We start from the raw sequence: 57,671 nt of genomic DNA on the forward strand, positions 1-57,671 counted from the left end.
CGTATCTCCTTCGCACCTTCATTGTCGGTGGCTCACCGGGCAGACTGGGCGGATGGCTGATCAGTACGTACAAAACCCGGCTGGTTCCGAGCCGCCGCCGCTTCCGGCGCTGCGGTGGGACGAGCCGCCGGAAGGGCCTGTACTGGTACTGCTCGACCAGACCCGGCTGCCCGCCGACGAGGTCGAGCTGGTGTGTACCGATGTGCCGGCCCTGGTGCGGGCGATTCAGACGCTGGTTGTGCGTGGGGCGCCGCTGCTGGGTATCGCCGGGGCCTATGGTGTGGCTCTCGCGGCCGTGCGGGGCTACGACGTGGAGGAGTCGGCCGAGCTGCTGGAACGGGCGCGGCCCACCGCGGTGAACCTGGCGTACGGCGTACGGCGTGCGGTGGCCGCGTACCGCATGGCAGTGGACAAGGGGGCGGATGCCGAGCAGGCCGCGCACGCGGCGCTCTCCACTGCCAAGGCGCTCCATCAGGAGGATGCCGAGGCCAGTGACCGGATGGCTGAGCACGGCCTGGTGCTGCTCGACGAGCTGCTGCCGGGCGGCGGTCACCGGATCCTGACCCACTGCAACACCGGGGCGCTGGTCTCCGGCGGGGAGGGCACCGCGTTCGCCGTGGCGCTCAGGGCGCACCGCGCGGGAAGGCTGCGGCGGCTGTGGGTCGACGAGACGCGACCGCTGCTGCAGGGGGCCCGGCTGACCGCCTATGAGGCGGCGCGGAGCGGAATGCCGTACACATTGCTCACGGACAGTGCCGCAGGATCGTTGTTCGCGGCGGGGGAGGTCGATGCGGTATTGATCGGGGCCGACAGGATCGCCGCCGACGGGTCGGTGGCGAACAAGGTAGGGAGCTATCCGCTGGCGGTGCTTGCGAAGTACCACCATGTTCCGTTCATCGTCGTCGCGCCGACCACGACGATCGATCGGAGCACGCCGGACGGGGCCTCGATAGAGGTGGAGCAACGATCTGGACAGGAGGTGACCGAGGTCACAGCGCCGCAGATCGCGGTGGCTGGGGGAGTCGGCGGCGGGCTGTCGGTCGCGCCGCTGGGAACCCAGGCGTACAACCCGGCGTTTGATGTCACAGCGCCGGATCTGGTGACGGCGATCGTCACCGAGCAGGGAACGTTGTCCCCGGTCACAGGGGGCGGAATTGCGGAGCTGTGGGCCAGGTCACGCCAGGTAACGATTAGCTAATGGGATGATGTCGATTATGAAGGGACGAGTCCTTGTCGTCGACGACGACACCGCACTGGCCGAGATGCTCGGGATTGTGCTGCGTGGTGAAGGTTTCGAGCCGTCGTTCGTAGCGGACGGTGACAAGGCACTTGCCGCTTTCCGTGAGGCCAAACCCGATCTTGTACTGCTGGATCTCATGCTGCCCGGACGGGACGGCATCGAGGTGTGCAGGCTGATCAGGGCAGAGTCCGGCGTGCCGATCGTGATGCTCACGGCCAAGAGCGACACCGTGGATGTGGTGGTGGGCCTGGAATCCGGGGCCGATGACTACATCGTCAAACCGTTCAAGCCGAAGGAGCTGGTCGCCCGGATCCGGGCGCGTCTGAGGAGGTCGGAGGAGCCTGCGCCCGAGCAGCTGACGATCGGGGATCTGGTCATCGATGTGGCCGGACACTCCGTGAAGCGGGAGGGGCAGTCGATCGCCCTGACTCCGCTCGAGTTCGATCTGCTGGTGGCACTCGCACGCAAGCCGTGGCAGGTGTTCACCCGCGAGGTGCTGCTGGAGCAGGTATGGGGCTATCGCCATGCCGCCGACACCAGGCTGGTCAATGTGCACGTACAGCGGTTGCGCTCAAAGGTCGAGAAGGACCCCGAGCGTCCGGAGATCGTGGTGACCGTCCGTGGTGTCGGTTACAAGGCCGGGCCGAGCTGACATGTCCCGAGGCAGCGTTGCTCCGAAGCCCGGTGAGCCGGGAGTCCGTACGGGGCGGGCTGCCGGACCGGGGAATGAGCCCTCGCGATTCGGCCGTCTGCTCCAGGGGGGACGACTGCCTTCGGGCAGTGCGCCGGGGAGCCCGGTTCTTCGGCTCCTGATGCGCTGGGTGCGCCGTCCGCTACTGCCCGCAGTGCGGCTGTGGCGGCGGAACATCCAGCTCAGGGTGGTGGCGAGCACGCTGCTGATGTCGCTCGGCGTGGTGGTGCTGCTGGGCTTCGTCGTCATCGGCCAGGTGCGCAACGGTCTGCTGGACGCCAAGGACAAGGCTGCCCAGAGCCAGGCGGCCGGCGGCTTCGCCGTGGCGCGCGAGAAGGCGAACCTCCTCAACGGTCCGGGAAGCGGGCACAACGGCGCCGCTGCGGACGGCAGGACCGCGGGAAGCTCCTGGCGGTCCGATCTGGTGCAACAGCTCTCCAGCGGCGGGCAGGGCGCGTTCCACGTGGTGGCGCTCAGCGCCGACTCCGAGGACGCGGGCCGCGGGCCGCGGACCTCGGGGAGCGTGGCCTTCGAAAGCATTCCCGAGGACCTGCGGAACGAGGTCGACCAGGGGACCGGTACGTACGAGACGTACATGCAGATCAAGTACAACAACGAGCACGAGCCCGAGCCGGGCCTGGTCGTCGGTACGCGACTGAACGACATCGAGGGCAATCCGTACGAGCTGTACTACCTCTTCCCGCTGGCGCAGGAGGAGCAGTCGCTCAACCTGGTCAGAGGAACCCTCGCCACGGCCGGGCTGTTCGTCGTGGTCCTGCTGGGAGCCATTGCCTGGCTGGTCGTGCGGCAGATCGTGACGCCTGTGCGGATGGCCGCGGGGATCGCCGAGCGGCTTTCCGCCGGCCGTCTCCAGGAGCGGATGAAGGTCACCGGCGAGGACGACATCGCCCGCCTGGGCGAGGCGTTCAACAAGATGGCGCAGAACCTCCAGCTCAAGATCCAGCAGCTGGAGGAGCTCTCCCGGATGCAGCGCCGCTTCGTGTCGGATGTGTCGCACGAGCTGCGGACGCCTCTGACGACCGTACGGATGGCAGCCGATGTCATTCATGAGGCGCGGGCCGACTTCGATCCGGTGACGGCGCGTTCGGCGGAGCTTCTGGGCGATCAGCTCGACCGTTTCGAGTCGCTGCTCTCCGATCTGCTGGAGATCAGCCGCTTCGACGCGGGTGCGGCGGCGCTGGAGGCGGAGCCGATAGATCTGCGCGAGGTGGTACGGCGGGTGATCGGCGGCGCCGAGCCGCTGGCCGAGCGCAAGGGCACCCGGATACGCGTGATCGGCGACGAGCAGCCGGTGGTCGCCGAGGCCGACGCCCGGCGCCTGGAGCGTGTGCTGCGGAACCTGGTCGTCAACGCCGTGGAGCACGGGGAGGGCCGGGACGTGGTGGTGCGGATGGCGGTCGCCGGCGGGGCCGTAGCGGTCGCGGTGCGCGACTACGGAGTGGGGTTGAAGCCGGGGGAGGCGACCCGGGTCTTCAACCGCTTCTGGCGGGCCGATCCGGCGCGGGCTCGTACGACGGGCGGTACAGGCCTTGGTCTGTCCATCGCCGTCGAGGATGCCCGGCTGCACGGCGGCTGGCTGCAGGCGTGGGGGGAGCCCGGTGGGGGCTCGCAGTTCCGGCTGACCCTGCCGCGTACGGCGGACGAGCCGCTGCGCGGTTCGCCGATACCCCTGGAGCCGGAGGACTCGCGGCAGAACCGCGAGCGCGCCGATTCCGCCGCCCCGCAGATGAACGGGCACCGGCTGGCGGCCGTGCCCACGCAGCCCACGACCGACCGCTCGGCCCTGCCCGTGCCGCCGCGTGCTCCGGTGCCGCCCCCTTCGGCCCCTGCCGGTGTGGACCCGGCGGCGCTCCCGGGCAACGGTGCGCGGGTGGTGGCACGACCGGCGGGCGAGCAGCGTGGCGACGCGGCAGCACAGGTTTCTTCGGACCGGGAGGACACGACTCGTGGGCGCTGACCCCCGACGCGACAGCCGCCGAGGCGCGCTCAAGGCTTCCGCCCTGCTCGGCTGCAGCGGTGTGCTGCTGGCGGGGTGCGCCTCGATGCCCGACAGCGGTGACATTCATGCGGTGAAGGCGTCCCAGCGTGCGGATTCGCAGGTGCGCGTGTACGCGGTGCCGCCGCGGAAGGGCGCCAGTCCGATCGAGGTCGTCACGGGTTTTCTGGAGGCGATGACCAGCGACGACACGGACTTCGCCATCGCCCGGACGTATCTGATGCCGGAAACCTCCAAGAAGTGGCGGCCGGACGCGGGCACCACGGTGCTGTCCGCCGCGCCCGGCTACGGGCAGGCCATCACCGGTGGCCGGGAGAACCCGGGCGTCGACTATCCGCTCCTGGGCACGCAGATCGCCACGGTGGACCCGCAGCATGCCTATCAGGCGGTTACTCCCACGCCGTACAGCCGGACGATTCATCTGTCCCTGCAGACCGGGCCGGAAGGCAAGGAGTGGCGGATCGACAGTCTGCCGCCGGGGCTGGTGCTCGGCGCGTCCGACTTCCGGCGCAACTACATCTCGGTGAACAAGTACTACTTTGCCTCCGGCCAGGCCTCCACGCCGGTGGCCGACCCGGTCTACATCCGCCAGCGGCTCGATCCGGTGACCCGGATGGACCCGGTCACACAGTCGGTCAAGGCGCTGCTCGACGGTCCGACGAACTGGCTGAAGCCTGTGGTCGAGTCGCCCTTCCCGACCGGTACGACGCTGAAGAAGGGCACCAAGTCGCTGGCGTTCGACGACCGGAACGCGCTGAAGGTGCCACTCAACGAGAAGGCGTCCAATGTGGGCCGCCTGCAGTGTTCGAGGATGGCGGCGCAGATTCTGTTCACCCTGAAGGACCTGACGTCCACCAGGGTCGAGCAGGTGGAGCTGCAGCGTGCGGACGGCTCGCAGCTGTGCGTGGTCAACAGCAGCCAGGCCGAGGGTTACGCACGGGACCATGTCTCGGGCCAGTCGACGTACCAGTACTTCGTCGACAGCAAGAACCAGCTGGCGCTGCTGTCGGGCGCCGCCAAGGACATAAGCGAGCCGGAGAATGTGCTCGGCCCGTTCGGCAACGGCCGATTGCAGATGAGCCTCGTCGGTGTGGCTCGCGACGAGCGCACCGCGGCGGCCGTCTCGAAGGACTACAGCAGCCTGTACGTGTCGTCCCTCATGGCGGACAGCGAGCTGGGCCAGCCGCTGGTCCGGAGCCACGGCGACAGCCCCGCGAACCGTCTTTCGGCACCCAGCTGGGACGGCCGGAACGATCTGTGGGTCGCCGACCGCGATCCTCGTCATCCGGCGCTGATGCGCCTGGCGCGCGGCGCGGGTACTCCCCAGAACGTCAAGATCATCCCGGGGCTGGACGGCGCACGGATCGAGGCGGTCAGGGTCTCGGCCGACGGTGTGCGCATCGCGCTGCTGCTGACCAAGGACGGCAGGACCACGCTGAAGATCGGGCGTGTGGAGCGCCACGGCCCCACGGCCAACCCGGTGGTCTCCGTCGCGGAACTGCGGCCCGCCGCACCACAGATGGAGACGGTCACGGCCGTTTCCTGGGCGGGGCCCAGCAGGCTCGTGGTGGTCGGCAAGGAGTCCGGCGGAGTCCAGCAGGTGCGGTACATGCAGACGGACGGTTCGAGTTCTGACACGAGCGTCCTGCCGGGTCTGAACCGCGTGAAGGCGGTCGCCGCGTCCGACGACGAGAGCCGCCCGCTCGTGGCGTACTCGGAGGACGACGGCATCGTGAAGCTGCCGCCGGGCGCGAACTGGCAGACGCTCGTCAAGAAGGGCTCGTCGCCGGTCTACCCGGGGTAGCCGGGGCGAAAGACGGCGTCCGGGACGGGCCGCAGCGGCCGGAAAGGGGCCTCTGAGAGCTCCGGCGGGCCTGCGGAGGGCCTGCCGGAGCTGTCCTGGAGGAGTTGTCCACAGGGGTGGCACGGCGCTCCAGCCGTCGGCAGAGTGGTTGCCATGCGGGGCTGGTGGCGGGAGATCTCCGGTCTGGTGCTGCCGGTCGCCTGCGGCGGCTGCGGCACTCCTCGTACGCCGCTGTGCGAGGACTGCGCGCGGGCGCTGTACGGCACCGCGGCGCGCAGAGCGAGGCCTGTGCCCGAGCCCGCGGGCCTGCCGGCGGTGCACGCCGCTGCTCCCTATGCCGATGCCGTGCGTGCGGTGCTGCTGGCGCACAAGGAGCGGGGCGCGCTGGGGCTGGCCCGGCCGCTGGGTGTCGCGCTTGCCGGGGCGGTGCGGGGCGCTGTGTCGTCGGCCGATCGGGGGACTGGTCCACTGCTGCTCGTACCGGTGCCGTCGGCGCGGCGTGCGGTCCGGGCGCGGGGGCACGACGCGGTGCGGCGGATGGCGCTGGCTGCGGCCGGCGAGCTGCGCCGGACGGGCACGGAGGCCAGGGTGCTCCCGGTGCTGCGGCAGCGGCGGGAAGTGGCCGACCAGTCGGGTCTCACGGCCCGTATGCGGGTGGAGAATCTAACGGGGGCCCTGGAGGTCGCAGCCGGAGGGGGACGGCTTCTGGAGGGCGGCAGGGCGGTTCTGGTGGACGACCTCATGACCACCGGGGCTTCGCTGACCGAGGCGGCCCGGGCGCTGCGGGCGGCCTCCGGGTTGCGATTTCCCGGACTTCTGCATCTGAGCGCGGCGGTGGTCGCCGTCCCACCGCTGTCTTTCGAAAAAAACCGGAACTGACCGAGAACTTGCATCGTTGCAGGTAGTGAGAGAAGAAAAGCCCCTGAATGGAGGTACGCGCTGGTAGCGGGTGCCGACACCGGTCCGAGCGAGCTATGTTCGGTTGTGAGGAATGGCGATTGCCGTACCGCACCGAATGATGGGCCGCGCTTCGGGCCAGGGATTCGAGGAAGCCAATACCTCGAAAGTGGGTGGGGTGGGGATCTTGTCGACTGGGGAGGAGGAGGTGAAAGTCGCCAAGTCCGAGACTCCGGTGATCACCGGAGTCTGGTGCAAGAGGGAGAGGCTCCGCAGCCAGCGAGCGGACGGAGCTATCCGGGAACGGAGTTCTGCGTGGACATCGTCGTCAAGGGCCGCAAGACCGAGGTGCCCGAGCGGTTCCGCAAGCACGTGGCCGAGAAGCTGAAGCTGGAGAAGATCCAGAAGCTCGACGGCAAGGTGATCAGCCTGGACGTCGAGGTGTCCAAGGAGCACAACCCGCGGCAGGCCGACCGTTCCGACCGTGTGGAGATCACTCTCCACTCCCGAGGCCCGGTGATCCGGGCGGAGGCCGCAGCCGGCGACCCGTACGCAGCGCTCGACCTCGCCACCGGCAAGTTGGAGGCCCGGCTGCGCAAGCAGCACGAGAAGCGCCACAACCGCCGTGGAAACGGCCGGATTTCGGCCTCCGAGGTGGCCGACGTCGTCCCCGGCGTCGCCGAGTTGAACGCCAACGGCCGGCCCGTCGGCGAAGAGACGCCCCAATCCATTCCCACCACCAGGATCGGCTCGCTCGAAATCCAGGGCGAGGGACCGCTGGTGGTCCGCGAGAAGGTCCACACCGCAGCACCGATGACACTCGACCAGGCTCTCTACGAGATGGAACTGGTCGGGCACGACTTCTACCTCTTCGTCGACTCCGAGACGAAGCAGCCCAGTGTCGTCTACCGACGGCACGCCTACGACTATGGCGTCATCCACCTGGAGACCGACCCGCTGGCCGGATCCGAGGCGGGCGGTGCCGGAGGTGCGCTCGGCGGCTGAGTGCCGCCAGGCAGGTCGGTGGTGCCCCTGGAGCGCAATGTGCGCCCCCAGGGGCACCACCGCGCGACCACAGGATCACCGCTCTGTCGTCCGGGCATGAAAGCATGGCGTCCCAGGCCAACCGATGCACTCCGTAATGACGTTGGCGGACCAGACATGATCTTCAGGCCGCGGCCTTCAGGGGGAGGAACGATGGCGGACAGCTTCGGGCCGGTTCATGACGACTCGGGCGACGCGGGTGACGCCGGCTCCACAGTCGCCGAAGGCGGCGCGGACCACGGTGATTCCCGCAAGGAGCCCATCCGGGTTCTTGTGGTGGACGATCACGCCCTGTTCCGGCGAGGGCTGGAGATCGTCCTCGCGCAGGAGGAGGACATCCAGGTCGTGGGCGAGGCGGGCGACGGCGCCGAGGCGGTTGACAAGGCCGCTGACCTCCTGCCCGACATCGTGCTGATGGACGTGCGCATGCCCAAGCGCGGCGGCATCGAAGCCTGTACGTCCATCAAGGAGGTGGCCCCCAGCGCGAAGATCATCATGCTGACGATCAGCGACGAGGAAGCCGACCTCTACGACGCGATCAAGGCGGGCGCCACCGGCTATCTCCTCAAGGAGATCTCCACCGACGAGGTGGCCACGGCGATCCGCGCGGTGGCCGACGGGCAGTCGCAGATCAGCCCGTCCATGGCGTCCAAGCTGCTGACCGAGTTCAAGTCGATGATCCAGCGCACGGACGAGCGCAGGCTCGTGCCCGCGCCCCGGCTGACCGAGCGGGAGCTGGAAGTGCTCAAGCTGGTTGCGACGGGGATGAACAACCGGGATATCGCCAAGGAGTTGTTCATCTCCGAGAACACGGTGAAGAACCACGTCCGCAACATCCTGGAGAAGCTGCAGCTGCACTCCAGGATGGAGGCCGTGGTCTACGCGATGCGGGAGAAGATCCTCGAGATTCGGTAGTGATCACCCGGTCACCCGGTACTGATCACCCGGTAGTGATCACCGGCACTGATGGCCGGCAGTGATCACGGGTGGCGCTCACGAAACAGCCTTGACCAGGTCCGCGGTCAGCTCGGCGCGGTCGACCCGCTCGATGCGTACCGAATCGCAGCCGACCCACTGAGCGGCCTCGCGCAGCGCCTGGGCCATGGGTGCCACCGCCTTCGCGCTGTCGAGCGACACCTGGCGCGCCACCAGCGTCGTGCCCTCGCGGGCCGGGTCGACGCGCCCCAGCAGCTTTCCGCCCGACAGCAACGGCATCGCGAAGTAGCCGTACACCCGCTTCGGCTTGGGGACATACGCCTCGAGGCGGTGGGCGAAGCCGAAGATCCGCTCGGTGCGTGCCCGTTCCCAGATGAGAGAGTCGAACGGTGAGAGCAGGGTCGTACGATGCCTGCCGCGCGGTTCGGAGGCGAGCGCCTGCGGGTCCGCCCAGGCGGGCTTGGACCAGCCCTCGACCGTGACCGGGACCAGCCCCGAGTCAGCCACCACGGCGTCGAACTGTTCGCCCTTGAGGCGGTGGTAGTCCGCGATGTCCGCGCGGGTGCCGACACCGAGCGACTCACCTGCGAGCCGGACGAGCCGGCGCAGGCACTCCGTGTCGTCCAGCTCGTCGTGGAGAAGATCATCGGGGATGGTCCGCTCGGCGAGGTCGTACACCCGCTTCCAGCTGCGCCGCTCGGTGCACACCACCTCGCCGTACATCAGCGCGCGCTCGACGGCGACCTTCGACGCCGACCAGTCCCACCACTCGCCGCCGTTCTTCGCCCCGCCCAACTCCGTCGCGGTGAGCGGGCCTTCGGCGCGCAGCTGCTTGATCACCGTGTCGTAGGCGCCGTCCGGAAGGTCATGGCCCCAGTGCGGGCGGGCGCGATAGCTGCGGCGGCGGAATGCGAAGTGGGGCCACTCCTCGACGGGCAGAATGCAGGCGGCGTGCGACCAGTACTCGAAGCTGTGGCCCTCGGTCCAGTAGGCGTCCTCGACCGTCTTGCGGCCCACCGCACCAAGGCGGGCGTACGGAATCAGCTCGTGCGAGCGCGCCAGTACCGAGATCGTGTCCAGCTGGACGGCGCCGAGGTGGCGCAGCACACCCCGCACCCCGCCGCGCCGGTCGGGTGCGCCCAGGAATCCTTGGGCGCGCAGAGCTATGCGGCGCGCTTCGTCGGCGGACAGCTGGGCGGTGGGCAGCGGCACACTGGTCATGGTCCGCACCCTAGACGGCGGCACTGACAATCGAACCTGGCCGCAGGTCCCGGCTGCCGCACCCCGCGGACCGCCCCACCCGCATGCTGCCGCACCCCGTATGCCGTCCCACCCCGCGGGCGTCAGCGCCGGGGCGGCAGATACGGATGGGTGCTCGACAGCCCCAGGTCCGACGGGAGCAGCGCCCCCACCCACACATCCCTGAGTGTGTCCTTGTTCAGCAGGGCCGCCCGCAGTGACCCCTCGATCATGAAGCCCGCCTTCTCGGCGACGGCACGCGAGCCCTCGTTGCCGACCTCTGCCCGCCACTCCAGACGGGTCGCCCCCAGCCTGGTGAAGGCCCAGTGCGCCACGGCACCCACGGTCTCCGCCATGATCCCGCGCCCCCGGTGCTCCTTGTCCGTCCAGAAGCCGATCTCCCAGGTGCCCGAGAAAGTCCGCAGGCTGACCGCGACCGATGCCATCAGCGCGCCGCCTGCGCGCGGCAGCACCGCGAAGGTGCACATCGTGCCGGAGTGCCAGCCCTCCGGGACCATCTGTCCGGTGAATTCGGCGGCATGCCGGCGCTCATAGGGCGAGGGGACCGTCGTCCACCGCTGGATGTCGGGATCCTGGCACGCCTGATAGACCGCGTCCGTGTCGTCGCTCGTGAAGGTGCGCAGCAGCAGGCGTTCCGTGGTGAGGGTGGTGGGCTCCATGACCGGATTCTGGTCATGTCCGCGAAGGGATGCGAGCACTTTTCGTACCTCACCGGCACCTTCCGTGCGTCCCGTGCGTTCTCTTTGAGGGTGACAGCAGGCCTGGCTGACGGCGGACCTCCCGACCCGGCCGGGTCCTCGCTTACGATGGCCGTTGCGGTGGGGCCCACCTGCCGTGCCCGCGCCAGTGTCCATAACAAGACCCAGTGCCAGGCCCGATCGGCAAGGAGACCAACCTCAGTGTCCGTCTTCAACAAGCTCATGCGTGCAGGCGAAGGCAAGATCCTGCGCAAACTGCACCGCATCGCGGACCAGGTCAACTCCATCGAAGAGGACTTCGTCAACCTCTCCGACGCCGAGTTGCGGGCGCTCACCGATGAGTACAAGGAGCGGTACGCCGACGGTGAGAGCCTGGACGACCTGCTCCCCGAGGCGTTCGCGACCGTCCGTGAGGCCGCCAAGCGCGTCCTCGGTCAGCGCCATTACGACGTACAGATGATGGGCGGCGCCGCGCTGCACCTCGGGTATGTCGCCGAGATGAAGACCGGTGAGGGCAAGACCCTCGTCGGCACCCTCCCCGCCTACCTCAATGCGCTCTCGGGCAAGGGCGTCCACCTGATCACGGTGAACGACTACCTGGCCGAGCGTGACTCCGAGATGATGGGCCGGGTTCACAAGTTCCTGGGCCTGGATGTCGGCTGCATCCTCGCCAACATGACGCCGGCTCAGCGTCGCGAACAGTACAACTGCGACATTACGTACGGAACGAACAACGAGTTCGGCTTCGACTACCTCCGCGACAACATGGCGTGGTCCAAGGACGAGCTCGTCCAGCGCGGCCACAACTACGCCATCGTCGACGAGGTCGACTCGATCCTCGTCGACGAGGCCCGTACGCCGCTGATCATCTCCGGTCCGGCCGACCAGGCCACCAAGTGGTACGGCGACTTCGCCAAGCTGGTGACCCGCCTGGCCAAGGGTGAGGCGGGCAACCCCCTCAAGGGCATCGAGGAGACCGGCGACTACGAGGTCGACGAGAAGAAGCGGACCGTCGCCATCCATGAACCGGGTGTCGCCAAGGTCGAGGACTGGCTGGGCATCGACAACCTCTACGAGTCGGTGAACACCCCGCTCGTCGGATACCTGAACAACGCCATCAAGGCCAAGGAACTGTTCAAGAAGGACAAGGACTACGTCGTCATCGACGGCGAAGTCATGATCGTCGACGAGCACACCGGCCGTATCCTCGCAGGCCGCCGCTACAACGAGGGCATGCACCAGGCGATCGAGGCGAAGGAAGGGGTGGACATCAAGGACGAGAACCAGACCCTTGCCACGATCACCCTGCAGAACTTCTTCCGCCTCTACGGCAAGCTCTCCGGCATGACCGGTACGGCCATGACCGAGGCCGCCGAGTTCCACCAGATCTACAAGCTGGGCGTCGTGCCGATCCCGACGAACAAGCCGATGGTCCGCAAGGACCAGTCCGACCTGATCTACCGGACCGAGGTCGCCAAGTTCGCCGCGGTCGTCGACGACATCGCCGAGAAGCACGAGAAGGGCCAGCCGATCCTGGTCGGCACGACCTCGGTCGAGAAGTCCGAGTACCTCTCGCAGCAGCTCAACAAGCGGGGCATCCAGCACGAGGTCCTCAACGCCAAGCAGCACGACCGGGAGGCGACGATCGTCGCCCAGGCCGGGCGCAAGGGCGCGGTCACAGTCGCGACGAACATGGCCGGCCGTGGTACGGACATCAAGCTCGGAGGCAACCCCGACGACCTCGCCGAGGCGGAGCTGCGCCAGCGCGGCATGGACCCGGTCGAGCACGTGGAGGAGTGGGCCGCGGCCCTGCCCGCCGCGCTGGAGCGCGCCGAGGCGGCCGTCAAGGCCGAGCACGACGAGGTGACCGACATCGGCGGGCTCTATGTGCTGGGCACCGAGCGGCACGAGTCGCGGCGTATCGACAACCAGCTGCGCGGTCGTTCCGGCCGTCAGGGCGACCCGGGCGAGTCCCGTTTCTACCTGTCCCTGGGTGACGACCTGATGCGTCTGTTCAAGGCGCAGATGGTCGAGCGCGTGATGTCGATGGCGAACGTCCCCGACGACGTCCCGATCGAGAACAAGATGGTCACGCGTGCGATCGCGTCGGCGCAGTCGCAGGTGGAGCAGCAGAACTTCGAGACGCGTAAGAACGTCCTGAAGTACGACGAGGTGCTCAACCGCCAGCGTGAGGTCATCTACGGCGAGCGCCGCCGCGTTCTGGAGGGCGAGGACCTGCACGAGCAGGTGCGCCACTTCATGGACGACACCATCGATGCGTACATCCAGGCGGAGACGGTCGAGGGCTTCGCCGAGGAGTGGGACCTGGACCGGCTGTGGGGCGCGTTCAAGCAGCTCTACCCGGTGAAGATCACCGTCGAGGAGCTGGAGGACGCGGCCGGCGACCGTGCCGGGATCACCGCCGAGTTCATCGCCGAGTCCATCAAGGACGACATCCACGAGCAGTACGACGAGCGCGAGAAGCAGCTCGGCTCGGACATCATGCGTGAGCTTGAGCGGCGCGTGGTGCTGTCCGTACTGGACCGCAAGTGGCGTGAGCACCTCTACGAGATGGACTACCTTCAGGAGGGCATCGGCCTGCGCGCGATGGCCCAGAAGGACCCGCTCGTGGAGTACCAGCGCGAGGGCTTCGACATGTTCACCGCCATGATGGAGGGCATCAAGGAGGAGTCCGTCGGCTATCTGTTCAACCTGGAGGTCCAGGTCGAGCAGCAGGTCGAGGAGGTCCCGGTGCAGGACGCGGCCCCTTCGCTCGCCAAGGAGGACGCCGTTGCGGCGGGAGCCTCCCGTCCGGAGATCCGCGCGAAGGGGCTCGACGCCCCGCAGCGGCGGGACCGGCTGCACTTCTCGGCGCCAAAGGTGGACGGCGAGGGCGGCATCGTCGAGGGCGAATTCATCAGCGACGACGGACAGGCTCGTACGGACGGGGACGGCCTGACGCGGGCGGAGCGCCGCAAGGCGCAGAAGGGCGGCGGGCGCCGCCGCAAGAAGTAACTCTCTGCGTTTGCCTGTTGCGAACGGCCGGGGCCGGACACCGATTGTGGTGTCCGGCCCCGGCCGTTTCGCTTCCAGGGCTCGCGCCCGCTCAGCGGCTCGCGTCGGCACGAGAGGGGCAGGCGGCCCGGCTCGGCGCGGACGGCGGCTGAGCGGATCGCCTGCGGCTTCCTCCCGGGAGGGCGGCCCCCAGGGCGGAGGCTAGTTCCCGGCGGACGTGCCGACTCGTTCTCCGCCGAGTTCCACCGCGGCACAGCGCCAGCGCTGGTCCGCGCCCTGTTCCAGGCGGAAGGCCATCGCGCTGACCCGGTCCCCGGAGCCGATCCTGGCGAAGGCCTCGATCACGCCGGGGCCGGGGTGGTACTCCCCGCAGTGGCGTACGACGGGTGTGACCCGCTCCGCCGGACGCAGCGGTGCTCCCGGGGCGAGCCGCACAAGCTGTTCGTACGCCTCCCCGATGGTGTGCCCGAGCATCCAGTGCACCGGGCGCCGGCCGCTGAGCACCGCGAGCAGGCGGTCGGCGAACCAGTAGTGCGGCTTGTGCTGCCGTCGTGCGCGTGCCATCGCGGTTGCCGCCACCGCGGCGGGACGGCGCTGGTCCTGCCGCCCTGCGGGCCGGGTCCTGTTCATGCTCATGCAGATCGCCCCCGATATGCCGGGCCCGGCGCGATACCGGGCGGTAACTTCGTTGGTGATCTTCTACGGGGCGGGCTGGTCGGACCGCAATGCGCAAAGTCCCCTGCGGGGGCAGGCGCCACAGTTCACCTATCAGGGTGACGGGGCCCGACGCAGGCCGTCCTGAGCCGGTGCGAGGCAGGTCTGCGGTGGAAGGCGCGCGAGGCCGGGAGCGGCAGCCCGAAGGGGGACCTCGGGCGGACCTCACACGTATCCTGAGGGCGTTTCCGACTACGAAAGCGGTCAGCCATGCGCGTCTACGTCCCCCTGACCCTCCCCGGACTCGCAGAGGCGCACAAGGCGGGCGAACTCGGCCCCGGGCCGCTGACCGCGTATGCCGTCACGCCGGGACTGCGCGAGTGGTACGTCTCCGACGACATCGAGGAACTGGAGTACGCCGCGCTGAACCGCGCCGCGGCCGCCTCGCTGCGACTGCTCGCCGGCGACCCGGACGCGGTCAGGCGCCGGGTGGTCGTCGCGGTCGACGTACGGGACCAGGACGCGGTCGCCGATCCCGACGGGGTGCTCGTCGTGAGCGCGCTCGGCGAGGTGCGGGTCGCCACCGCGGTTCCGCTGTCCAAGGCGGCGGCGGTGCACGTGGACGCGGACGACGCGATCGGTGACGTGGCGGCCGCGGCGGACGCGCTTGGGGCGGCGGACCAGGGCGACGACGACGCGCAGTTCACGGTGGACGGGGCGGAGGACCACGAGCTGCTCTGGTACGGGGTGCAGGAGATCCAAAACCTCGTCGGCTGAGGCTGCGAAGGCGGCTCGGCGGCCGGTTGTCAGACCCGGCCGGTACCGTTTTCGTATGGGGAAGCACAGCACACACCTGGTCTGGGACTGGAACGGCACACTGCTCGACGACATCACGGCTGTCATCGGGGCGACCAACGCCGCCTTCGAGGAGATCGGCTTGGAGCCGATCACGCTCGAGAGCTACCGCGAGATGTACTGCGTGCCGATTCCCCGGTTCTACGAGCGGCTCATGGGACGGCTGCCGTCGGACGCGGAGTGGGAGGTCATGGACGAGGCCTTCCACCGGCACTACAGCGAGCACCGGATCGGGTGCGGGCTGACCGAGGGCGTCGAGGAGCTGCTGCAGGAGTGGCGGCTGGCCGGGCGCAGCCAGTCGCTGCTGAGCATGTACGGGCACGAGGAGCTGGTCCCGGTCGTACGGGGCTATGGCATCGAGGGCCACTTCATACGCGTGGACGGGCGGACCGGGCCGTCCGGCGGCACGAAGGCGCTGCACATGGAGCGCCATCTCGCGGCGCTCGGCGGCGTCGCGGCGCCGGAGCGCACGGTGGTGATCGGTGACGCGGTCGACGACGCGGTGGCGGCGGCGCATGTGGGGGCGCGGGCAGTGCTGTACACCGGGGGGTCGCACAGCAGGGCAAGCCTGGAGTCGGTGGGGGTGCCGGTGGTGGACAGCCTCGCGGAGGCGGTGGAGGTGGCGACACGGCTGGTGGCGTAACGGGGCGGTTCGCCCTCAGGACGGGCTGCTCCCCACCTGCTCCCCTCCCCACCTGCTCCCCTCCCCTCCCGCTCCCCACCCCGCGTTGCCCGAACCGGGCTCGGCCCGGACCCCGAGGGGCCCGGGCTGCCCCGCCACACCCCCCTACGCGACCGGTGCCTTCGCCCGAAGCACCGTGAGGAACTCCCGCATCCACGCCGAGTGGTCCGGCCAGGCCCTCGACGACACCAGCGTGCCGTCGACGACCGCCTCCACGTCCTGGAAGCTTGCGCCCGCCGCCTGCATGTCCAGTTCCAGGGCGGGATAGGCCGTGACCCGGCGGCCCTCCAGGCTGCCGATCGCCGCCGTCAGCAGCGGGCCGTGGCAGATCTGCGCCACGGGCTTGTCGGCGTCGAAGAAGGACTTCAGAATCTTGCGTAGCTCGGGATCGTTGCGCAGGTACTCCGGGGCGCGGCCGCCCGGGATCACCACCGCTGCGTACTGTCCGGGCTCGACCTCCGAGAAGGCCAGGTCCGCCGGCCATGTGTAGCCCGGCTTTTCGGTGTAGGTGTCGAAGCCCGGCTCGAAGTCGTGCACGACGAACTGCAGTTTTTTGCGGGCGGGGGCCGCGATGTCGACCTCGTACCCCTCTTCCCGCAGCCGCTGATACGGGTAGAGGACTTCGAGGGACTCGGCCGCATCGCCGGTGACGATCAGGATCTTCGGTGTCATGGCTGCTCCCGGTGTCGGGCTGTCGACGGTGTCCCCGCCGTCGGTGCAGGGCGTCGACGGTATGCCGTGTCGTCACCGCCAACCTGCACCGCGGGGGACTGTTTGCCAAGAGTGGCCCTGTGTCGCTGTCCAGACTGTCAAACTTCCGGCCCTGCTTTTGTACACATACGGCTCATGACGGGTCGGGGGGGCGGGGCGATAGCCTTGACCCGTGATCAGCGCTATATGCCGTGGGGGCAGCGAAGCCCCCGGCCAGCGCCCGGAGCGCCACAGCGCCCGGGCGATCGTTGATCACCCCGTTCCGGCCCCGCTGCCAACATTGGCCAATATCGGCTCGGACATCTCTCATCGCGGCATAACGTCGACTCCGACCGGACACCCCGCGTCATGGCGTTGCGTCGCTTCTTTCCCCTACGTCACGCAACGGCGCGCGACAGGAGCCAGAGGACATGCAGACCAAGCTGGACGAAGCCAAGGCCGAGCTGCTCGCACGGGCAGCCCGGGTTGCTGAGAACAGCCCGGTCGGGGGGCACCTTCCGACCGGGGCCGAGCACGGCAAGAGCCCTGACCAGGGCACCGTGCTCCGGTACCTCCAGCGCTACTACCTGCACACCGCTCCGGAGGACGTGACCGACCGGGACCCGGTCGACGTCTTCGGCGCGGCCCTTTCCCACTACCGGCTGGCCGAGAACCGCCCCCAGGGGACCGCCAACGTGCGGGTTCACACCCCGACCGTCGAGGAGAACGGCTGGACCTGCAGCCACTCCGTGGTCGAGGTGGTCACCGACGACATGCCCTTCCTCGTCGACTCGGTCACCAACGAGCTCTCCCGCCAGGGCCGCGGCATCCATGTCGTGATCCACCCGCAGGTCACGGTCCGCCGCGACCTCACCGGCAAGCTGATCGAAGTCCTGCCCATCGAGGCGAACGGCAAGGAACTGCCGCACGACGCGGTCCTCGAGTCCTGGATCCATGTCGAGATCGACCGTGAGACCGACCGGTCCGACCTCAAGCAGATCACCGCCGATCTGCTGCGGGTCCTCTCGGACGTCCGCGAGGCCGTCGAGGACTGGGAGAAGATGCGCGACGCCTCGCTGCGCATCGCCGAAGAGCTGCCCAGCGAGCCGACCGCCGACGATCTGCGTGACCAGGAGGTCGAGGAGGCGCGCGAACTGCTGCGCTGGCTCTCCGCCGACCACTTCACCTTCCTCGGCTACCGGGAGTACGAGCTCACCGAGACCGACGCCCTGGCCGCCGTGCCCGGAACCGGCCTCGGCATTCTGCGCTCCGACCCGCAGCACAGCACCGACGAGGCGCACCCCGTCAGCCCCTCCTTCAGCCGGCTGCCCGCCGACGCCCGTGCCAAGGCCCGCGAGCACAAGCTGCTCGTGCTGACGAAGGCCAACAGCCGCTCGACCGTGCACCGGCCCTCCTACCTCGACTACATCGGGGTGAAGAGGTTCGACGCCAACGGCAATGTCATCGGTGAGCGCCGCTTCCTCGGCCTGTTCTCCTCGGCCGCGTACACCGAATCCGTGCGCCGCGTCCCGGTCATCCGCCGCAAGGTCCAGGAAGTCCTCGAAGGCGCGGGCTTCGCGCCCAACAGCCACGACGGCCGCGACCTCCTGCAGATCCTGGAGACCTACCCGCGCGACGAGCTGTTCCAGACGCCGGCCGACCAGCTGCGTTCCATCGTCACGTCCGTCCTCTACCTCCAGGAGCGCCGCAGGCTGCGGCTGTACCTGCGCCAGGACGAGTACGGCCGCTACTACTCCGCCCTCGTCTACCTGCCGCGGGACCGCTTCACCACCGATGTACGGCTGCGCCTGACCGACATCCTGCTGGAGGAGCTGAACGGCCGCGCGCCGGTCGACTTCACCGCCCTGCACACCGAATCGGTGCTGTCCCGGCTGCACTTCGTCATCCGCGTCCAGCCCGGCACCGAGCTCCCCGACCTCACCGACGCCGACAAGGACCGCATCGAGTCCCGGCTCGTCGAGGCCGCCCGCTCCTGGGCCGACGGCTTCGCCGAGGCGCTCAACGCCGAGTGCGGCGAGGAGCGCGCGGCCGAGCTGCTGCGCCGTTACGGCCACGCCTTCCCCGAGGGCTACAAGGCCGACCACTCGCCGCGCGCCGCCGTCGCCGACCTGGTCCACGTCGAGCAACTGGCCCACTTGGACAAGGACTTCGCGCTCTCCCTGTACGAGCCGGTCGGCGCGGGTCCCGGCGAGCGCCGCTTCAAGATCTACCGCACCGGTGACCAGGTCTCGCTCTCCGCCGTTCTGCCGGTCCTCAACCGGCTCGGCGTCGAGGTCGTCGACGAGCGTCCCTACGAGCTGCGCTGCTCGGACCGGACGACCGCGTGGATCTACGACTTCGGTCTGCGCATGCCGCAGGCCACCGGCAACGGCGACTACCTGGCCGACGATGCCCGCGAACGCTTCCAGGAGGCCTTCTCGGCAGTCTGGACCGGCGAGGCGGAGAACGACGGCTTCAACTCCCTCGTGCTGCGCGCCGGTCTGAACTGGCGGCAGGCGATGGTGCTGCGCGCGTACGCCAAGTACCTCCGCCAGGCCGGTGCGACCTTCAGCCAGGACTACATGGAGGACACCCTCCGTACCAACGTCCACACCACCCGGCTGCTGGTCTCCCTTTTCGAGGCCCGGATGTCCCCCGAGCGCCAGCGCGGAAGCGCCGAGCTGACCGACGCCCTGCTCGAGGAGCTCGACGGCGCGCTCGACCAGGTCGCGAGCCTGGACGAGGACCGCATCCTGCGGTCGTTCCTGACCCTCATCAAGGCGACGCTGCGCACGAACTTCTTCCAGGAGGCGTTGGGCGCCAAGTACCACAGCTATGTGTCGATGAAGTTCGACCCGCAGGCCATCCCGGAACTGCCCGCGCCCCGCCCGGCGTACGAGATCTGGGTCTACTCCCCGCGCGTCGAGGGTGTGCACCTGCGTTTCGGCAAGGTCGCGCGCGGCGGTCTGCGCTGGTCCGACCGGCGTGAGGACTTCCGTACGGAGATCCTGGGCCTGGTCAAGGCGCAGATGGTCAAGAACACCGTGATCGTGCCGGTCGGCGCCAAGGGCGGCTTCGTCGCCAAGCAGCTGCCCGACCCGTCGGCGGACCGGGACGCGTGGCTGGCCGAGGGCATCGCCAGCTACAAGGTGTTCATCTCGGCACTGCTCGACATCACGGACAACATGGTGGCCGGCGAGGTCGTGCCGCCCGCCGACGTCGTACGCCACGACGAGGACGACACCTACCTCGTCGTCGCCGCCGACAAGGGCACCGCGACCTTCTCCGACATCGCCAACGAGGTCGCGGTCGCGTACAACTTCTGGCTCGGTGACGCCTTCGCATCGGGCGGTTCCGCCGGATACGACCACAAGGCCATGGGCATCACCGCCCGCGGCGCCTGGGAGTCCGTCAAGCGGCACTTCCGCGAGCTCGGCCACGACACCCAGACCCAGGACTTCACGGTCGTCGGTGTCGGCGACATGTCCGGTGACGTGTTCGGCAACGGCATGCTGCTCTCCGAGCACATCCGCCTCGTCGCGGCCTTCGACCACCGGCACATCTTCATCGACCCGAACCCGGACGCGGCCACCTCGTACGCCGAGCGCCGCCGGCTCTTCGAGCTGCCCCGTTCCTCCTGGGCCGACTACGACAAGGAGCTGCTGTCGGCCGGCGGCGGCATCCACCCGCGCGCGGCCAAGTCGATCCCGGTCAACGCACACATGCGCGCTGCCCTCGGCATCGAGGCGGGCATCTCCAAGATGACGCCCGCCGAACTGATGAAGACGATCCTCAAGGCCCCGGTGGACCTGTTGTGGAACGGCGGCATCGGTACGTACGTCAAGGCCTCCTCCGAGTCCAATGCGGACGTCGGCGACAAGGCCAATGACGCGATCCGCGTCAACGGCGAGGACCTGCGGGTCAAGGCCGTCGGCGAGGGCGGCAACCTGGGTCTGACCCAGCTGGGCCGGATCGAGTTCGACCGCAGCGGCGGCAAGATCAACACCGACGCCATCGACAACAGCGCCGGCGTGGACACCTCCGACCACGAGGTGAACATCAAGATCCTGCTCAACGGCCTGGTGTCGGACGGCGACATGACCGTCAAGCAGCGCAACAAGCTGCTCGCCGAGATGACCGACGAGGTCGGCGCGCTGGTCCTGCGCAACAACTACGCGCAGAACGTCGCCCTCGGCAACGCTGTTGCCCAGTCGCCCTCCCTGCTCCACGCCCACCAGCGCTTCATGCGGCGTCTCGGCCGGGACGGGCACCTGGACAGGGCACTTGAGTTCCTGCCGAACGACCGGCAGATCCGTGAGCTGCTCAACTCCGGCAAGGGGCTCAGCCAGCCCGAGCTGGCGGTGCTGCTCGCCTACACCAAGATCACGGTGGCGGACGAGCTGATCGGGACCGCGCTGCCGGACGACCCGTATCTGCGCCGGCTGCTGCACGCGTACTTCCCGCAAGCCCTGCGCGACAGGTTCCCCGACGCGATCGACGGGCACGCGCTGTGCCGGGAGATCGTCACGACGGTGCTGGTCAACGACACGGTGAACACCGGTGGTTCGACCTTCCTGCACCGGCTGCGCGAAGAGACGGGCGCGTCGATCGAGGAGGTCGTGCGGGCGCAGACCGCGGCCCGCGAGATCTTCGGGCTCAACGCCGTGTGGGACGCGGTCGAGGCGCTGGACAACAAGGTCCCGGCCGCCGTCCAGACCCGTATCCGGCTGCACTCGCGCCGCCTCGTCGAGCGCGGCACGCGCTGGCTGCTCGGCAACCGGCCGCAGCCGCTGGAGCTCGCCGACACCATCGGCTTCTTCGCCGAGCGCGTGGAGCAGGTCTGGGCCGAGCTGGCGAAGATGCTGCGCGGCGCGGACCTGGAGTGGTACCAGAGCATCCTCGAAGAGCTCACCGAGGAGGGCGTCCCGGAGGAGCTCGCGCTGCGGGTCGCCGGGTTCTCCTCCGCCTTCCCGACGCTCGACATCGTCGCGATCGCGGACCGCACCAAGAAGGAGCCGATGGCGGTCGCCGAGGTGTACTACGACCTCGCGGACCGGCTGCGGATCACCCAGCTGATGGACCGGATCATAGAGCTGCCGCGGGCCGACCGCTGGCAGTCGATGGCCCGCGCATCCATCCGCGAGGACCTGTACGCGGCGCATGCCGCTCTGACGGCGGACGTGCTCACCGTCGGCAATGGCACCTCGACGCCGGAGGAGCGGTTCAAGGCGTGGGAGCAGAAGAACGCGGCGATCCTGAGCCGGGCGCGTACGACGCTGGAGGAGATCCAGGGCTCGGACACGTTCGACCTGGCGAATCTGTCGGTCGCGATGCGGACGATGCGGCAGCTGCTGCGGACTCACAGCTGATACGGCTATAACGGGGCGCCCGGCACCGAATCGGTGCCGGGCGCCTTCGTCTTGAGGTAGTTCGTCTTCAGGTGGTTCGCGCGAGTCGGGGGTCTATCGCGCGGCCGTGGCGGCCCACAGCCGACGGGCGATCCCCGGCACCGGGGAGTGGCCGAAGGAGGACAGGGGTTGGCCGATCCGATGGGGCGTCATCGACCCGAAGTTTAGGGGGTATTGGGTCGATCTCGGCTATTTGGTGTTGTTGTACTTCTCGTACGCGGCGACGACTTCCGCCGCCGGGCCGTCCATCAGCATCCGTCCCGCCTCCAGCCAGATCGCGCGGTCGCAGGTCTGGGTGATCGCCCCGTTGCTGTGGCTCACCAGAAAGACCGTGCCGGCCTCCTCGCGCAGTTCGGTGATGCGCTCCTGGCTGCGGCGCTGGAACCTCGCGTCGCCGGTCGACAGGGCCTCGTCGATCAGCAGCACGTCATGGCTCTTGGCTGCGGCGATCGAGAAACGGAGCCGGGCGCCCATGCCGGAGGAGTACGTCCGCATGGGGAGCGAGATGAAGTCGCCCTTCTCGTTGATCCCCGAGAAGTCCACGATCTGTTCGTAGCGCTCCTGGATCTGCTCGCGGGTCATGCCCATCGCCAGACCGCCCAGGATGACGTTGCGCTCGCCGGTCAGATCTCCCATCAGTGCGGCGTTCACGCCGAGCAGGGAGGGCTGGCCCTGGGTGAAGACCCTGCCCTCGGTGGCCGGCAGCAGGCCCGCGATCGCCTTCAGCAGCGTCGACTTGCCGGAGCCGTTGGAGCCGATCAGACCCACGGCCTCGCCCTTGTACGCCGCGAAGCTGACGCCCTTGACGGCATGCACCTCGCGGACGCCCGCGGACTTCTTGCGGGAGACGATCCGGCTGAGGGCGGAGGTGGCGCTGCCTTTGCCGCCGCGGGCGCCGTGGACCGTGTACTTGATGTGGACGTTGTCGACGACGACGGTCGGGACGCGTTCGTCGCTCATCCGCATGTCCTCGGGTGCCGGGATTACCTGGGGATCAGACACGGCCGTACTCCTCCTCTGCCTTCCAGAAGTAGATGAACCCGCCCACTCCGAACAGGAGCGCCCAGCCGAGGGCGACGGCCCAGACGTGCGGGGGCAGTTGGGCGGAGCTGTAGCTCTCGATGAGCGCGAACCGCATCAGGTCGATGAAGACCGCGGCGGGATTGCACTCCAGGGCGACCATCACGAGATGCGGCAGGTGCGCGCCCTTGAGGACCTTGTCGATGCTCCACATCACGCCGGAGGCATACATCCAGGTGCGCAGGACGAAGGGCATCAGCTGGGCGATGTCGGGAGTCCTGGCGCACAGCCGCGCCATGATCATCGAGACGCCGGTGTTGAAGACCGCCTGCAGGATCAGGGCGGGGACGGCCAGTAGCCAGGTGAGCTTGGGGTACTCCCCGAAGCAGATCAGGATCATGACCAGCGCGCCCATGGAGAACAGCAGCTGCTGGAGCTGGAGCAGGACGTAGGAGATGGGCAGGGTGGCGCGCGGGAAGTGCAGCGCCTGTACCAGTCCCATGTTGCCGCGGATGGCGCCGCTGCCGGTCATGATCGAGCTGGAGGTGAAGGTCCAGATGAAGACGCCCGTGACCAGGAACGGGACGAAGTCGGGGACGCCGCGGCTGGTCTGGAGCAGGATGCCGAAGATGAAGTAGTAGACCGCCGCGTTCAGCAGCGGGGTCATGATCTGCCAGACCTGGCCGAGCTTGGCGCGGCTGTACTGCGCGGTGAGGCGGGCGGTGGCGAAGGCGCCGATGAAGTGGCGTCGTGACCAGAGCTGCCGGACGTAGTCGGGCAGCGCCGGCCGGGCACCGCTGACGGTCAGCCCGTGCCTGAGGGCGAGCTCACCGAAATCCTCCACGAAGGGGGGAGGGGTAAACGTCTGCGTGCTCACAGGGGCGGCCACTTTCGACGGGGGCAGGGTGGACGCTGGCGATGGGACGGACCCGTATCGTCGCTACGGTGAGAGTAGGACGGTCCGGCGTCGCAACGCAACCGTGTCGTCGTGACGGTAGGATCCGGGCATGACCACGGACCCTGGAACCCCACGACGTGCCCCCGCGGGAGCCGCAGTGCTCCGGGAGGACGTGACCGATGCGATTCGCGCCGCCGTCTTCGAGGAGCTGGCGGCGGTCGGCTTCGCCCGGATGTCGATCGAAGGGATCGCGCGGCGCGCGGGCGTCGGCAAGACCGCGGTCTACCGGCGCTGGAAGTCGAAGCTGTCGCTCGTGCTCGACCTGGTCTCGGCCTTCGCCTCGCAGGGGCTGCCGGCGCCGGCGACGGGTTCGCTGTACGGAGACGTACGGGCGCTGCTGGAAGTGGCCTCGCACGCCCTGCGCCACCCGGTGGCCTCCCAGGTCATCCCGGACCTGCTGGTGGAGGCGGCGCGCCACCCGGAAATCTCGGACGCGATCAAGGCGGCGCTGCTGGACAATCAGCAGGGCGTGGCGGCGGTGGTGGTCCGCGAGGCGGTGTCCCGCGGCGAACTGCCGGAAGGAACGGATCCGGACCGGGCGCTGGACCTGATCGTGGGTCCGCTGTACTGGCGGCTTGTGGTGGTGCGGGGCGGGTTGCCGAAGGGGTACCTGGACGAACTGGCGAGGTCGGCGGTGGCGGGGCTCAAGGCTTGATCGGGGAGCGGAGTGTGGCTGGCTCTAGGGGGAGCCAACGCCCCTCGCCCGTACGTCACTTCACCGCCCCCGCCATCACCCCCGTCACGAACTGCCGCTGGAACGCGAAGAACACCGCAAGCGGGATGATCATCGAGACGAACGCCCCCGGCGCCAGCACGTCGATGTTGTTGCCGAACTGCCTCACCTGGCGCTGCAGTGCGACGGTGATCGGCGCGCTCTCCGAGTCCGCGAAGATCAGGGCCACCAGCATGTCGTTCCAGACCCACAGGAACTGGAAGATGCCCAGCGACGCGATCGCCGGGCCGCCCAGCGGCATCACCATGCGGGTGAACAGGCGGATCTCGCCCGCACCGTCCAGCCTCGCCGCCTCCAGCAGTTCCCTCGGGATCTCCGCGAAGAAGTTCCTCAGCAGGAAGATCGCGAAGGGAAGCCCGAACGCCACATGGAAGACGATCACGCCGATCGTCGTCTCGAAGATGCCGATCCAGCCGAACAGTTTGGAGACCGGCACCAGCGCGACCTGGACCGGGACCACCAGGAGGGCGACCACCGCGATGAACCACCAGTCGCGGCCGGGGAAGTCCATCCAGGCGAACGCGTAACCGGCCAGCGAGCCGATCACCACCACCAGCAGCGTCGCGGGGACGGTGATCAGGACGCTGGACAGCAGGGAGTCGGTGATCGCTTCGTTGTCCAGCAGCCGTGAGTAGTTGTCGAACGTGAGCTGCGCCGGCGCGCTGAACACCTTCCACCAGCCGCTCGCGCTGATGTCCGCGGGCCCCCGAAGCGAGGACAGCAGCAGCCCGAACGTCGGCAGCAGCCAGAACAGTCCCACCAGGACGAGAAAGACGCGCATCACGCCACCGCCCGCGCGCGCCGCGATCCGTGCCGGGAGGGACTGCTTCGCCTTCACCACACCGTCGGCCGTGGTCATCGGCGGGCCTCCCTTCGCATGCGCCGGATGTTGAACAGCATCACCGGGACCACCAGCAGCAGCAGGAGTACGGCAATCGCGCTGCCCAGCCCCAGGTTCGAGTCCGTGCCGAAGGAGGAGCGATAGAGCTGGAGCGCCAGGACATTGGCGTCGTCCTGCGCGGACCCGGGCGCGATGATGAAGACCAGGTCGAAGATCTTCAGCACATTGATCATCAGGGTGACCAGCACCACCGCGAGCACGGGAGCCAGCAGCGGGACCGTGACCCTGCGGAAGACCTGCCATTCGTTCGCGCCGTCCACCCGCGCCGCTTCGAGCAGTTCACGCGGCACGCTCGCGAGCCCCGCCGCGATCAGTACCATCGCGAAGCCTGCCCACATCCATACGTAACTGCCGATGATCGCCGGAGTGACGAGCGAGGGCCCGAGCCAGTTGACGCCGTTGTACGGCTCGCGGAAGTTGTCGGCGGGCAGCCGCAATCGGGCACCGTCCGCAGAGGCGGGCAGCGTGAACGTACCGTCCGCGCCGGCCCTTGCCGAGGCGACCACCTTGCCGTCCTTGACCGCCTCGACCTTGATGCCCTTGAGACCGAGCTCCTTCGCGTCGATGGCATTCGGCCTGCCGCCGCCGCCCTTGGTGAAGTCCAGCCACGCGGTGCCGGTGATCTTCCCGTCGTCCGGCTGCGCCGCCTTGGCGGGCCTGGCGCCGGACGGCATCTTCTCGGCCGCGATGCCCACCAGCGGGAGCTGGACCTGTTGGCCCGCGGTCACCGGATCCTTGGTGACGAACGACCCGCCTGCGCCCCCCTTGAGCGGGGCGAGCGCCAGCGGATGCGCCTTGGGGAATCCGGCCGACTCGGCGAAGGTGTCATGCACGCCCACCCAGACCGCGTTGGCGACCCCGCGGTCCGGATCCTGCTCGTACACAAGCCGGAAGATGATGCCCGCCGCGAGCATCGAGATCGCCATCGGCATGAAGACGATCAGCTTGAACGCGGTGCCCCAGCGCACCCGTTCGGTGAGTACGGCGAAGATCAGACCGAGTGCCGTCGAGACGGTCGGCGCGACGACCACCCAGATCGCGTTGTTCTTGACCGCGGTCAGGATGCTGTCCTCGGTGAAGATCTCCTTGTAGTTGTCGAGCCCGGCGAACGAGCTGCCGGACTGGTCGAAGAAGGACCGGTAGAGGGAGTACCCGATGGGGTAGACGACGAGCGCGCCCAGCAGCACCAGCGCGGGCAGCAGAAAGCCGACCGCGACGATTTTACGTGTGCCTGTCACGCTCTTGCGCTTGTCGGCGGGGGGAGCCGGACGCGCCGGACCCCCCGCGGTCGCCGCGGTTTTCACCCGTCAGCTCTTGTACGCCTTGGCGGCGTCCGACTCCAGCTTCTGCTGGGCCCCGGCCACGTCCTTCGGGTTCTTCAGGAAGTCCTGCAGGGCCTTCCACTCACCCTTGCCCGGCGTGCCGCCGAACGACTGCGGCATCTGGTCCGACATGTCGAAGCGGAAGTCGTCGCCCGCCGCGATCAGTGCCTTGGCGATGTCGCGCTGCACATTGTTGGGATACGCGGACAGGTCCAGCGACTTGTTCGGGGAGAGGAATCCGCCGGCGGAGGCAGAGATCTTGGCCGCGTCCGGTGAGGCCAGGAAGGTCAGCAGCGCCTGGGCGCCCTTGCTGTCCTTCAGTGCCACCGCCGCGTCGCCGCCCGTCACGACGGGAGCCAGCGCGCCGACCGCCGGGAAGGGGAACACCTTCGCGTCCGTACCGATCTTGGACTCGGTCTGCGCGATGTTGACGGTCACGAAGTCGCCCTCGAAGACCATCGCTCCCTTGGGCTGATCGCCCCCGCTGAAGGTCTGGGTGACCGAGGCCGGGAACTCCGTCTGCAGCGCGCCGTCCGCGCCGCCCGCGATCAGGGCGGGCTTGCCGAAGAGCTCGCCGAGCGTGGTCAGCGCGGTCTTCACCGAGGCGTCGGTCCACTTGATCTTGTGCTGGGCGAGCTGGTCGTACTTCTCCGGGCCCGCCTGGGAGAGATAGACGTTCTCGAACCAGTCCGTGAGCGTCCAGCCGTCCGCGCCCGCCACCGAGACGGGTGTGACGCCCGATGCGGAGATCGTCTCGGCCGTCGCCAGGAAGTCCTTCCAGGTTTTCGGCTCCTTCGCGCCCGCGTTCTCGAAGACCGCGTTGTTGTACCAGACCAGGGACTTGTTGGCGGCCTTGTAGTACACGCCGTACTGCGTGCCGTCCACCGCGCCGAGATCCTGCCAGCCCTTGGAGTAGTTCTTCGCCAGCTGCGCCTTCGCCTCGGGGCCGACGGGCTTGGCCCACTTGCGCTGCACGGCCTGCTGGATCGCGCCGACCTGGGGGAGCATCGCCACATCGGGGGGAGCGCCGCCCGCGATCTTCGTACCGAGGAAGTTGACGATCGGGTCCTGCGCGGGCACAAAGGTGACCGTTGCACCGGTGCGCTTCTCGAACTCCTTCAGGACCTTGGTGAAGTTCTCCTGCTCGGGTCCGCTCCAGACCGCGGCGACCTGCACCTTCTCGCCGTTCAGCTTGGGCAGTTGGACGCTCGCCGCTTCCTTGCCGCCGTTTTCGCCCGGTTTCGTCTTGTCGTCGTCCTTGTTGTCACCGCAGCCGGCGATGGCGAGAGCGCCGATGGCGGCGAATAACACTGCGGCCCTGCCGGTACGAAGAGTTGTGCGCATCACTGCCCCGTCTCTTCCGTGCGCGATCCGTGCGCTGCCCCGAACGGCTTCCCGATGCCCGCCCGAGCGCTTTCCCGAACCCCTTCCCGAACGCTTCCCGTGCCGACAGGTGTACGCCCGGTATGAGGGCGTCGCAATACCGCGTCAGGTGTCAACAGGGCTTTTGTGATGGCCTTGTGACGTGATGTCACATGACATGGCGTGAGTACGCCATCGGTCAGGGGCGGGCCGGCGAGAGCGGAGGCACGGGCGCGGCGTCCACCGAGCGCGCGGCACGCTCCAGCGCACTGGCCAGCAGCGCCAGGTCCGTTGGACCGTTGCCCAGTTCACGCACAGGGCGGCGAGCGGGCGGATCACCCATCCGCTCCCATTCGAGCGGTACCACAGTGGGGCGCGAGGTCGCCGTACGCGGAATGCGTCCCGTTACCCGGCCGCTCTGGAACGGCGTCACCCGGCCGTCCGGATGTCCGAGCCTGCCCCGCCCGGGAGCGGGATCCTCCGGCCCCGGAGCGGCAGGCGGCGCGTCCAGCACGACGCGCAGCCGCGCGCCCTGCGCCAGATCCGTGTCGACCGTGCGGTCCGGGCGCGCGGACGTCGCGACCAGATGTATCCCGAGCCGCTCGCCGTCACGGGCCACGGCCTCCAGCGCCCGTACGACGGAACCCGCCGCGGGCCGTCCCGTACTGCCGAGCGCCGGGGCGACCAGCGCGTCGAAGTCGTCCACCAGGACGATCAGCCTGGGCAGTGGGGCCGGGCCCTCCGCCTTCGTACGAGCACCGGGGCGCAGGCGCAGCGTCCCACTGGCCGGGGAGTCCAGGTCACCGCGCTGCTCGGCGGCGCTCGGCGGGCGCTGGCCCACCATGCGGTCCGCGAGCTCGCGCTGGCTGTGCCACTCGGCGAAGCCCACGCTTCCCAGCAGCTCGGAGCGGCGCTTCAGCTCGGCACCCAGCGCCTGGGCGAAGACCCGCATACGGACAGGGTCTGAGGCCACCAAGTGCTCGGTGACATGTGGCAGTTCCGTACAGGCCGCGAGTCCTTCGCCGCGCTCGCCGCCCGCCCCGTCGACGAGCAGCAGGCCGAGCCGGTCGGGGCGGCCCGCGGCGGCGAGCGAGGCGGCCACGGAGCGCAGCAGCTCCGTACGGCCGCTGCCCGCAGGGCCCTCTATCAGCAGATGCGGGCCCTCCTCGGTCAGATCGACGGCGAGAGGGCCGCGCGGGCCGGCGCCGAGCACCACGGTCCCGTCGCCCGCCGAGGCCCAGCGCGCCATCAGCGAGGCGGGGGTGGCGCGGGCCAGCTCCAGCTCGTCGAGCAGCCGCGAGGCACGGGGCAGCGCGGTGGCACTGCCGGGGTGGGTGCCACCGCCCTCGGCGCGCAGCGGCGCGAGCGCCCGGCCGAAACGCTCGGCCCAGGCCGCCGACACCGCGTCCACCGCGCCGACCGTGCCATGGCCCACGGGCCGGCCCTCGGCCGTACGCATCAGCCGCAGCGCCGTCGCCACATCGCCGCTGAGCAGGGCGACCGCCCCGCACTCGCGGAACGCGAGCGAGGCCGTGCACGCCGTCTCGTAGGTCGCGGCGACCGGGGAGAGGGGCGAGGCGGCCGGAGTCTCGGCCAGAGCGATCAGATGGATCCCCGCGGCCCAGCCCGCTCCGGCCAGCCGGGCCGTCGTCTCGCGCAGCACGGCCGATCCCGGGTCGCCGTCGACTATGACGACCGTACGGGCGCCGTCGTACCGCTCGGCGGCATCCGCGAGCGACCTGCGATCGGCGCTCGGCCAGGCGGGGCCGAGGCCGTCGTCCAGCCTGCGGGTGAGCTCGGCGGTGCGGGCGGTGGCCTGGTCCCGGTCGTACGCGAGCAGCAGACGGCAGTCCTGGCCGTGAGCGGGGCGCAGATGCGGCAGCCAGCCGAGCCACGCCCACTCCGCCCTGCGCTCCTCCAGGCTCCGCGCCCGGTCCGTACTGATCAGCACGATCTCCAGATCCACGGGCGAGTGCAGCGCGGCGAGCTGGGCCACGGCGGACCGCGCCAGTCCGGCCAGCCGCGCCCTGGGTCCGGCGAGCCCGAGCGAACCGGCCTCACGCAGGGCGACGGTCACCGGCACGGAGGGCAGCTCGGCCCGGTCGGCGGTGCCGAGCCGCAGGACGAGCGACTCGGGGTGCGCGGGTCCGCGCTCCCAGAGCCGGGGGCCGGGGCCCAGCGCCGTGAGCAGAACCGCGGCGGGGTCCGGCCAGCTCTCCACGAGGGGCGCGGCGGCGACGGGCGGTCCGGGCTGCGGAGCCACCTCGGCGACGGGCTCCTCCCGCCCTCCGGCCAGCCGCCGCGCCCAGGCGCCTATGCCGCGCTTTCGAGGAGTGCTGTCGGGCAGTCGCGTGCCGCGCGGGGGCGTGGTCCCGGTGGTACGGCTGTGGGCCGCGGGAGCCTCGTCCGGGGCATCGGTCGCCCTGGAGTGCGTGCTTTCCGGGTTGTACGTATAGAGCGTCCCGGCGTCGCCACGGGCTGCGCCGGTCGGTGCGACGGGGGAGGTGGGGTCGTACTGCGGGGGCACGCGGTGCGGGTCGGGGTGGCCGGCGGGACCGGCGTCCATGCCGGTGCCGGTGGCGTCGTTGCGGGCCCAGCTGGGGGCCCGTCGGCCCGGTCCGGGGCCGCCGGACGTGGGACCACCCGTGCCGGACACCCCGGCGCCGGACCAGTTGGAGTGCGAGCCGCCGGTCCCGCCCGGTCCGTCGCCGGAGCCCGAGGCGTACCCGGCCGACCTGCCGTCCGCCCCGGGGTCGCCCGTACCGGAGAAGCCGGCCGAAGACCCGCGAGAGCCGGAGTCACCCGGAGCCGTACCGCCGGATCCATGGACACCCGGTGCGAATCCGCCCGGGGCCGCACCGTCCGCCCCTGCCGGTCCGCTGCCACTGTGCCCCGCGTCCGCAGTGTCCGGTCGCGTCACGCGCAAGTGGCCCTCGCCGTCCGGCGCCGTCGCCAGTGACTGCCCGCGCTCGCCCTGGGTGACCCGGAGCGTCGACTCGCCCAGGCGCAACAGCGCTCCCGCGGGCAGCCGCACCGGGCGCGTGCCCACGCTCGTGCCGTCCAGCGTCGTGCCGTTCGTCGAGTCGAGGTCCGCGACCGTGACGCGGCCGTCCTCGGCGACCGTGACCGCGCAGTGCAGGCGCGAGACGTCAGGGTCGTCCAGCGGGACGTCCGCGTCCGCGGAGCGGCCGATCCTGATCTGGCCGCCGTGCAGCAGATGGACTCCGCCCGCGTCGGGACCCGCGACCACATGGAGCTGCGCCGAGGCGTCCGTACCCGGAGCATCGGCCTCGCCCGGGACCTGGAGGGAGAGCACCGCGCCGTCCACCAGCGGCGGCTCGCCCAGCGTGCGTCGCTGCGCGTCGAGCCGTTCCTGCCCCGCATACAGCACGACGGAGCCCGAGGCGTCGGTTCCCGAGACGGCCGCGGCCAGCCCGGAGGCGACGGCGGCCAGCGCCGTCCCGGCAGGCGCGGTGATCAGCACGTCGCAGGAACGTCCCGCAGAGGACTGGCCCGCAGGGGAGTGTCCCGCGGCCGGGGATTGCCCGCAGCGCGGCGCGAGGACAGTCAGCCGGATCTGCATCGCCGTCAGCAATCCCTTCTGCGCGGGGTGCCCGGCGGGGGAGCCGCCCTGTGATCCCCCACCCGGCAGGTCGGCACGCGCCGCAAGGCTCCCTCCCTCACGACTCCGTGCTGAGGGCATCCTCGCACCTGCCACTGACAACACGCCCGGGGGTCACCGTTAAGTGATCTTGAATGTTCGGCTCTGGCCGTAGAAATGCCTGGTTGGGGCCTGCTCCGGAACGACAGTGATGTCTGCGGCACGGACGTTCGGCAACCATCCGTACGATGCCGACGTCTTTCTTTCGAACAGCGCCGGCAGCGGAACCGTACGTGGCACTGAAAGAGGAACGGCAAGAGGGAGATGGTGACGACCGGCCGGTGCGTCGTCCGGCGGCACTAAAGTGGGTCGGACACCCATGGCCGGGCACAGTGCCACGGGACCACGCAAGGACCACGATCAGCAGGGAGCACATGACGTGCGGCCGGTAGGCAGCAAGTACCTGCTCGAGGAGCCCCTCGGGCGCGGCGCCACGGGCACCGTCTGGCGAGCGAGCCAGCGCGAGACCGCAGGCGCCGAGGCGGCCGTTGCCGGCCAGCCCGGCGAGACCGTCGCGATCAAGGTCCTCAAGGAGGAGCTGGCGAACGACGCGGACGTGGTGATGCGCTTCCTGCGCGAGCGCTCCGTCCTGCTCCGCCTGACCCACCCGAACATCGTGCGCACCCGCGACCTGGTCGTCGAGGGCGATCTCCTCGCACTGGTCATGGACCTCGTCGACGGCCCCGACCTGCACCGCTACATCCGCGAGAACGGCCCCCTCACACCGGTCGCCGCCTCCCTGCTGACCGCACAGATCGCGGACGCGCTCGCCGCCAGCCACGCCGACGGCGTCGTCCACCGCGACCTCAAGCCCGCGAACGTCCTGCTCAAGACCGACGCCGACGGCCAGATGCACCCGATGCTGACCGACTTCGGCATCGCGCGCCTCGCGGACTCCCCGGGCCTGACGCGTACGCACGAATTCGTCGGCACGCCCGCGTACGTCGCGCCGGAGTCCGCCGAGGGCCGCCCGCAGACGTCCGCCGTCGACATCTACGGCGCGGGCATCCTGCTGTACGAACTGGTCACCGGCAGGCCCCCGTTCGCGGGCGGCACCGCGCTCGAAGTGCTCCACCGCCACCTGAGCGAGGAGCCCCGCCGCCCCACCACCGTCCCCGAGCCGCTGTGGACGGTCATAGAGCGCTGCCTGCGCAAGGAGCCCACCGAGCGGCCCAGCGCCGAGAACCTGGCCCGCGGGCTGCGCACCGTCGCGGCCGGTATCGGGGTGCACTCGTCCGCCGCGCAGGTCGAGGCCGCGCTCGGTGTCGCCGCGCTGCTCGCCCCGGACCCCGCGCCCGCCCAGGTCCCGCAGGTTCCGGGCGCCTCCGACGCGACGCAGGTCCTGCCGGGCAATGCCGGTTCGTACGACCCCAACGCGGCGACCAGCGTCATGCAGCAGACCGGCAACGCGCAGTCCGGCAACCCGCAGCAGGGCGCCGACCCGACCGCGGTCATGCCGCCCCTCCCGCCGGGCCAGCCGCGTCCGGAGGATCCCCACCCCTGGCAGTCCCAGCTGCAGGCGGCCCGCGACCGCAACGAGCAGACGCAGGTCCAGTACCTCGACCCGAGCCAGGACCCGCTGCGCCGCCGCCCGCAGCGCCAGCAGCAGCGGCCCCAGCAGCCGCCGATGCACCCGCAACAGCAGCAGTACGCGCCTCAGGCCCAGCCCCCGCGTCCTCAGCGCCCGCAGCCGCAGCGGCAGCAGTACGCCCCGCCGCCGCAGCAACAGCAGTACGCACCTCCGCAGCCGCCGCCCCAGCAGCCCGCAGCGCGTCAGCCGAGGCCACCGCGCCAGCGCAGCTCCAACCCGATGCGGATCCCGGGCCTCGGCTGCCTCAAGGGCTGCCTTTTCACGCTGGTCCTGCTCTTCGTCGCGGGCTGGCTGATCTGGGAGCTGACGCCGCTGCAGGGATGGGTCGCCCAGGGCAAGAGCTACTGGGAGGCGATCGGTGACGGCATCTCGAAGCTGTCGGACCTGATCTCGGAGCTCGGCGGCAGTTCGGACACCCCCAACACGGGGCAGTAGTAACGACTCTGCGGATTTGTCGACTTCTGCGGCGTGATTTCTCCCGCAGAAGTGACAGTTGGCGCCATCCGGGGCACACAGCCCCCGGATGCCCGCGTACCTTGTGGGCAACGCCAGCCGCTGAGGGAGCAGTCTTGGCACGGAATATCGGCAGCCGCTACACCGCCCACCAGATCCTGGGGCGGGGCAGCGCCGGCACGGTGTGGCTCGGCGAGGGACCCGAAGGGCCCGTCGCCATCAAGCTGTTGCGTGAGGACCTGGCCTCCGACCAGGAGCTGGTCGGCCGCTTCGTACAGGAGCGCACCGCCCTGCTCGCACTCGACCACCCCAAGGTCGTCGGAGTCCGCGACCTGGTCGTCGACGGCAATGACCTCGCGCTCGTCATGGACCTCGTACGCGGCACGGATCTGCGCACGCGTCTCGACCGGGAGCGCCGCCTCGCGCCCGAAGCGGCGGTCGCGATCATCGTGGACGTCGCCGAGGGCCTCGCCGCCGCCCATGCCGCCGGAATCGTCCACCGCGACGTCAAACCGGAGAACATCCTCCTCGACATGGAGGGCCCCCTCGGCCCGGCCGGATCCCACCCCGCGCTGCTCACCGACTTCGGCGTCGCCAAGCTGATCGACACCCCGCGCCGTACGAAGGCGACCCGGATCATCGGAACCCCGGACTATCTCGCCCCCGAGATCGTCGAGGGCCTGCCGCCCCGGGCAGCGGTCGACATCTACGCCCTGGCGACCGTTCTCTACGAGCTCCTCGCGGGCTTCACGCCCTTCGGGGGCGGTCACCCCGGCGCGGTCCTGCGGCGCCATGTCACCGAGACCGTGGTCCCGCTGCCCGGCATTCCCGACGAGCTGTGGCAGCTCGTCGTCCAGTGCCTGGCCAAGGCCCCCGCCTCCCGGCTGCGCGCGTCCGAGCTGGCCAGCCGTCTGCACGAGCTGCTCCCGCTGCTGGCGGGCATGCCGCCGCTGGACGTCGACGAACCGGATGCCGAGCCCGCGCAAGAGTCGTACGAGGACCCGGCCCCCGCCGCCCCCGGCGAACCCCGCCGCCGTGGCGCTGTCCCCCTCGTCCCCGGCGCGGCTCCGGCGGACTCCAACCGCGACACCCACACCTCGATGCGCGTCCCGGCCCCGGACGAGCTCGCGGGCGGCGCCCGCGGCACGGCCCGCGCCCCTCGCACTCCGGGCCAGCGCCGCCCGGGCTCGGCCCGCCACAAGTCGGACGCGGTCCGTAAGCGCCGTATCGCCCTGGGCGTCGCGGCGCTCGCCGTGGCGGCCGCGGTGGGCGTCGGCGGCTGGCTGGCCACGAGCGACGACGGACGGGACGCGCCCCCGCGGGACTCGAAGCAGTCGAGCCCGGCGGAACCCTAGGTCCGGCCTGAGGGGTCTGGCTCCCGCGGCCAGCCGTTACGCTGGACCCGTGGCAGTCGTCGATGTATCCGAAGAGCTGAAGTCCCTCTCCTCGACCATGGGGTCGATCGAGGCCGTCCTGGACCTCGAAAAGATGAGGGCAGACATTGCCGTGCTCGAGGAGCAGGCCGCGGCCCCGTCCCTCTGGGACGACCCGGAGGCGGCGCAGAAGATCACCAGCAAGCTTTCGCACCTCCAGGCCGAGCTCCGCAAGACCGAGGCGCTCCGCAGCCGGATCGACGACCTGAGCGTGCTCTTCGAGCTCGCCGAGGCCGAGGACGACGCGGACACCCTCGCCGAGGCCGAGTCCGAGCTGACCGATGTCCGCAAGGCGCTGGACGAGATGGAAGTCCGCACCCTGCTGTCCGGCCAGTACGACGAGCGCGAGGCGCTGGTCAACATCCGCGCCGAGGCGGGTGGCGTCGACGCCTCCGACTTCGCCGAGCGTTTGCAGCGCATGTATCTGCGCTGGGCCGAGCGGCACGGCTACTCCACCGAGGTCTACGAGACGTCGTACGCGGAAGAGGCCGGCATCAAGTCGACCACCTTCGTCGTGAAGGCCCCGTACGCCTACGGCACGCTCTCCGTCGAGCAGGGCACCCACCGCCTGGTGCGCATCTCGCCGTTCGACAACCAGGGCCGCCGCCAGACGTCCTTCGCGGGCGTCGAGGTGCTGCCCGTCGTCGAGCAGAGCGACCACGTCGAGATCGACGAGTCCGAACTGCGCATCGACGTCTACCGCGCGTCCGGCCCCGGCGGCCAGGGCGTCAACACGACCGACTCCGCAGTCCGGATCACGCACATCCCGACCGGCATCGTCGTCTCCTGCCAGAACGAGCGCTCCCAGATCCAGAACAAGGCGAGCGCCATGAACGTCCTCCAGGCAAAGCTGCTCGAACGCCGCCGCCAGGAGGAGCAGGCACTGATGGACTCCCTCAAGGGCGACGGCGGCAACTCCTGGGGAAACCAGATGCGTTCGTACGTCCTGCACCCGTACCAGATGGTCAAGGACCTGCGCACGGAGTTCGAAGTGGGCAACCCGCAGGCGGTACTTGACGGTGAGATCGACGGCTTCCTCGAAGCGGGAATCCGGTGGCGGAAGCAGCAGGAGAAGTAACCACAGCAGTCCTCACGCCGCGGCGCCGGCCCCTTCGGGGGTTCGGCGCCGTCGCTGTGTCCGGGGGCTGCAGCGGAAGTGCGGGGCAAGTGGCGCGTCGGGCTGAGGTCTTCTGGCTGCGCGCGCTCGCCGGAATTCGCTGGCGCAAGCGGCGCGAGAAGCAACAGCTCGCTTTGTCGACAAGGGAACTGCCGCCCCAGAGGCAGCAGTTCCCTTTTGTGTCACAGTTGCTTCCCCGCAGGTCAGGCAACCGCCCCTATACCGGACATCGCACGCGCAACGAGCTTGACGCGTCCGCGGAAACTCGGAAAGCTGACGCGCGGCATGCGTATCTACTGGGGCGCGTGTGATTGGGGGCCGAACGAAACCGCCCCCGGCGGCAGTTGCCCCGGACGCTGCTCCATTGACAATTAGCTACTGGGGGTAGCAGCCAGATGACCAAGAAGACGCGGATCCGTGTAGCGCGTATAGCGGCCGGCGCGGTGATCGCCGCCGGTGCGTCGCTGACCGCCGCGGGCGCCGCCTCAGCCGTCGGTGTCGACATCAACGTGGGCCCCCTTGAGGCGCGGGCCCATGCTGACGAGAACGGCCTCGACGCCGGTCTCGGAATCAACGACGAAGAGACCCCTTCGGTTCCGCCCACGACGGTCCCCGAGCCGTCGGTGACGCCGCCCACGGAGGAGCCGCCGACGACGCCTCCGACCGAGGAGCCGCCGACGACGCCTCCCACGGGCGAGCCGACGGGCAAGCCGACCGACAAGCCCACCGGGAAGCCGACCGGCAAGCCCGACAAGCCGGGCAAGCCGACCAGTGACCCGTCCGAGGACCCCTCCGAGGACCCGGGCAACGCCAACGGTGGCTCCGGTAACGACAACAACCCCAACGGTGGCTCGGACAACACCGACACCGACAGCGCCGGCTCCCAGCCGGTCGAGCAGGGCAAGGCCAAGGAGGAGCTGGCGGAGACCGGTGCCGCCGAGACCACCTTCCTGCTCATCGGTGCCGCGACGATGATCGCCGGTGGCATCGGCTTCCGTATGCTGCCGCGTCTCGCCGGTGGTGGCCGTACCGCTGCGTAAGCAGATGTAGGCGGATGTAGGCGGATGTAGGCGGCTGCAAGCCGAAACATCACGCAGAAGGAGGGCCCGGGGTGCGCTTCAGCACCCCGGGCCCTCCTTTGCGTATGTCCTAGGCGGTCTGGTGCGCCGCCAGCAGCGCCACCGCCGCTATCAGCACCACCAGCAAGGTCAGCAGTGCCACGGGGCTCAGGCCGCCGAAGGGGCCCTCCTGCTGCAGCCGCTCGCGGTTCGCCCGGCAGACCGGGCAGCGACCCTCTGTGACCGGGGCCGCGCAGTTGGCGCACACCAATCGGTCGTAGGTCATGCGCTCTCCTCCTCCCGCGCGCCGGAGCCGCAGGCGCGGACCGTAAGCACAGTTCTCTTCCGACAACGCTCAGGGAAACGCGACTGTTCCCCTACCACTGTGCCAGCTCGCACGCTTTTCGGCGCGGCCCGCCGGATTACGCCCATTCCGTGACCGGACAAAACGCGCAACTCGGGACGCCGACTGCGAGCGGCATCCCGCTTCGCGTAGTGTCACGCTCACCTACCCCCGGCTGACCGTGGTGCACCCGTGATCCGATTCGACAACGTCTCCAAGACCTACCCCAAGCAGAGCCGCCCCGCCCTGCGCGACGTCTCTCTCGACATCGCCAAGGGGGAGTTCGTCTTCCTCGTCGGCTCGTCCGGTTCCGGCAAGTCGACCTTCCTGCGGCTGGTTCTGCGCGAGGAGCGCGCCAGCCAGGGCCTGGTCCATGTTCTCGGCAAGGACCTCGCCAGACTGTCCAACTGGAAAGTGCCGCACATGCGCCGCCAGCTCGGCACCGTCTTCCAGGACTTCCGCCTCCTGCCCAACAAGACCGTCGCCGAGAACGTGGCCTTCGCCCAGGAAGTCATCGGCAAGCCGCGCGGCGAGATCCGCAAGGCCGTGCCCCAGGTTCTCGACCTCGTCGGCCTCGGCGGCAAGGAGGACCGGATGCCCGGTGAGCTCTCTGGCGGTGAGCAGCAGCGCGTCGCGATCGCGCGGGCCTTCGTCAACCGCCCCATGCTGCTGATCGCGGACGAGCCCACCGGCAACCTCGACCCGCAGACCTCCGTGGGCATCATGAAGCTGCTGGACCGGATCAACAGGACCGGTACCACCGTGATCATGGCGACCCACGACCAGAACATCGTTGACCAGATGCGCAAGCGCGTCATCGAGCTCGAAAAGGGCCGTCTCGTCCGCGACCAGGCACGTGGCGTCTACGGCTACCAGCACTGAAAGGACGCCATGCGCGCCCAGTTCGTCCTGTCGGAGATCGGCGTCGGTCTCCGCCGTAATCTCACGATGACCTTCGCCGTCATCGTCTCCGTAGCCCTTTCCCTCGCCCTGTTCGGCGGTGCGCTGCTCATGCGTGAGCAGGTCAGCACGATGAAGGACTTCTGGTACGACAAGGTCAACGTCTCGATCTTCCTCTGCAACAAGAACGACGCGGCGACCTCTCCCAAGTGCGCGAAGGGAGCCGTAACCGGCCAGCAGAAGCAGCAGATCGAAGCCGATCTCAAGAAGATGGACGTGGTCGACGTCGTCCACCACGAGACGGCCGAAGAGGCGTACAAGCACTACCGGGATCAGTACGGCGACACCCCCATCGCGTCCACCATCACGCCGGACCAGATGCAGGAGTCGTTCCGCGTGAAGCTGGACGATCCCGAGAAGTACAAGGTCGTGGCAACCGCCTTCGCGGGCCGCGACGGCGTGCAGTCCGTCCAGGACCAGCGCAACATCCTGGAGAACCTCTTCTCCCTGATGAACGGCATGAACATCGCCGCACTCTTCGTGATGGCGCTGATGCTGGTCATTGCGCTGATGCTGATCGTCAACACCGTGCGTGTTTCGGCGTTCAGCCGCAGGCGTGAAACCGGAATCATGCGGCTGGTGGGAGCCTCCAGCTTCTACATCCAGATGCCGTTCATCATGGAAGCCGCATTCGCCGGTCTGCTGGGCGGTGTTGTCGCCTCCGCGATGCTGCTGGTCGGCAGATACTTCCTGATCGACCACGGTCTTGCGCTCTCCGAGAAGATGCAGCTGGTCAACTTCATCGGCTGGGACGCCGTGGTCACCAAGTTGCCGCTGGTGATCGCAATTGGGCTGTTGATGCCCGCCATGGCGGCTTTTATCGCATTGCGCAAGTATCTCAAGGTGTGACAAGCGCCCCTGGCGCCGTACGGTCAACCGCCGTACGGCGCCCTTCGCTTGTCCTAGAGTGGGCGCCATGTCGGGCCCGGAGATCAGCCCTCAACCCCGCCGCATCCGCCGCGGGGCGGCCCTGACATTGGTCTTCGCAAGTGTTCTGGCCACTGCGGCCGCCACCAACTCCCTGCCGCACGACGGCGAGAACGAGCCGCGCCTTGTCGCGAAAACGGCCGCCGCGACCGTCGACGACGTCGCCCGTGCCGCCGCCGAGGCGATGGCCGACGGCAAGTCCGGCACCGAGGCCGCCGAGGCGGCCGTCAGCCGCAGCGGGGACCGCTGGGGCGCGGTCTACGACAAGAGCGAGTACGAGGAGTTCGAGCGGGCCCTCGACGGCGAGTACACCGGCGTCGGCCTCACGGCCAGGCGCGCCGCCGGCGGGCAGGTCGAGGTCGCCGAGGTCCAGCCCGGTGGCCCCGCTGCCCAGGCGGACATCAGGGCCGGTGATCTGCTGCGTACGATCGACGGCCTCCCGGTCGCCGAGCGCCCCGTCACCGAGGTGGTGGCACTGCTGCGCGGCGGCGACCGCACGAGCGTCGTACTCGGCCTCCAGCGGGGCGGCCGTGCGTGGACCCAGAAGCTGGTGCGCACCACGCTGAGCACCCGGGCGGTCACCGTCCAGCGCCTCCGGGGCGGTGCGGTGATGATCAAGGTCGCCTCCTTCACCAAGGGCTCGGGCGCCCGGGTGCGCGAGGCGGTCCAGGGAGCCCCCGCGGGCGTCGGCGTCCTGCTGGATCTGCGGGGGAACGCCGGAGGACTGGTCGCCGAGGCCGTCAGTGCCGCCTCCGCCTTCCTGGACGGCGGTCTGGTCGCCACGTACGACATAAGGGGCGAGCAGCGGGCCCTGTACGCGGCGCCCGGCGGCGACACCACCAGACCCGTCGTCGCCCTGGTCGACAGCGGCACGATGAGCGCGGCCGAGCTGGTCACCGGGGCGCTGCAGGACCGCGGCAGGGCGATCACGGTCGGCTCGCGCACCTTCGGCAAGGGTTCGGTCCAGATGCCCAGCCGCCTGCCCGACGGCTCGGTCGCCGAGCTGACCGTCGGCCACTACCGCACTCCGGCCGGTCACAGCGTCGACGGCCGCGGCATCACCCCGGACCTCGCCGCGAGCGAGAGGGCCGAGGATCGGGCCCAGACGGTATTGAGTGGCCTCGGGGGCGGGTCTTAGTGCGAAAATGACCGCACTATGGCTAAGGAAAAAGGGCGCAAGCTGATCGCGCAGAACAAGAAGGCGCGGCACGACTACACCATCCTCGACACCTACGAGTGCGGTCTCGTGCTGACAGGTACCGAGGTGAAGTCGCTGCGTCAGGGGCGGGCCTCGCTGGTGGACGGCTTCGTCCAGATCGACGCCCACGAGGCGTGGCTGCACAACGTGCACGTCCCGGAGTACACGCAGGGGACGTGGACCAACCACAGCGCGCGGCGCAAGCGGAAGCTGCTGATGCACCGCGCCGAGATCGACAAGCTCGAGTCGAAGTCGCAGGAGACCGGCCACACCATCGTGCCGCTGGTGCTGTATTTCAAGGACGGCCGGGCGAAGGTCGAGATCGCGCTGGCGAAGGGCAAGAAGGAGTACGACAAGCGGCAGACGCTGCGCGAGAAGCAGGACCGGCGCGAGACGGACCGTGCGATCTCGGCCGCGAAGAAGCGGCAGCGGGCCTGACGTCAGACGCGCCCGACGTCCGGCCGCGTCTGACCGCCGGCGGGCCTCACCTCCAGCGGGCCTGACCTGCGGGAACCCGCCCCGGAGGAATAGGCTGGCACCGTTGTGCGTTGGTCACGTACGATGGCACCTGCCCCTCACAGCAGGGGCGCAGTGCAGTTTGAAAAATCAACATGGGGATGATCGGTTTCGACAGCGGATGTCGAAGCAGGGGAAGCGAGCCGAGGAAGCGGCAATGATCTCGTTAACCATATGTCGCAACCAATAAGTGCCGATAACAAGAGCACTCAGTTCGCCCTCGCTGCCTAAGTAGCGACTAGCGAACTTGTCAGCCCGGGGCTGTTCCCGACCCGGATCCTGGCATCAGCTAGGGAACTAAACCTCTAAGCCCGGTCACGGGGTTCAGAGGGAAATCAAACAGTGACTGAGCCCGTCGGAGACTTGTCCACGTGATCTCCGGGGCCGAGAAAATCGAAGTGGACTGCGCTCGGAGAAGCCCTGATTCTGCACCGTTGGACGCGGGTTCGATTCCCGCCATCTCCACTCATCCCATGCGTCAAAGGCCCGGCTGCTACGGCAGACCGGGCCTTCGTCGTGTTGTGCGGCAGGTCAGGCCACCGGCTGGTGTCCGGGAGCCACCATGCCGAGCAGCTGGTCCATCTCTGCGCGCCAGATGCGGTGCACATTCATCCGGGTCGGCTGCGGCCGGCCGGGCAGCTGGAAGCGGAACGAGCTCCAGAGGGTGTTGCGCTGGATCTCACCGACCATTCCCGTGACCTCGGCAGGCGTCAGCGCGAAGACGACCTCCTGCGGACGGTTGCTCATCCGAGCGGCCTTGTGGATGACCACGGCCTGCTCGGTCACCGTGATGAAGTAGTACGTCAGAAACGCCTGGCCTATCAGACCGAGCATGCTCATCAGCCAGACACTCGGTCCTGCGATCGCCTGGATGGTGACGATCGGCCGGTCGGCCGGGTTGGCCTGTGCGATGGCGGCAGCCACCTGCTGCTGGATGGTTGCCTTCTTGATGGCCATGGGGCCCCTCCACTGAGCGGAACATATGCCCCCGCTTCGGGGGCGGTGCAGCGTATCGCCCCGTCCGCGGCGGGATCCGCAGGGGGCTCAGTACCGCTCGGTCCGCCCCGCCGCGGCAAGCAGCAGCGCGGTCGCCGCCGCCGCGACGGGCACCAGATATCCCTGCGCCGTGCTCGTGTGCTCCACCGTCCATCCGCCCGCCGCCGAACCGGCCGCTATGCCACCGAGCAGAGCGGTGACCGCGAGGGTCATGCCCTCGTTCAACTGGCTCTCGGGCGTGAGGCGTTGGACCACCGTCATCCCCGTGACCATCGTCGGGGCGGTGGCCATGCCCGCCGCAAGAAGGGCCACGGCAACGGCCGAAAGCGAACTCATGATGGCGGCCAGCAGGGGCAGCGCCATCAGGACCGTCATCGCGGCGAGGCAGATCAGAAGGCGGCGGCCAAGGTGCCGGGCGGGGCGGAACCTGCCGTACGCCAGGCCGGCCACGCACGAACCCGCGGCCTGGAGCCCGAGCACCGCACCCGCTGCGCTCGCATGCCCCCGCCCTTCCGCGAAAGCGATCGTGACGACCTCCATCGAGCCGAAGACCGCGCCCGTCGCGAGGAAGACCGCGAGCAGCGGGGCCATACCCGGCATACGCAGCGGAGAGCGGGTCCGCGCCGCGTGGGCGGCGACCGGCGGCTCGGTGGCGCGCTGGGCGGCGAAGACCAGTACGCCGGTGAGCAGCAGGATCGCCCCCGTCAACGTGCCCGCCTCGGGGAACAGCGCGGAGCACAGGAACGCGGCGAGCACCGGGCCGAGCATGAAGCACAGCTCGTCGGCGGCCTGCTCGAAGGAGTTCGCGGTGTGCAGTGCGGCCGGGTCGCCGCGGTGCAGATGGGCCCAGCGGGCGCGGGACATGCCGCCCGTGTTGGGGGTGGTTGCGGTCGCGGCGTACGCGGCGAACAGGGTCCAGTCGGGTGCGTCGAGGCGTACGCACAGCAGCAGGGCGAGCGAACCGAGCACGGCGAGCGCGGTGGCGGGCACCGCGACCCGGGCCTGCCCGTGCCGGTCTACGAGCCGCGCGGTCCACGGCGCGACCAGCGCGGTCGCGGCGAGGCCGGTCGCGGTGACGGCTCCCGCGAGGGCGTACGAGCCACGGGCTGCGGCGATCATGATGACGGCGCTGATGCTGAACATGCCCATGGGGAGCCGGGCCAGGAGATTGCCGGCGGTGAAGGCGAGCGCGCCGTGCGGCGCGAAGAGCCGTCGGTAGGGTCCGGGGCTGCGCCCCGGACCCCGGTCCTCGATCGCCGGAGGGGCTGGATGGCGCGCGGAGTCGACTGGATGCGGCATGGAGCAACCCTCGCCGCGAGGCGCTCGCAGCGTCCAACACCTGCTCAGGCCCCATTGACACACCCCCGATGTAAATTCGACCGCGTGCCCCGAGACCTGGACCCCCGCCTCCTGCGTGCCTTCGTCGCCGTCGCCGACGAGCTGCACTTCACTCGTGCCGCCGCCCGGCTGTATGTCGCCCAGCAGGCCCTCAGCCGTGACATACGGCGACTGGAGCGGGAGTTGGGTGCCGAGCTCTTCGTACGGACCACCCGCCAGGTGACGCTCACCGGCGACGGCGAGCGGCTGCTGCCGTACGCGCGCGGGGTGCTCGAGGCGCAGGACGAGCTGCTTGCGGCCGCGTCGGGAGCCTCGCGGCCGCTGCTCGTCGACCTCAACACCGAGGGCATGGCATCGGGCCGGGTGCTGGCCCGGGCCCGGGAACTCGCCCCGGACTGTGAGCTGATGGCCCGCTTCCAGAGCGGTCTCACCGGCGCCGCCGCCGAGATCGTCGCCGGGCGGCTCGACGTCTCCTTCGGGCGCCTTGCCGGACTGGAACCCTCCGTGCGGGCGCTGCTGTCCCATCAGCCCGTGCGGTACGAGCCGATGGCCGTCCTGCTGCCGCATGACCACCCGCTCGCCGAGCGGGAGCGGATCCCGTTGAACGCGCTCGCCGGCGAGACCGTATATGCCGGTGCGGGCAATCCGGCGACCCTGGAGTGGACGGATCTGGCGCGGCGGCTCTTCGCCGGGCGCGGGATCACGATCGCGCCGCCCGCGCCTGTGGCGATCGGCTTCGAGGAGTTCCGGCGGGTGATGGCGAAGACGCGTACCCCGGTGCTGGCGGTGGTGGATTTTCCGGTTGTGCCCGGCATCGTGCTGCGCCCGATCGTCGACCCTGTACCGCTGTCGCCGGTCTCGATGGTGTGGCGAAAAGGAATCGGTCACCCCGGGGTGGACGCGCTGCGGGCGGCAGCCGCCGATCTGGCCGGGCAAGAGGGCTGGCTGGAACGGGATGCCAACGCATGGTTGCCTGAAGGTGATATGTCGCTGATGAGTGACAACAACTGACACAAGAGCACGAGATGCCACCGGCGTGCGCTACATTCTGGGTCCGGGTGAGTGTGGTAGAGGGTGCGCGGATTGGGTGGGGATCCAGTCCGGCAGTGTCCGGGCAGTCGTGCGCACGCTCGATTTCAGCCAGTGGGGGATGTGCGTACAGCAGTGGAGAATTGGCAAGAAGATGCCCGTATCGGTCATACGCATGAGCCGAACGAGGTAACGATCCAGCTGGACGGCATTGGCCGAATACTGGGGGATCTGCCGGCCGGGACTGCCGGTTCTGCCGTCCAAGACGCCTCGGACGGGCCGGTCTTCGTCGACGAGAGCGGCCGCCGCAGCAAGAAGTTCCGCCGACTCGGCTGGGTCCTGGCCATTGCCTGCGCCTGCTACGCCGTGACGCTCGTCGTCGCCCTCGTCGGCGGCAACTCCGCCGCGCCCCTGCTGCCCGGGTTCGGCCAGGGCGACAAGGAGCAGACCGACAAGGTCGAGATACAGCCCGCCCCCAGCGACAGCACATCCGCGCAGGTCCCGCCCGGCGGCGTACCCGGCGGGCCGGCTCCCACCGACTCCACCGGCGCCGTACTGCCCCAGCCTTCCGGCTCCGCGTCGAGCGGCGCCGCCGGCGGGCTCCCGGCCGGACCGGGCCCCGGCACCTCCGGTACCGCGGTTCCCCAGCCCTCGGGCCAGCCAGTGCCCGCTCCGGGCGGGGCATCCGCGTCCGCCACGCCGGGCGGCGGCGGAAGCTCCCCCGGGCCCGGCCCGGACGCGAGTCCCCCGGTGCCCACCCCGTCCGATCCGGGACCGTCGACGAATCCCACCGATCCACCCGTGCAAGAAGGCGCGCTCTAAATGACACTCCCCGACAGCAGGGGCCGGCGGCGCCGGGCCCGGCGCGTCGCACGGCGCAGAATGCCCATGCGCTATCTGCTGCCCGTCCTCATCCTGGTCGCCCTGCTCGCGATGCTGATGCTGCGCGGTTATGTGCACAGCGAGATCCTGGCCGACCACCGCGTACGGCCGCCCGCCCCGACCGACCAGGTCCCCGAGAAGATCCTGCGCGGCGGACCGGTCATCGACGCGCGCGACAAGACGGCGCCCAAGGCGATGACCATCCCCGACCGCAGGCTGGTGCTGACCTTCGACGACGGTCCGGATCCCGTCTGGACGCCGAAGGTCCTGGACCAGCTGAAGCAGTACGACGCGCACGCCGTCTTCTTCGTCACCGGCACCATGTCCTCGCGCCACCCCGAGCTGGTGGAACGGATGGTCCGCGAGGGCCACGAGGTCGGGCTGCACACCTTCAACCACCCCGACCTGTCCTACCAGTCCACCGACCGCATCGCCTGGGAGCTCTCGCAGAACCAGCTGGCGCTCGCGGGCGCGGCCGGCATCCACACCTCGCTGTTCCGCCCGCCGTACTCCTCCTTCTCCGACGCCCTGGACAACAAGTCCTGGCCCGTCACCCAGTACATCGGCAGCCGCGGCTACATCACCGTCCTCAACAACACCGACTCCGAGGACTGGAAGCGCCCCGGCGCCGACGCGATCATCAAGCGGGCCACCCCCAAGGGCACCAGCGGCTCGATCGTGCTGATGCACGACTCCGGAGGCGACCGCTCGCAGACCGTCGCGGCGCTCGGCCGCTTCCTGCCGCAGATGAAGGAGCGGGGCTACCGCTTCACCAACCTCACCGAGGCGCTCGACGCGCCCAGCGCCCACACCAAGGTCACCGGCCCCGAGCTGTGGAAGGGCAAGGCCTTCGTCTCCGCGGTCGCCTTCTCGGAGAACACCACCGAGGTCCTGGTCGTCGGTCTGGCCGTGATCGGCGTGCTCGTCATCGCGCGCTTCGGGCTGATGCTGATCCTCTCCTTCGCACACGCCCGCAAGGTGCGCAGGCGCGGCTTCAGCTGGGGCCCGGCGGTCACCCGCCCGGTGTCCGTGCTGGTCCCCGCGTACAACGAACGCGAATGCATAGCCAACACGGTCCGCTCGCTGACGGCGAGCGACCACCCCATCGAGGTCATCGTCATCGACGACGGCTCCACGGACGGTACGGCGGGCATCGTCGAGGCGCTGCGGCTGCCGCGCGTCCGCGTCGTACGCCAGCCCAACTCCGGAAAGCCCGCGGCCCTCAACAGAGGCATCCGGAACGCCCGCTACGACATCGTCGTGATGATGGACGGCGACACCGTCTTCGAGCCGTCCACCGTGCGCGAGCTGGTCCAGCCCTTCGGCGACCCGAGCGTCGGCGCGGTCGCGGGCAATGCCAAGGTCGGCAACCGGGACAGCCTGATCGGTGCCTGGCAGCACATCGAGTACGTCATGGGCTTCAACCTCGACCGCCGCATGTACGACCTGCTGGGCTGTATGCCCACCATCCCCGGCGCAGTCGGCGCCTTCCGCCGCCAGGCCCTGGACCGTGTCGGCGGCATGAGCGAGGACACCCTCGCCGAGGACACCGACATCACCATGGCCATCCACCGCGACGGCTGGCGCGTCGTCTACGCCGAGCGGGCCCGCGCCTGGACCGAGGCCCCCGAGACCGTGCAGCAGCTGTGGTCGCAGCGCTACCGCTGGTCGTACGGCACGATGCAGGCCATCTGGAAGCACCGGGGCGCCCTCGTGGAGCGCGGCCCCTCGGGCCGCTTCGGCCGCGTGGGCCTGCCGCTGGTCTCGCTGTTCATGGTGCTCGCCCCGCTGCTGGCCCCGCTGATCGACGTCTTCCTGCTGTACGGGCTGGTCTTCGGCCCCACCCAGAAGACGGTCGCCGCCTGGCTGGGCGTCCTCGCCGTCCAGGCCGTGTGCGCCGCGTACGCGTTCCGGCTGGATCGCGAGCGCATGCTCCCTCTGATCTCGCTGCCGCTCCAGCAGCTCTTGTACCGGCAGTTGATGTACGTCGTACTGCTGCAGTCCTGGATCACCGCACTGACCGGCGGCCGGCTGCGCTGGCAGAAGCTGCGGCGTACGGGAGTGGTCGAGGCGCCGGGCGTCATACCCAGCCAGCGGCGCAGTGATGAGGACCGGAGGCCGGTCGCGTGAGCCACACTTCCACCGCCGCCGCGGCGCCGGACCTGGGGCCCGCCGCGCCTGCCGCCGGGCCGGGCCGCGACCGCTATCTCGACCTGCTGCGCTCCGTCGCCCTGGTCCGTGTCGTCGTCTACCACATATTCGGCTGGGCCTGGCTGACGATCCTGTTCCCCTCCATGGGCGTGATGTTCGCGCTCGCGGGCTCGCTGATGGCGCGTTCGCTGTCGCGGCCCGCGCTCGGGGTGATCCGCGGCCGTATCCGCAGGCTGCTCCCTCCGCTGTGGGCGTTCAGCGCCGTCATGCTCGTCATGCTCTTCGTGGCCGGCTGGAAGCCCGTCAAGGAGGAGGGGCTGTGGTGGTTCGTCAGGCTGTTCTGCTACGTCGTCCCGCTCGGCGCCCCCGAATTCCCCTGGAGCATCGGTGACAAGGCCGGTCTGCTGGAGGACACCTGGGCCGTCCAGGCGGTGGGTCCGCTCTGGTATCTGCGCGCCTACCTCTGGTTCGTCATCGCCTCGCCGCTGCTGCTCTGGGCCTTTCGCCGGCTGCCCTGGGTGACGCTCCTCGCGCCGCTCGGCCTCACCGCGATCGTCGGCACCGGCCTGGTGAAGATCCCCGGCGAGACCGGCAATGCCGTTTCCGACTTCGCGGTCTTCGGCTCCTGCTGGGTGCTCGGCTTCGCCCACCACGAGGGCCTGCTGAAACAGATTCCCCGCTATGCCGTGATGTCCTGCTCCACGCTGCTGATGGCCTTCGGCCTGTGGTGGGCATCGGGCCACCAGACCGTGGACGGCTGGGACCTCAACGACATCCCGCTGGCCCAGGCCACCTGGTCGCTGGGCTTCGTGGTGATCCTGCTGCAGTACTCCCCGTCCTGGCAGGAGCTGCCCGGAAAGCTCGCCCGCTTCGACAAGTACGTCACGCTGTCCAACAACCGCGCGGTGACGATCTACCTCTGGCACAACACCCTGATCATGGCCACGATCCCCGTGCTGGACCTGCTGTGGGAGATCCCCTTCGTGGACGCGCACCTGGGCAGCACCCTGGAGGCGACGTACACGATCCTGATGTTCCTCGTGGTCTGGCCGCTGATCGGGCTGATGATCGTGGCCGTCGGCTGGATCGAGGACCTGGCGGCCAAGCGCCGTCCGCGGCTGTGGCCCAACGGCAGCAGGAAGGCGCGGCAGACGGAGAGCGGCTCACACCGGCGCTGAGGGCCGGGTGAGAGCAAGGTTTCGCCCCGGTCACCTCGCGCCACCGGGACCGAAACGAGCCATCCATAACGTCCCCTTCACACCCCGAGGACCGTGGAGGCACGTGATGGCTGGCCGGTGGATCGAACAGTGGGACCCCGAGGACGAGTCGTTCTGGGAGGCGAAGGGCGAGCGGATCGCCAGGCGCAATCTGGCTTTCTCGATTCTCTCCGAACACATCGGGTTCTCGATCTGGACCCTGTGGTCCGTCATGGTCCTGTTCATGGGACCGGAGTACGGAATCGACCCGGCCGGGAAGTTCTTCCTGGTGGCCATGGCCACGTTGGTGGGGGCCTTCATCCGGGTCCCGTACACCTTCGCCGTCGCCCGCTTCGGCGGCCGTAACTGGACCATCGTCGCCGCGTCGATGCTGCTCCTGCCGACGGTCGCCGCCTTCGTGGTGATGGAGCCGGGGACCTCGTACACGACCTTCATGCTGGTCGCGATGCTCACCGGCGTCGGCGGCGGCAACTTCGCCTCCTCCATGACCAACATCAACTCCTTCTTCCCGCTGCGGAAGAAGGGCTGGGCGCTCGGACTGAACGCGGGCGGAGGCAACATCGGAGTGCCCGTCGTACAGCTGGTCGGGCTCGCCGTCATCGGGGCGTCCGGCGGACCGCGCATGCTGCTCGGGATCTACATCCCGTTCATCGCCGTCTCCGCGATCTGTGCCGCGCTCTTCATGGACAACCTCGCCCCGGTCAAGAACGACACCGGCGCTTCGAAGGAAGCCGTCAAGGACCCGCACACGTGGATCATGTCCTTCCTCTACATCGGCACCTTCGGATCCTTCATCGGCTACAGCTTCGCCTTCGGTCTGGTGCTGCAGACACAGTTCGGGCGTACGCCGCTGCAGGCCGCGTCCATCACCTTCATCGGCCCGCTCCTCGGCTCGCTGATCCGCCCCGTGGGCGGCTGGCTCGCCGACCGCTACGGCGGCGCACGCATCACCCTGTGGAACTTCCTCGGCATGGGCCTGGCCACCGGGGCCGTCGTCGCCGCCTCCGTCGAGAAGTCGCTGCCCCTGTTCACCACCGCCTTCATCGCACTCTTCGTGCTGACCGGGGTTGGCAACGGCTCCACGTACAAGATGATCCCGGGCATCTTCCAGGCGAAGGCGGTCGCGAAGGGCATGTCCGGCGAGGCGGCCGCCGCCTACGGGCGCAGGCTCTCCGGTGCCTCCATGGGGCTCATCGGCGCGGTGGGCGCACTCGGCGGGCTCGGCATCAACCTCGCCTTCCGCCAGTCCTTCCTGACTGCGGGCACCGGCACCTCCGCCTTCGTCGCCTTCCTCCTCTTCTACGCGGCCTGTTTCACCGTGACCTGGGCGGTATACGTTCGCCGGCCCGCCGTCGCCGCGCAGCCCGTCGCGGAGGCGAAGCCGCAGCTCAGCTACGCAGAGGTGTAACACCCGCGAAATCCGGGCGCACCGAGCCTGTCACGCACCGTTGGCAGGCTCGGTCGTCCCATCCGCACGTCTGGGGAACCACGTCTGGGGACGCCATATGCAAGACCATCAGCACGGGCCGCTCGCCGGCTTCACCGTCGGCGTCACCGCCGCACGGCGCGCCGACGAACTCGGTGCGCTCCTTCGCCGTCGCGGGGCAAGCGTCCTGCACGCCCCCGCCCTGCGCATCGTCCCGCTCGCCGACGACGCCGAACTCCTCGCAGCCACCCAGGAACTGATCGACCACGCGCCCGACGTGGTGGTCGCCACCACCGCCATCGGATTCCGCGGCTGGGTGGAGGCCGCTGACGGCTGGGGGCACGGCGAAAAGCTCCTGGAACGGCTGCGCGGGGTCGAGCTGCTCGCCCGCGGGCCGAAGGTCAAGGGGGCGATCCGTGCCGCCGGGCTCACCGAGGAGTGGTCCCCGGCCTCCGAGTCCATGGCCGAGGTCCTCGACCGGCTGCTCGCCGAGGGGGTCGCGGGCCGCCGGATCGCGCTCCAGCTGCACGGCGAGCCGCTGCCCGGATTCGTCGAGTCGCTACGGGCCGGGGGAGCCGATGTCGTCGTCGTGCCCGTCTACCGGTGGATGGCGCCGGAGGACCTCGGGCCCGTCGACCGGCTCCTGGACGCGACCGTCGCACGTGCCCTGGACGCCCTCGCCTTCACCAGCGCCCCCGCCGCAGCCTCGCTGCTCTCCCGCGCCGAGACCCGGGGACTGCTCCCCGAGCTGCTGCACGCCCTGGACCACGATGTGCTGGCCGCCTGCGTGGGGCCGGTCACCGCGCTGCCGCTGCAGGCCCACGGCGTCGCCACGGTGCAGCCCGAACGATTCCGGCTCGGCCCGCTCGTACAGCTGATAGGCCTGGAGCTGCCCTCCCGGGCCCGTACGCTCCCGGTCGCGGGCCGCCGCGTCGAGATCCGTGGTCACGCCGTCCTGGTCGACGAGGACCTGCGGCCCGTGCCGCCGGCCGGAATGGCCCTGCTGCGTGCCCTGTCCCGGCGCCCCGGCTGGGTCGTCTCCCGCTCCGACCTGCTGGGCGTCCTGCCGGGCGCCGGGCGGGACGAGCACGCCGTCGAGACGGCCATGGCCCGGCTGCGTACGGCGCTCGGTGCGCCCAAAATCATCCAGACCGTCGTCAAGCGGGGCTACCGGCTAGCCCTGGACCCGGCCGCCGACACCAAGTACGCGGACGCCTGACGCGTGCGGCGGTGGGCTGCCTGTTCTTCATGACTTCGACGTAGGTCCGGTCGTTGCAACCTGACGGGGGGTCCGGTGCGTACAGACTGTGCCGGCGTCCGCATCCGCGGCGCGGCTCGCACCGGAATGGAGAACAAACCAGATGGTCTCAGGCATGGTGAGCAGAGGTACGGCTGTCGGCGCCGTCCTGCTGTCTCTGCTGGCAGTCCCCGCGCAGGCCGCGTCCGCGCAGCCGCCCTCCGCGCCGCAATTAGCGGCGACCACCGACCCGGCTCCCGATCTCGCGGGCCTGAGAGCGGTGTTGCGCGACGCGCTGGGCAAGGGCGCTCCCGGCGCGATGGCGAGGATCGACGACAACGGCACGGTGTACAAGGCGAGCGAGGGTGTCGCCGACCGGGCCACCGGACGGGCCATCGGCACCGAGGACCGCTTCCGCATCGGCAGCGTCACCAAGAGCTTCTCCTCGGTGGTCCTGCTGCAACTCGTCGGCGAGGGAAGGCTCGACCTCGACACCTCGGTCAACACCTATCTGCCGGGCCTGCTGCCCGACAACCGCATCACGGTGCGTCATCTGCTCAGCCACCGCAGCGGTTTGTACGACTACACCAACGACATGTTCGACAAGACGGTCCCGGGCTTCGAATCCGTACGCAACAAGGTCTTCACGTTCCAGGAGCTGGTCGACCTCTCCCTCGCCAAGCCCCTGACGGTTCAACCCGGCACCGCCTACGACTACTCCAACACCAACTTCGTCGTCGTCGGACAGCTCATCGAGAAGCTCATCGGACACTCGGTGCGCACCGAGTACCGCCATCGCATCATCGAGCCGCTGAAGCTGCGCGACACCTTCTACGTTCACCCCGACACCGCCCTCCCGGGCCGTCACACCAAGGGCTATCTCCGGCCCGACGAGGCGGGAGCACCGCTCGTCGACTCCACCCGGCAGACCGTCTCCTGGGCCCAGAGCGCGGGCGCGATGATCTCCAGCACCCGTGATCTGAACACCTTCTTCTCCGCGCTGCTGAAGGGCAGTCTGCTCCCGGCCCCTCTGCTGACACAGATGCGGCAGTGGGTGCCGGTCAACAGCACCCAGGGCTACGGCCTCGGACTGCGCCGCCGCGATCTGTCCTGCGGTGTCTCCGTGTACGGGCACACCGGCACCGTCCAGGGCTACTACACGTACTCCTTCACCTCCAAGGACGGCAGCCGCAGCATCACCGCGCTGGCCAACACCTCCAACAACGGGGATGTGCTCGGCGTGATGGCCAGGACGCTGGACGCGGCCTTCTGCGGCAAGCCCGCTGCCGCGCCGAGCGCCCGCAGCTCCGCGCCCGCCGAGCGCTACGAGGACGTCGCACCGGACGTCGCGCGCGACTGACGCGTGGGGTGCGGCTTACTGATCGTTTCAGAATGAGGTTCGGAGTCGTCTCAAGCAGATGATGCTGCAGGCGAGTTGGAGCAGTCCGAGGTGGAGGTCGGCGCGTATCTCGTAGCGGATCCGGAGTCGCTTGAACTGGTGGAGCCAGGCGAAGGTCCGCTCGACAACCCAGCGGGTCTTCCCCAGTCCGGAGCCGTGCGCGGTGCCTTTCCGGGCGAACTTCGGTGTGATGCCGCGGGCCCGGACAAGACGACGGTACTTGTCGTAGTCGTAGCCGCGGTCTGCGAACAGCTGGCCTGGTCGGTGACGTGGCCGACCTCGAACCCCGCGGATGCGGGGCATCGCGTCCAGCAGGGGCATCAGCTGAGTGACATCGTGACGATTCCCGCTGGTCAGCGAGACGACCAGCGGGGTGCCATGCCGGTCGACTATCAAGTGGTGCTTGCTGCCGGGCCGAGCCCGGTCGACCGGCGAAGGTCCGGTGTGAGCCCCCCTTTGAGCGCCCGGACGTGCGAGCCGTCGATCGCAGCGTCGTCCATGTCCAGCAGACCCGCGGCCCGCAGCTCCGCCAGCAGCACCTCATGCAGTTGCGGCCAGACGCCGGCTTCGGTCCAGTCCCGCAGACGCCGCCAGGCCGTCACACCGCTGCAGCCGACCTGTTCCGCCGGAACGTCCCGCCAGCTCACGCTCTTGCACAACACGTAGACGATGCCACGCAGGGCAGCCCGGTCATCTGCGGGCAACCGCCCGGGATACCGGTGCCGCCTGGGCGGACGAGCAGGCAACAACGGGGCCACACGTTCCCACAGGTCATCAGGCACAAGATCAGCGGACACCCAACAGATCATGTCGGCACAACACCCAACTTCCAAGATCCACGCAGCAGTTCATTCTGAAACGATCAGTTAGGGGGTGTCTTTTGGATCAGGCCGGATCAGTGAGCGGGGTCTGGTGCGTGCGATCGCAAGGCGGAGGAAGGAGCCGACGCGGAGCGTCGGCGACTGACGCAACGCGGCGTGGGGGCACCTCCCGTGCCCGAAGGGCTACGGGGGAGTGCGTGCCAGGGCACGCGAGCCCGGCAAGATCCGAAAGACACCCCCTAGCCTCCCGGGGAGGAGGGGTTCCGGCCGCACGTTCGGACGGGCACTCTGGAGGGGAGACCCGGCAGTGACCCCTAGGCGGTGACAGGCGCATGACGGCAGGCGCGACGGGTGCAGCCTCCTACGACTGGAGGTTCGACTCCGGGCGGATCTGCCTGGATCTGATGGCGACCGCGGAATCGGCCGCCGAAGGGCGCGAGGCGCTGGCCCAGGCCGGTCGGCTCGGCCGCTGGCTGGTGGGGGCGGGCCTGGTGCCCGCGGGGACGGCGCTCCCGGCCTTCGACATCGGGTGGGTGGCGCGCTTCGTCGAACTGCGGGACTGCGTGGGCCAGTTGATACGGGCACAGATCGACGGCCGGCGCGCCGAGTCCGCGCTGGAGCGCGTCAACGCCCTCGCGGCGGGAGCGCCGCCCGCCATCAGAGCCGTACCCGACGGGGACGGCTCCCTGGTACGGGCGCTGAGCGCCGCGCCCGAGTGCGGGGCGCTGCTGGCGGCGATCGCCCGCGACACCGTGGACCTGCTGACCGACCCGGCGGCCAGGGCACGGCTGCGGCAGTGCGAGGGCGACAACTGCCGCCGCGTATACCTGGACACGTCCCGCGGGCGGCGGCGCCGCTGGTGTTCCAGCGAGGTGTGCGGGAACCGCGAACGCGTCGCCAGGCACCGGCGGCGCACCGCTGCGGCGCACTTGTAAAAGATCTTGAAAGTTTTTCGGCGGACGTTGAGTGATGCGCCCGTGGTCCCCGTAGAGAAGGGGGAGAAGCAGTCAGCCGAAAAAACAGGGTCTCGACCGGGAGGTTCAGGTGCGCAAGGATGCCGCCGTGGCCGATGACCGTCCGCAGAGGGCCCGGCATCGCAGTGAGAAGCCACGCAACGACTCCTCAGCACCTGATGAGGAGCTGATGCGTGCGCTCTATCGCGAACATGCGGGACCTCTGCTCGCCTATGTACTCCGTCTCGTCGCCGGCGATCGCCAGCGAGCCGAGGACGTGGTGCAGGAGACGCTCATCCGTGCCTGGAAGAACGCCGGTCAGCTCAACCGAGCGACCGGCTCTGTCCGACCCTGGCTGGTGACGGTCGCACGCCGCATCGTCATCGACGGTCACCGCAGCCGGCAGGCCCGGCCGCAGGAGGTCGATCCGTCGCCGCTGGAGGTCATGCCCGCGGAGGACGAGATCGACAAGGCGTTGTGGCTGATGACGCTCTCAGATGCACTCGATGATTTGACGCCCGCCCACAGGGAAGTTCTTGTCGAGACGTATTTCAAGGGGCGAACGGTCAATGAGGCGGCCGAGACGCTCGGCATACCCAGTGGGACGGTGCGTTCGCGGGTGTTCTACGCACTGCGTTCCATGAAGCTCGCTCTGGAGGAGAGGGGGGTCACGGCATGACCATGTACGAGCAGGAATCCGTTCACGACGCCGTCGGCGCGTATGTGCTCGGCATTCTCGACGACGCGGACGCCTCCGCGTTCGAGATGCACCTGGCGGGCTGTGACATCTGCGCCGCCCACCTCGAAGAGTTCTCCGGGATGGAGCCGATGCTGGCCATGCTGGCGGAGGCCCCGGCACCACCGCAGCAGTCGAATGTGCTGAACATGCGCGGCAGGCAGTCCGAGCCGAGCTGGTTGGACGTCCCACCGCCGCGTGCGGTCCCCGTCGTGCCCACGGCTCCCAGCCCGCAGCTGCTCGGCGGCCTGCTCGACGAGGTCGCCGCCAAGCGGGAGGCCAAGCGCAGGCGCGGGATGTATCTGGTCGCGGCCGCCGCGGCCCTGATCATCGGCGGTCCCGCCGTCGCGGTCGTGGTCACGGCCAACGACACCGGCACGAACCAGGCGACCAGCGATCCGCACCCCACCAGTCCCGCCGAGGACGCCTTCTTCAACCACATGGAAGAGAAGGTCAAGGCCACCGACGCGACGACCAAGGTCAGCGCGACCGTCGGCCTGGAGAAGAAGGCCTGGGGCACCCACACCGTTCTCGAACTGAAGAACGTCACGGGTCCGCAGAAGTGCAGTCTGATCGCCGTCTCCAAGACCGGCGAGGAGGAGGTCGTGACCTCCTGGGCCGTTCCGAAGTGGGGTTACGGCATCGCCGACAGCCCGGTCAAGACGGCAAAGAACCCGCTCTACGTCCACGGCGGAGCCGCGATGGACCGGAACGAGATCGATCACTTCGAGGTCCGCACCTTCGACGGAAAGCGGCTCGTGGAGGTTGACGCGTGAAAGTTGACGCCTGACAGATTCGCCCCCTTCGCGTACGGTTGACGGCTGCCCAGTGCACGTCAGAAGGGGGCCTCGGTGGCCGCGCAGGATGCCGCTGTTGATTCCATGGTCGAATCCGCCGTCGACACGGTGCGAGACCGTGAGATCGGCGTCGAACAGGAACATCTGGATCGGGTGTACCGCCGCCTCGAGGAGAAGATCCACGAGGCGGAGTTCCTGATGCACGACGCCGCCAAGCGCGGCCAGGTCGGTACGCCGGGCGCGCTCGCGGAGCGGGACGCCCAGGTGTTCCGGGCCGGTATTCACCTCAACCGGCTGAACAACGAATTCGAGGACTTCCTCTTCGGCCGCATCGATCTGCTGCGGGGCAAGGACGGCCAGAAGGGCCCGGACGGGGCGTACACCTCGATCGAGCCCGCCGACGACGCCGTACGCGCGGACAGCACGGCCGACATCGGGGAGACCCTGCACATCGGCCGTATCGGGGTTCTCGACTCCGACTACGCGCCGCTGGTCATCGACTGGCGCGCCCCGGCCGCCGCCCCGTTCTACCGCTCGACACCGGTCGATCCGGGCCGGGTGGTACGCCGCAGGGTCATCCGCTCCAAGGGCCGCAGGGTCCTCGGCGTCGAGGACGACCTGATGCGCCCGGAGCTCAGCGCCACGCTGGACGGGGCCGAGCTCCCGGTCATCGGGGACGGCGCGCTGATGGCGGCGCTGGGACAGGCCCGCAGCCACACCATGCGCGACATCGTCGCCTCCATCCAGGCGGAGCAGGACCTGGTGATCCGGGCCCCCGCCGCGTCCGTCACGTATGTGGAGGGCGGGCCGGGCACCGGCAAGACCGCGGTGGCCCTGCACCGGGCGGCATACCTGCTCTACCAGGACCGCAGGCGCTACGCGGGCGGCATCCTGATCGTCTCGCCCACCCCGCTGCTGGTCGCGTACACCGAGGGCGTGCTGCCCTCGCTGGGCGAGGAGGGACAGGTCGCGATCCGGGCCGTCGGCAATCTGGTCGACGGCGCTGAGGCGACGGCGTACGACGATCCGGCCGTGGCCCGCGTCAAGGGCTCCTCGCGGATGCTGAAGGTGCTGCGCAAGGCCGCGCGGGGCGCGCTGGAGATGCCGCCGCCCGCGCCCTCGGCGCAGCTCGCCTTCGGCGAGGAGCCCGAGAGGGGGACGCAGGGGCCCGCGGGGACGCCCACACGGCTGCGTGTGGTCGCCTTCGGACGACGGCTGGAGCTGGAGGCCGACGAGCTCCAGCGC

At 69.5% G+C, this 57,671-nt stretch carries 45 protein-coding genes and 1 other RNA gene (1 of these 46 running past the window's edge); 32 read left to right on the forward strand and 14 right to left on the reverse strand.

Features of this window, described 5'->3' with window-relative positions; all coding sequences use genetic code 11:
* Nucleotides 1-52 precede the first annotated feature (52 nt).
* The 7 genes from mtnA (at nt 53) to OHA61_RS23840 (ending at nt 8,608) form a co-directional block, all read left to right on the forward strand.
* Nucleotides 53-1,198: an S-methyl-5-thioribose-1-phosphate isomerase gene (gene mtnA, locus OHA61_RS23810; RefSeq protein ID WP_406304739.1), complete on the forward strand. Its 1,146-nt coding sequence runs from the start codon at nt 53-55 to the stop codon at nt 1,196-1,198.
* A gap of 4 nt (nt 1,199-1,202) precedes the next feature.
* Nucleotides 1,203-1,892 carry a two-component system response regulator MtrA gene (gene mtrA / locus OHA61_RS23815; protein WP_007448372.1) on the forward strand — a complete coding sequence of 230 codons (690 nt, stop codon included), beginning with the start codon at nt 1,203-1,205 and terminating at the stop codon, nt 1,890-1,892.
* A 1-nt stretch (nt 1,893) separates the two neighbouring features.
* Nucleotides 1,894-3,909, forward strand: a complete 2,016-nt coding sequence (gene mtrB, locus OHA61_RS23820) for an MtrAB system histidine kinase MtrB (RefSeq protein ID WP_406304740.1) — start codon at nt 1,894-1,896, stop codon at nt 3,907-3,909.
* Complete coding sequence (locus OHA61_RS23825; RefSeq protein WP_406304741.1) at nt 3,899-5,752, forward strand: LpqB family beta-propeller domain-containing protein; 1,854 nt, start codon at nt 3,899-3,901, stop codon at nt 5,750-5,752. The genes mtrB and OHA61_RS23825 overlap by 11 nt, the downstream gene beginning before the upstream one ends.
* Before the next feature lie 153 nt (nt 5,753-5,905).
* On the forward strand, nt 5,906-6,631 hold the full coding sequence (locus OHA61_RS23830) for a ComF family protein (RefSeq protein WP_406304742.1): 726 nt from the start codon (nt 5,906-5,908) through the stop codon (nt 6,629-6,631).
* A 333-nt stretch (nt 6,632-6,964) separates the two neighbouring features.
* Nucleotides 6,965-7,654 (forward strand): ribosome hibernation-promoting factor, HPF/YfiA family, encoded by a 690-nt coding sequence (gene hpf, locus OHA61_RS23835; protein ID WP_406304743.1) that lies wholly within the window; start codon nt 6,965-6,967, stop codon nt 7,652-7,654.
* 192 nt (nt 7,655-7,846) lie between these two features.
* On the forward strand, nt 7,847-8,608 hold the full coding sequence (locus OHA61_RS23840) for a response regulator transcription factor (protein ID WP_361906558.1): 762 nt from the start codon (nt 7,847-7,849) through the stop codon (nt 8,606-8,608).
* Between the two features lie 78 nt (nt 8,609-8,686).
* On the opposite strand, the gene OHA61_RS23845 is transcribed toward OHA61_RS23840, so the two are convergent.
* Both OHA61_RS23845 and OHA61_RS23850 read right to left on the reverse strand, forming a co-directional pair.
* Nucleotides 8,687-9,850 (reverse strand): winged helix-turn-helix domain-containing protein, encoded by a 1,164-nt coding sequence (locus tag OHA61_RS23845; protein ID WP_406304744.1) that lies wholly within the window; start codon nt 9,848-9,850, stop codon nt 8,687-8,689.
* Between the two features lie 122 nt (nt 9,851-9,972).
* Entirely contained in the window at nt 9,973-10,548 is a 576-nt protein-coding gene (locus tag OHA61_RS23850; RefSeq protein WP_406304745.1) for a GNAT family N-acetyltransferase, read from the reverse strand.
* 240 nt (nt 10,549-10,788) lie between these two features.
* Here OHA61_RS23850 and secA point away from each other — a divergent pair, with 240 nt between their 5' ends.
* Nucleotides 10,789-13,602 carry a preprotein translocase subunit SecA gene (gene secA, locus OHA61_RS23855; protein ID WP_361906552.1) on the forward strand — a complete coding sequence of 938 codons (2,814 nt, stop codon included), beginning with the start codon at nt 10,789-10,791 and terminating at the stop codon, nt 13,600-13,602.
* Nucleotides 13,603-13,803: 201 nt separating this feature from the next.
* On the opposite strand, the gene OHA61_RS23860 is transcribed toward secA, so the two are convergent.
* The gene (locus OHA61_RS23860) at nt 13,804-14,238 is read right to left on the reverse strand and encodes an Rv3235 family protein (RefSeq protein WP_266475928.1); all 435 of its coding nucleotides are present in this window, start codon (nt 14,236-14,238) and stop codon (nt 13,804-13,806) included.
* Nucleotides 14,239-14,526: 288 nt separating this feature from the next.
* Here OHA61_RS23860 and OHA61_RS23865 point away from each other — a divergent pair, with 288 nt between their 5' ends.
* On the forward strand, nt 14,527-15,033 hold the full coding sequence (locus OHA61_RS23865; RefSeq protein ID WP_324976863.1) for a DUF6912 family protein: 507 nt from the start codon (nt 14,527-14,529) through the stop codon (nt 15,031-15,033).
* A 55-nt stretch (nt 15,034-15,088) separates the two neighbouring features.
* Entirely contained in the window at nt 15,089-15,754 is a 666-nt protein-coding gene (locus OHA61_RS23870) for an HAD family hydrolase (protein WP_361906549.1), read from the forward strand.
* 144 nt (nt 15,755-15,898) lie between these two features.
* Here OHA61_RS23870 and OHA61_RS23875 read toward each other — a convergent pair whose 3' ends face one another.
* Entirely contained in the window at nt 15,899-16,465 is a 567-nt protein-coding gene (locus OHA61_RS23875) for a DJ-1/PfpI family protein (RefSeq protein WP_266475931.1), read from the reverse strand.
* Nucleotides 16,466-16,914: 449 nt separating this feature from the next.
* Here OHA61_RS23875 and OHA61_RS23880 point away from each other — a divergent pair, with 449 nt between their 5' ends.
* Nucleotides 16,915-21,852 (forward strand): NAD-glutamate dehydrogenase, encoded by a 4,938-nt coding sequence (locus tag OHA61_RS23880; RefSeq protein WP_406304746.1) that lies wholly within the window; start codon nt 16,915-16,917, stop codon nt 21,850-21,852.
* A 228-nt stretch (nt 21,853-22,080) separates the two neighbouring features.
* Here OHA61_RS23880 and OHA61_RS23885 read toward each other — a convergent pair whose 3' ends face one another.
* Entirely contained in the window at nt 22,081-22,851 is a 771-nt protein-coding gene (locus OHA61_RS23885) for an ABC transporter ATP-binding protein (protein ID WP_406307435.1), read from the reverse strand.
* Between the two features lie 34 nt (nt 22,852-22,885).
* Nucleotides 22,886-23,788: an ABC transporter permease gene (locus OHA61_RS23890; RefSeq protein ID WP_406304747.1), complete on the reverse strand. Its 903-nt coding sequence runs from the start codon at nt 23,786-23,788 to the stop codon at nt 22,886-22,888.
* A 130-nt stretch (nt 23,789-23,918) separates the two neighbouring features.
* On the opposite strand from OHA61_RS23890, the gene OHA61_RS23895 reads away from it, so the two are divergent.
* Complete coding sequence (locus tag OHA61_RS23895) at nt 23,919-24,524, forward strand: TetR/AcrR family transcriptional regulator (protein WP_389371972.1); 606 nt, start codon at nt 23,919-23,921, stop codon at nt 24,522-24,524.
* Between the two features lie 55 nt (nt 24,525-24,579).
* Here OHA61_RS23895 and OHA61_RS23900 read toward each other — a convergent pair whose 3' ends face one another.
* The 4 genes from OHA61_RS23900 to OHA61_RS23915 form a co-directional block, all read right to left on the reverse strand.
* Nucleotides 24,580-25,461 carry a carbohydrate ABC transporter permease gene (locus OHA61_RS23900; protein WP_406304748.1) on the reverse strand — a complete coding sequence of 294 codons (882 nt, stop codon included), beginning with the start codon at nt 25,459-25,461 and terminating at the stop codon, nt 24,580-24,582.
* Complete coding sequence (locus OHA61_RS23905; protein WP_406304749.1) at nt 25,458-26,807, reverse strand: carbohydrate ABC transporter permease; 1,350 nt, start codon at nt 26,805-26,807, stop codon at nt 25,458-25,460. Before OHA61_RS23905 ends, OHA61_RS23900 begins: the two co-directional genes overlap by 4 nt.
* Nucleotides 26,808-26,810: 3 nt before the next feature.
* Nucleotides 26,811-28,169 carry an ABC transporter substrate-binding protein gene (locus OHA61_RS23910; RefSeq protein WP_406304750.1) on the reverse strand — a complete coding sequence of 453 codons (1,359 nt, stop codon included), beginning with the start codon at nt 28,167-28,169 and terminating at the stop codon, nt 26,811-26,813.
* A 217-nt stretch (nt 28,170-28,386) separates the two neighbouring features.
* A complete protein-coding gene (locus OHA61_RS23915) occupies nt 28,387-31,770 on the reverse strand; it encodes an FHA domain-containing protein (RefSeq protein WP_406304751.1) in 3,384 nt (1,127 codons plus the stop codon).
* Between the two features lie 457 nt (nt 31,771-32,227).
* On the opposite strand from OHA61_RS23915, the gene OHA61_RS23920 reads away from it, so the two are divergent.
* The 4 genes from OHA61_RS23920 to OHA61_RS23935 all read left to right on the forward strand — a co-directional run bounded on the left by OHA61_RS23920 (nt 32,228) and on the right by OHA61_RS23935 (nt 37,482).
* The gene (locus tag OHA61_RS23920) at nt 32,228-33,874 is read left to right on the forward strand and encodes a serine/threonine-protein kinase (RefSeq protein ID WP_406304752.1); all 1,647 of its coding nucleotides are present in this window, start codon (nt 32,228-32,230) and stop codon (nt 33,872-33,874) included.
* Between the two features lie 134 nt (nt 33,875-34,008).
* The gene (locus OHA61_RS23925) at nt 34,009-35,247 is read left to right on the forward strand and encodes a serine/threonine-protein kinase (protein WP_406304753.1); all 1,239 of its coding nucleotides are present in this window, start codon (nt 34,009-34,011) and stop codon (nt 35,245-35,247) included.
* Nucleotides 35,248-35,296: 49 nt separating this feature from the next.
* A complete protein-coding gene (prfB, locus tag OHA61_RS23930; protein ID WP_324977690.1) occupies nt 35,297-36,403 on the forward strand; it encodes a peptide chain release factor 2 in 1,107 nt (368 codons plus the stop codon).
* A gap of 434 nt (nt 36,404-36,837) precedes the next feature.
* Nucleotides 36,838-37,482: a hypothetical protein gene (locus tag OHA61_RS23935; RefSeq protein ID WP_406304754.1), complete on the forward strand. Its 645-nt coding sequence runs from the start codon at nt 36,838-36,840 to the stop codon at nt 37,480-37,482.
* A 109-nt stretch (nt 37,483-37,591) separates the two neighbouring features.
* On the opposite strand, the gene OHA61_RS23940 is transcribed toward OHA61_RS23935, so the two are convergent.
* On the reverse strand, nt 37,592-37,786 hold the full coding sequence (locus OHA61_RS23940; protein WP_324974771.1) for a hypothetical protein: 195 nt from the start codon (nt 37,784-37,786) through the stop codon (nt 37,592-37,594).
* A gap of 249 nt (nt 37,787-38,035) precedes the next feature.
* On the opposite strand from OHA61_RS23940, the gene ftsE reads away from it, so the two are divergent.
* The 5 genes from ftsE (at nt 38,036) to ssrA (ending at nt 41,912) form a co-directional block, all read left to right on the forward strand.
* On the forward strand, nt 38,036-38,725 hold the full coding sequence (gene ftsE, locus OHA61_RS23945; protein ID WP_266475950.1) for a cell division ATP-binding protein FtsE: 690 nt from the start codon (nt 38,036-38,038) through the stop codon (nt 38,723-38,725).
* A 9-nt stretch (nt 38,726-38,734) separates the two neighbouring features.
* A complete protein-coding gene (ftsX, locus tag OHA61_RS23950; RefSeq protein ID WP_142217426.1) occupies nt 38,735-39,652 on the forward strand; it encodes a permease-like cell division protein FtsX in 918 nt (305 codons plus the stop codon).
* A gap of 67 nt (nt 39,653-39,719) precedes the next feature.
* Entirely contained in the window at nt 39,720-40,868 is a 1,149-nt protein-coding gene (locus OHA61_RS23955) for a S41 family peptidase (protein ID WP_406304755.1), read from the forward strand.
* Between the two features lie 18 nt (nt 40,869-40,886).
* Nucleotides 40,887-41,366 carry an SsrA-binding protein SmpB gene (gene smpB / locus OHA61_RS23960; RefSeq protein WP_142217424.1) on the forward strand — a complete coding sequence of 160 codons (480 nt, stop codon included), beginning with the start codon at nt 40,887-40,889 and terminating at the stop codon, nt 41,364-41,366.
* A 175-nt stretch (nt 41,367-41,541) separates the two neighbouring features.
* Nucleotides 41,542-41,912: a transfer-messenger RNA gene (ssrA, locus tag OHA61_RS23965) on the forward strand.
* A gap of 63 nt (nt 41,913-41,975) precedes the next feature.
* On the opposite strand, the gene OHA61_RS23970 is transcribed toward ssrA, so the two are convergent.
* Both OHA61_RS23970 and OHA61_RS23975 read right to left on the reverse strand, forming a co-directional pair.
* On the reverse strand, nt 41,976-42,401 hold the full coding sequence (locus OHA61_RS23970; protein ID WP_406304756.1) for a hypothetical protein: 426 nt from the start codon (nt 42,399-42,401) through the stop codon (nt 41,976-41,978).
* 87 nt (nt 42,402-42,488) lie between these two features.
* Complete coding sequence (locus OHA61_RS23975; protein ID WP_406304757.1) at nt 42,489-43,739, reverse strand: MFS transporter; 1,251 nt, start codon at nt 43,737-43,739, stop codon at nt 42,489-42,491.
* An 84-nt stretch (nt 43,740-43,823) separates the two neighbouring features.
* Here OHA61_RS23975 and OHA61_RS23980 point away from each other — a divergent pair, with 84 nt between their 5' ends.
* From OHA61_RS23980 to OHA61_RS24010, 7 genes are all read left to right on the forward strand, one after another.
* A complete protein-coding gene (locus OHA61_RS23980) occupies nt 43,824-44,789 on the forward strand; it encodes a LysR family transcriptional regulator (protein WP_406304758.1) in 966 nt (321 codons plus the stop codon).
* 153 nt (nt 44,790-44,942) lie between these two features.
* Nucleotides 44,943-45,629 (forward strand): hypothetical protein, encoded by a 687-nt coding sequence (locus tag OHA61_RS23985; protein ID WP_406304759.1) that lies wholly within the window; start codon nt 44,943-44,945, stop codon nt 45,627-45,629.
* Between the two features lie 66 nt (nt 45,630-45,695).
* Nucleotides 45,696-47,819 carry a glycosyltransferase gene (locus OHA61_RS23990; RefSeq protein ID WP_406307436.1) on the forward strand — a complete coding sequence of 708 codons (2,124 nt, stop codon included), beginning with the start codon at nt 45,696-45,698 and terminating at the stop codon, nt 47,817-47,819.
* The gene (locus OHA61_RS23995; RefSeq protein ID WP_406304761.1) at nt 47,816-49,018 is read left to right on the forward strand and encodes an acyltransferase; all 1,203 of its coding nucleotides are present in this window, start codon (nt 47,816-47,818) and stop codon (nt 49,016-49,018) included. The genes OHA61_RS23990 and OHA61_RS23995 overlap by 4 nt, the downstream gene beginning before the upstream one ends.
* Before the next feature lie 106 nt (nt 49,019-49,124).
* The gene (locus OHA61_RS24000; protein WP_406304762.1) at nt 49,125-50,465 is read left to right on the forward strand and encodes a nitrate/nitrite transporter; all 1,341 of its coding nucleotides are present in this window, start codon (nt 49,125-49,127) and stop codon (nt 50,463-50,465) included.
* Between the two features lie 97 nt (nt 50,466-50,562).
* Complete coding sequence (locus OHA61_RS24005; protein ID WP_266475962.1) at nt 50,563-51,702, forward strand: uroporphyrinogen-III synthase; 1,140 nt, start codon at nt 50,563-50,565, stop codon at nt 51,700-51,702.
* A gap of 142 nt (nt 51,703-51,844) precedes the next feature.
* Nucleotides 51,845-53,080, forward strand: coding sequence for a serine hydrolase domain-containing protein (locus OHA61_RS24010; RefSeq protein WP_406304763.1), 1,236 nt, complete (start codon nt 51,845-51,847; stop codon nt 53,078-53,080).
* A 27-nt stretch (nt 53,081-53,107) separates the two neighbouring features.
* On the opposite strand, the gene OHA61_RS24015 is transcribed toward OHA61_RS24010, so the two are convergent.
* Nucleotides 53,108-53,916 (reverse strand): IS5 family transposase gene (locus tag OHA61_RS24015; protein ID WP_406304764.1). Its coding sequence is split into 2 segments (ribosomal slippage): nt 53,108-53,577 and nt 53,577-53,916, totalling 810 coding nucleotides; the frame shifts between segments, so codons are not numbered across the junction.
* Between the two features lie 356 nt (nt 53,917-54,272).
* Here OHA61_RS24015 and OHA61_RS24020 point away from each other — a divergent pair.
* The 4 genes from OHA61_RS24020 to OHA61_RS24035 form a co-directional block, all read left to right on the forward strand.
* Nucleotides 54,273-54,875 carry a CGNR zinc finger domain-containing protein gene (locus OHA61_RS24020; RefSeq protein WP_406304765.1) on the forward strand — a complete coding sequence of 201 codons (603 nt, stop codon included), beginning with the start codon at nt 54,273-54,275 and terminating at the stop codon, nt 54,873-54,875.
* Nucleotides 54,876-54,984: 109 nt separating this feature from the next.
* Nucleotides 54,985-55,572: a sigma-70 family RNA polymerase sigma factor gene (locus OHA61_RS24025; RefSeq protein WP_142217417.1), complete on the forward strand. Its 588-nt coding sequence runs from the start codon at nt 54,985-54,987 to the stop codon at nt 55,570-55,572.
* Nucleotides 55,569-56,405, forward strand: a complete 837-nt coding sequence (locus OHA61_RS24030) for an anti-sigma factor family protein (RefSeq protein WP_406304766.1) — start codon at nt 55,569-55,571, stop codon at nt 56,403-56,405. Before OHA61_RS24025 ends, OHA61_RS24030 begins: the two co-directional genes overlap by 4 nt.
* Nucleotides 56,406-56,510: 105 nt before the next feature.
* On the forward strand, nt 56,511-57,671 hold the 5' portion of the coding sequence (locus OHA61_RS24035; RefSeq protein ID WP_406307437.1) for a HelD family protein. It continues 1,179 nt past the right edge of the window; only the first 1,161 of its 2,340 coding nucleotides appear in the window; it begins with the start codon at nt 56,511-56,513; its stop codon lies off the right edge, out of view.

It is taken from the genome of Streptomyces sp. NBC_00885 (assembly GCF_045207475.1).
Classification (GTDB): Bacteria; Actinomycetota; Actinomycetes; order Streptomycetales; family Streptomycetaceae; genus Streptomyces.

What these genes read in the sequence shown, in the direction of transcription:
- OHA61_RS23860 (WP_266475928.1), bottom strand. Translation starts at nt 14,238, where the DNA reads ATGAGCATGAACAGGACCCGGCCCGCAGGGCGGCAGGACCAGCGCCGT.
- OHA61_RS23970 (WP_406304756.1), bottom strand. Translation starts at nt 42,401, where the DNA reads ATGGCCATCAAGAAGGCAACCATCCAGCAGCAGGTGGCTGCCGCCATC.
- OHA61_RS23900 (WP_406304748.1), bottom strand. Translation starts at nt 25,461, where the DNA reads ATGACCACGGCCGACGGTGTGGTGAAGGCGAAGCAGTCCCTCCCGGCA.
- mtrA (WP_007448372.1), top strand. Translation starts at nt 1,203, where the DNA reads ATGATGTCGATTATGAAGGGACGAGTCCTTGTCGTCGACGACGACACC.
- OHA61_RS23840 (WP_361906558.1), top strand. Translation starts at nt 7,847, where the DNA reads ATGGCGGACAGCTTCGGGCCGGTTCATGACGACTCGGGCGACGCGGGT.
- OHA61_RS23830 (WP_406304742.1), top strand. Translation starts at nt 5,906, where the DNA reads ATGCGGGGCTGGTGGCGGGAGATCTCCGGTCTGGTGCTGCCGGTCGCC.
- OHA61_RS23990 (WP_406307436.1), top strand. Translation starts at nt 45,696, where the DNA reads ATGCGCTATCTGCTGCCCGTCCTCATCCTGGTCGCCCTGCTCGCGATG.
- OHA61_RS23850 (WP_406304745.1), bottom strand. Translation starts at nt 10,548, where the DNA reads ATGGAGCCCACCACCCTCACCACGGAACGCCTGCTGCTGCGCACCTTC.
- OHA61_RS23845 (WP_406304744.1), bottom strand. Translation starts at nt 9,850, where the DNA reads ATGACCAGTGTGCCGCTGCCCACCGCCCAGCTGTCCGCCGACGAAGCG.
- OHA61_RS23935 (WP_406304754.1), top strand. Translation starts at nt 36,838, where the DNA reads ATGACCAAGAAGACGCGGATCCGTGTAGCGCGTATAGCGGCCGGCGCG.
- OHA61_RS23875 (WP_266475931.1), bottom strand. Translation starts at nt 16,465, where the DNA reads ATGACACCGAAGATCCTGATCGTCACCGGCGATGCGGCCGAGTCCCTC.
- OHA61_RS23895 (WP_389371972.1), top strand. Translation starts at nt 23,919, where the DNA reads ATGACCACGGACCCTGGAACCCCACGACGTGCCCCCGCGGGAGCCGCA.
- OHA61_RS23975 (WP_406304757.1), bottom strand. Translation starts at nt 43,739, where the DNA reads ATGCCGCATCCAGTCGACTCCGCGCGCCATCCAGCCCCTCCGGCGATC.
- OHA61_RS23885 (WP_406307435.1), bottom strand. Translation starts at nt 22,851, where the DNA reads ATGAGCGACGAACGCGTCCCGACCGTCGTCGTCGACAACGTCCACATC.
- OHA61_RS23955 (WP_406304755.1), top strand. Translation starts at nt 39,720, where the DNA reads ATGTCGGGCCCGGAGATCAGCCCTCAACCCCGCCGCATCCGCCGCGGG.
- OHA61_RS24000 (WP_406304762.1), top strand. Translation starts at nt 49,125, where the DNA reads ATGGCTGGCCGGTGGATCGAACAGTGGGACCCCGAGGACGAGTCGTTC.
- OHA61_RS24010 (WP_406304763.1), top strand. Translation starts at nt 51,845, where the DNA reads ATGGTCTCAGGCATGGTGAGCAGAGGTACGGCTGTCGGCGCCGTCCTG.
- OHA61_RS23915 (WP_406304751.1), bottom strand. Translation starts at nt 31,770, where the DNA reads ATGCAGATCCGGCTGACTGTCCTCGCGCCGCGCTGCGGGCAATCCCCG.
- smpB (WP_142217424.1), top strand. Translation starts at nt 40,887, where the DNA reads ATGGCTAAGGAAAAAGGGCGCAAGCTGATCGCGCAGAACAAGAAGGCG.
- OHA61_RS23870 (WP_361906549.1), top strand. Translation starts at nt 15,089, where the DNA reads ATGGGGAAGCACAGCACACACCTGGTCTGGGACTGGAACGGCACACTG.
- OHA61_RS23940 (WP_324974771.1), bottom strand. Translation starts at nt 37,786, where the DNA reads ATGACCTACGACCGATTGGTGTGCGCCAACTGCGCGGCCCCGGTCACA.
- mtrB (WP_406304740.1), top strand. Translation starts at nt 1,894, where the DNA reads ATGTCCCGAGGCAGCGTTGCTCCGAAGCCCGGTGAGCCGGGAGTCCGT.
- mtnA (WP_406304739.1), top strand. Translation starts at nt 53, where the DNA reads ATGGCTGATCAGTACGTACAAAACCCGGCTGGTTCCGAGCCGCCGCCG.
- ftsX (WP_142217426.1), top strand. Translation starts at nt 38,735, where the DNA reads ATGCGCGCCCAGTTCGTCCTGTCGGAGATCGGCGTCGGTCTCCGCCGT.
- OHA61_RS23865 (WP_324976863.1), top strand. Translation starts at nt 14,527, where the DNA reads ATGCGCGTCTACGTCCCCCTGACCCTCCCCGGACTCGCAGAGGCGCAC.
- OHA61_RS23880 (WP_406304746.1), top strand. Translation starts at nt 16,915, where the DNA reads ATGCAGACCAAGCTGGACGAAGCCAAGGCCGAGCTGCTCGCACGGGCA.
- OHA61_RS24005 (WP_266475962.1), top strand. Translation starts at nt 50,563, where the DNA reads ATGCAAGACCATCAGCACGGGCCGCTCGCCGGCTTCACCGTCGGCGTC.
- OHA61_RS24020 (WP_406304765.1), top strand. Translation starts at nt 54,273, where the DNA reads ATGACGGCAGGCGCGACGGGTGCAGCCTCCTACGACTGGAGGTTCGAC.
- OHA61_RS23910 (WP_406304750.1), bottom strand. Translation starts at nt 28,169, where the DNA reads ATGCGCACAACTCTTCGTACCGGCAGGGCCGCAGTGTTATTCGCCGCC.
- OHA61_RS24030 (WP_406304766.1), top strand. Translation starts at nt 55,569, where the DNA reads ATGACCATGTACGAGCAGGAATCCGTTCACGACGCCGTCGGCGCGTAT.